At 35.1% G+C, this 57,671-nt stretch carries 59 protein-coding genes, 1 tRNA gene and 1 other RNA gene (1 of these 61 running past the window's edge); 9 read left to right on the top strand and 52 right to left on the bottom strand.

All coding sequences use genetic code 11. From position 1 onward, the window contains the following. Positions 1-176: 176 nt before the first annotated feature. From VMW81_04215 to VMW81_04230, 4 genes are all read left to right on the top strand, one after another. On the top strand, positions 177-452 hold the full coding sequence (locus VMW81_04215) for a helix-turn-helix transcriptional regulator (GenBank protein HUU50141.1): 276 nt from the start codon (positions 177-179) through the stop codon (positions 450-452). Between the two features lie 160 nt (positions 453-612). Continuing rightward, positions 613-1,584, top strand: a complete 972-nt coding sequence (locus VMW81_04220) for a class I SAM-dependent methyltransferase (GenBank protein HUU50142.1) — start codon at positions 613-615, stop codon at positions 1,582-1,584. Positions 1,585-1,919: 335 nt separating this feature from the next. After that, a complete protein-coding gene (pruA, locus tag VMW81_04225) occupies positions 1,920-3,551 on the top strand; it encodes an L-glutamate gamma-semialdehyde dehydrogenase (protein ID HUU50143.1) in 1,632 nt (543 codons plus the stop codon). Positions 3,552-3,758: 207 nt separating this feature from the next. After that, positions 3,759-3,881 carry a hypothetical protein gene (locus tag VMW81_04230; GenBank protein ID HUU50144.1) on the top strand — a complete coding sequence of 41 codons (123 nt, stop codon included), beginning with the start codon at positions 3,759-3,761 and terminating at the stop codon, positions 3,879-3,881. 71 nt (positions 3,882-3,952) lie between these two features. Here VMW81_04230 and VMW81_04235 read toward each other — a convergent pair whose 3' ends face one another. Then, on the bottom strand, positions 3,953-4,948 hold the full coding sequence (locus VMW81_04235; protein ID HUU50145.1) for a 3-dehydroquinate synthase II: 996 nt from the start codon (positions 4,946-4,948) through the stop codon (positions 3,953-3,955). Positions 4,949-4,951: 3 nt separating this feature from the next. Beyond that, complete coding sequence (locus VMW81_04240) at positions 4,952-5,746, bottom strand: 2-amino-3,7-dideoxy-D-threo-hept-6-ulosonate synthase (GenBank protein ID HUU50146.1); 795 nt, start codon at positions 5,744-5,746, stop codon at positions 4,952-4,954. A gap of 240 nt (positions 5,747-5,986) precedes the next feature. Between VMW81_04240 and VMW81_04245 the strand changes: the two genes are divergently transcribed. Next, positions 5,987-6,574 carry a VOC family protein gene (locus VMW81_04245; protein HUU50147.1) on the top strand — a complete coding sequence of 196 codons (588 nt, stop codon included), beginning with the start codon at positions 5,987-5,989 and terminating at the stop codon, positions 6,572-6,574. Between the two features lie 7 nt (positions 6,575-6,581). On the opposite strand, the gene VMW81_04250 is transcribed toward VMW81_04245, so the two are convergent. Both VMW81_04250 and VMW81_04255 read right to left on the bottom strand, forming a co-directional pair. Next, complete coding sequence (locus tag VMW81_04250; GenBank protein ID HUU50148.1) at positions 6,582-7,079, bottom strand: methyltransferase domain-containing protein; 498 nt, start codon at positions 7,077-7,079, stop codon at positions 6,582-6,584. Between the two features lie 269 nt (positions 7,080-7,348). After that, positions 7,349-7,801, bottom strand: a complete 453-nt coding sequence (locus tag VMW81_04255) for a tetratricopeptide repeat protein (protein ID HUU50149.1) — start codon at positions 7,799-7,801, stop codon at positions 7,349-7,351. Positions 7,802-8,219: 418 nt separating this feature from the next. On the opposite strand from VMW81_04255, the gene VMW81_04260 reads away from it, so the two are divergent. Continuing rightward, complete coding sequence (locus tag VMW81_04260; GenBank protein HUU50150.1) at positions 8,220-8,897, top strand: TIGR04211 family SH3 domain-containing protein; 678 nt, start codon at positions 8,220-8,222, stop codon at positions 8,895-8,897. 26 nt (positions 8,898-8,923) lie between these two features. Here the strand turns inward: VMW81_04260 and VMW81_04265 are convergent, their stop codons facing one another. The 4 genes from VMW81_04265 to VMW81_04280 form a co-directional block, all read right to left on the bottom strand. After that, positions 8,924-9,700: an ATP-binding cassette domain-containing protein gene (locus VMW81_04265; GenBank protein ID HUU50151.1), complete on the bottom strand. Its 777-nt coding sequence runs from the start codon at positions 9,698-9,700 to the stop codon at positions 8,924-8,926. Continuing rightward, positions 9,694-10,569, bottom strand: a complete 876-nt coding sequence (locus VMW81_04270) for an ABC transporter permease subunit (protein ID HUU50152.1) — start codon at positions 10,567-10,569, stop codon at positions 9,694-9,696. Before VMW81_04270 ends, VMW81_04265 begins: the two co-directional genes overlap by 7 nt. Next, positions 10,566-11,417 (bottom strand): ABC transporter permease subunit, encoded by an 852-nt coding sequence (locus tag VMW81_04275; protein HUU50153.1) that lies wholly within the window; start codon positions 11,415-11,417, stop codon positions 10,566-10,568. The genes VMW81_04270 and VMW81_04275 overlap by 4 nt, the downstream gene beginning before the upstream one ends. 105 nt (positions 11,418-11,522) lie before the next feature. Next, positions 11,523-12,350: a phosphate ABC transporter substrate-binding protein gene (locus tag VMW81_04280; protein HUU50154.1), complete on the bottom strand. Its 828-nt coding sequence runs from the start codon at positions 12,348-12,350 to the stop codon at positions 11,523-11,525. 584 nt (positions 12,351-12,934) lie between these two features. On the opposite strand from VMW81_04280, the gene VMW81_04285 reads away from it, so the two are divergent. Together VMW81_04285 and VMW81_04290 are read left to right on the top strand one after the other, a co-directional pair. Further along, positions 12,935-13,366 (top strand): hypothetical protein, encoded by a 432-nt coding sequence (locus VMW81_04285; GenBank protein ID HUU50155.1) that lies wholly within the window; start codon positions 12,935-12,937, stop codon positions 13,364-13,366. Between the two features lie 111 nt (positions 13,367-13,477). Beyond that, positions 13,478-15,913 (top strand): AAA family ATPase, encoded by a 2,436-nt coding sequence (locus tag VMW81_04290; protein HUU50156.1) that lies wholly within the window; start codon positions 13,478-13,480, stop codon positions 15,911-15,913. Between the two features lie 55 nt (positions 15,914-15,968). Here VMW81_04290 and mtnA read toward each other — a convergent pair whose 3' ends face one another. From mtnA to VMW81_04320, 6 genes are read right to left on the bottom strand one after another with little or no spacing between them, the layout of a single operon-like run. Further along, positions 15,969-17,018, bottom strand: coding sequence for an S-methyl-5-thioribose-1-phosphate isomerase (gene mtnA, locus VMW81_04295; GenBank protein ID HUU50157.1), 1,050 nt, complete (start codon positions 17,016-17,018; stop codon positions 15,969-15,971). After that, positions 17,019-17,336, bottom strand: a complete 318-nt coding sequence (locus tag VMW81_04300; protein ID HUU50158.1) for a DUF167 domain-containing protein — start codon at positions 17,334-17,336, stop codon at positions 17,019-17,021. Further along, positions 17,320-17,775, bottom strand: coding sequence for a DivIVA domain-containing protein (locus tag VMW81_04305; GenBank protein ID HUU50159.1), 456 nt, complete (start codon positions 17,773-17,775; stop codon positions 17,320-17,322). Before VMW81_04305 ends, VMW81_04300 begins: the two co-directional genes overlap by 17 nt. Before the next feature lie 30 nt (positions 17,776-17,805). Continuing rightward, the gene (locus VMW81_04310) at positions 17,806-18,099 is read right to left on the bottom strand and encodes a YggT family protein (GenBank protein ID HUU50160.1); all 294 of its coding nucleotides are present in this window, start codon (positions 18,097-18,099) and stop codon (positions 17,806-17,808) included. Between the two features lie 26 nt (positions 18,100-18,125). Then, entirely contained in the window at positions 18,126-18,962 is an 837-nt protein-coding gene (gene proC, locus VMW81_04315) for a pyrroline-5-carboxylate reductase (protein HUU50161.1), read from the bottom strand. 9 nt (positions 18,963-18,971) lie between these two features. After that, entirely contained in the window at positions 18,972-19,664 is a 693-nt protein-coding gene (locus tag VMW81_04320) for a YggS family pyridoxal phosphate-dependent enzyme (GenBank protein ID HUU50162.1), read from the bottom strand. Between the two features lie 327 nt (positions 19,665-19,991). Between VMW81_04320 and VMW81_04325 the strand changes: the two genes are divergently transcribed. Beyond that, entirely contained in the window at positions 19,992-20,276 is a 285-nt protein-coding gene (locus VMW81_04325) for a histidine kinase dimerization/phospho-acceptor domain-containing protein (protein ID HUU50163.1), read from the top strand. A gap of 16 nt (positions 20,277-20,292) precedes the next feature. Here VMW81_04325 and pgeF read toward each other — a convergent pair whose 3' ends face one another. The 38 genes from pgeF to rho all read right to left on the bottom strand — a co-directional run. Continuing rightward, positions 20,293-21,036, bottom strand: coding sequence for a peptidoglycan editing factor PgeF (gene pgeF, locus VMW81_04330; GenBank protein ID HUU50164.1), 744 nt, complete (start codon positions 21,034-21,036; stop codon positions 20,293-20,295). Continuing rightward, positions 21,026-22,729 carry a TIGR03960 family B12-binding radical SAM protein gene (locus VMW81_04335; protein ID HUU50165.1) on the bottom strand — a complete coding sequence of 568 codons (1,704 nt, stop codon included), beginning with the start codon at positions 22,727-22,729 and terminating at the stop codon, positions 21,026-21,028. The genes pgeF and VMW81_04335 overlap by 11 nt, the downstream gene beginning before the upstream one ends. Then, complete coding sequence (ftsZ, locus tag VMW81_04340; GenBank protein ID HUU50166.1) at positions 22,726-23,871, bottom strand: cell division protein FtsZ; 1,146 nt, start codon at positions 23,869-23,871, stop codon at positions 22,726-22,728. The genes VMW81_04335 and ftsZ overlap by 4 nt, the downstream gene beginning before the upstream one ends. Positions 23,872-23,896: 25 nt before the next feature. Beyond that, a complete protein-coding gene (gene ftsA, locus VMW81_04345) occupies positions 23,897-25,129 on the bottom strand; it encodes a cell division protein FtsA (GenBank protein ID HUU50167.1) in 1,233 nt (410 codons plus the stop codon). Between the two features lie 18 nt (positions 25,130-25,147). Then, the gene (locus tag VMW81_04350) at positions 25,148-25,933 is read right to left on the bottom strand and encodes an FtsQ-type POTRA domain-containing protein (protein ID HUU50168.1); all 786 of its coding nucleotides are present in this window, start codon (positions 25,931-25,933) and stop codon (positions 25,148-25,150) included. Position 25,934: 1 nt separating this feature from the next. Further along, on the bottom strand, positions 25,935-26,849 hold the full coding sequence (gene murB, locus VMW81_04355; GenBank protein HUU50169.1) for a UDP-N-acetylmuramate dehydrogenase: 915 nt from the start codon (positions 26,847-26,849) through the stop codon (positions 25,935-25,937). Then, positions 26,842-28,242 (bottom strand): UDP-N-acetylmuramate--L-alanine ligase, encoded by a 1,401-nt coding sequence (gene murC, locus VMW81_04360; protein HUU50170.1) that lies wholly within the window; start codon positions 28,240-28,242, stop codon positions 26,842-26,844. Before murC ends, murB begins: the two co-directional genes overlap by 8 nt. Before the next feature lie 9 nt (positions 28,243-28,251). Beyond that, complete coding sequence (gene murG, locus VMW81_04365; protein ID HUU50171.1) at positions 28,252-29,361, bottom strand: undecaprenyldiphospho-muramoylpentapeptide beta-N-acetylglucosaminyltransferase; 1,110 nt, start codon at positions 29,359-29,361, stop codon at positions 28,252-28,254. Continuing rightward, a complete protein-coding gene (ftsW, locus tag VMW81_04370) occupies positions 29,361-30,473 on the bottom strand; it encodes a putative lipid II flippase FtsW (protein HUU50172.1) in 1,113 nt (370 codons plus the stop codon). The genes murG and ftsW overlap by 1 nt, the downstream gene beginning before the upstream one ends. Then, entirely contained in the window at positions 30,448-31,815 is a 1,368-nt protein-coding gene (gene murD / locus VMW81_04375; protein ID HUU50173.1) for a UDP-N-acetylmuramoyl-L-alanine--D-glutamate ligase, read from the bottom strand. Before murD ends, ftsW begins: the two co-directional genes overlap by 26 nt. Positions 31,816-31,835: 20 nt before the next feature. Next, positions 31,836-32,921 carry a phospho-N-acetylmuramoyl-pentapeptide-transferase gene (gene mraY / locus VMW81_04380; GenBank protein HUU50174.1) on the bottom strand — a complete coding sequence of 362 codons (1,086 nt, stop codon included), beginning with the start codon at positions 32,919-32,921 and terminating at the stop codon, positions 31,836-31,838. After that, positions 32,921-34,342, bottom strand: coding sequence for a UDP-N-acetylmuramoyl-tripeptide--D-alanyl-D-alanine ligase (murF, locus tag VMW81_04385; GenBank protein HUU50175.1), 1,422 nt, complete (start codon positions 34,340-34,342; stop codon positions 32,921-32,923). The genes mraY and murF overlap by 1 nt, the downstream gene beginning before the upstream one ends. Continuing rightward, positions 34,335-35,837: a UDP-N-acetylmuramoyl-L-alanyl-D-glutamate--2,6-diaminopimelate ligase gene (locus VMW81_04390; protein HUU50176.1), complete on the bottom strand. Its 1,503-nt coding sequence runs from the start codon at positions 35,835-35,837 to the stop codon at positions 34,335-34,337. Before VMW81_04390 ends, murF begins: the two co-directional genes overlap by 8 nt. Before the next feature lie 7 nt (positions 35,838-35,844). After that, positions 35,845-37,716, bottom strand: a complete 1,872-nt coding sequence (locus VMW81_04395; GenBank protein ID HUU50177.1) for a penicillin-binding transpeptidase domain-containing protein — start codon at positions 37,714-37,716, stop codon at positions 35,845-35,847. Between the two features lies 1 nt (position 37,717). Then, the gene (locus VMW81_04400) at positions 37,718-38,029 is read right to left on the bottom strand and encodes a cell division protein FtsL (protein HUU50178.1); all 312 of its coding nucleotides are present in this window, start codon (positions 38,027-38,029) and stop codon (positions 37,718-37,720) included. A gap of 19 nt (positions 38,030-38,048) precedes the next feature. Next, positions 38,049-38,987 (bottom strand): 16S rRNA (cytosine(1402)-N(4))-methyltransferase RsmH, encoded by a 939-nt coding sequence (rsmH, locus tag VMW81_04405; GenBank protein ID HUU50179.1) that lies wholly within the window; start codon positions 38,985-38,987, stop codon positions 38,049-38,051. 30 nt (positions 38,988-39,017) lie between these two features. Then, entirely contained in the window at positions 39,018-39,332 is a 315-nt protein-coding gene (locus VMW81_04410; protein ID HUU50180.1) for a hypothetical protein, read from the bottom strand. Positions 39,333-39,360: 28 nt separating this feature from the next. Further along, entirely contained in the window at positions 39,361-39,801 is a 441-nt protein-coding gene (gene mraZ, locus VMW81_04415; GenBank protein ID HUU50181.1) for a division/cell wall cluster transcriptional repressor MraZ, read from the bottom strand. A gap of 193 nt (positions 39,802-39,994) precedes the next feature. After that, positions 39,995-40,423, bottom strand: an RNA gene (gene rnpB / locus VMW81_04420) — RNase P RNA component class A. A 71-nt stretch (positions 40,424-40,494) separates the two neighbouring features. Next, the gene (locus VMW81_04425) at positions 40,495-41,199 is read right to left on the bottom strand and encodes a C4-type zinc ribbon domain-containing protein (protein HUU50182.1); all 705 of its coding nucleotides are present in this window, start codon (positions 41,197-41,199) and stop codon (positions 40,495-40,497) included. 141 nt (positions 41,200-41,340) lie between these two features. Next, a tRNA-Ile gene (locus VMW81_04430) sits at positions 41,341-41,416 on the bottom strand. Between the two features lie 52 nt (positions 41,417-41,468). Next, entirely contained in the window at positions 41,469-43,259 is a 1,791-nt protein-coding gene (rpoD, locus tag VMW81_04435; GenBank protein HUU50183.1) for an RNA polymerase sigma factor RpoD, read from the bottom strand. A gap of 20 nt (positions 43,260-43,279) precedes the next feature. Further along, positions 43,280-45,076, bottom strand: coding sequence for a DNA primase (dnaG, locus tag VMW81_04440; protein HUU50184.1), 1,797 nt, complete (start codon positions 45,074-45,076; stop codon positions 43,280-43,282). An 18-nt stretch (positions 45,077-45,094) separates the two neighbouring features. After that, positions 45,095-47,458, bottom strand: a complete 2,364-nt coding sequence (locus tag VMW81_04445; protein HUU50185.1) for an endonuclease MutS2 — start codon at positions 47,456-47,458, stop codon at positions 45,095-45,097. A 210-nt stretch (positions 47,459-47,668) separates the two neighbouring features. Next, complete coding sequence (locus VMW81_04450; protein ID HUU50186.1) at positions 47,669-48,112, bottom strand: GatB/YqeY domain-containing protein; 444 nt, start codon at positions 48,110-48,112, stop codon at positions 47,669-47,671. Between the two features lie 24 nt (positions 48,113-48,136). Next, on the bottom strand, positions 48,137-48,322 hold the full coding sequence (gene rpsU, locus VMW81_04455) for a 30S ribosomal protein S21 (GenBank protein ID HUU50187.1): 186 nt from the start codon (positions 48,320-48,322) through the stop codon (positions 48,137-48,139). Positions 48,323-48,467: 145 nt separating this feature from the next. Continuing rightward, positions 48,468-48,818, bottom strand: a complete 351-nt coding sequence (gene hisI, locus VMW81_04460; protein ID HUU50188.1) for a phosphoribosyl-AMP cyclohydrolase — start codon at positions 48,816-48,818, stop codon at positions 48,468-48,470. Between the two features lie 18 nt (positions 48,819-48,836). Further along, complete coding sequence (gene hisF / locus VMW81_04465; GenBank protein HUU50189.1) at positions 48,837-49,595, bottom strand: imidazole glycerol phosphate synthase subunit HisF; 759 nt, start codon at positions 49,593-49,595, stop codon at positions 48,837-48,839. After that, entirely contained in the window at positions 49,585-50,331 is a 747-nt protein-coding gene (gene hisA, locus VMW81_04470; protein ID HUU50190.1) for a 1-(5-phosphoribosyl)-5-[(5-phosphoribosylamino)methylideneamino]imidazole-4-carboxamide isomerase, read from the bottom strand. Before hisA ends, hisF begins: the two co-directional genes overlap by 11 nt. Before the next feature lies 1 nt (position 50,332). Next, complete coding sequence (gene hisH / locus VMW81_04475; protein HUU50191.1) at positions 50,333-50,950, bottom strand: imidazole glycerol phosphate synthase subunit HisH; 618 nt, start codon at positions 50,948-50,950, stop codon at positions 50,333-50,335. Positions 50,951-50,980: 30 nt separating this feature from the next. Further along, positions 50,981-51,568 carry an imidazoleglycerol-phosphate dehydratase HisB gene (hisB, locus tag VMW81_04480; GenBank protein ID HUU50192.1) on the bottom strand — a complete coding sequence of 196 codons (588 nt, stop codon included), beginning with the start codon at positions 51,566-51,568 and terminating at the stop codon, positions 50,981-50,983. A gap of 20 nt (positions 51,569-51,588) precedes the next feature. After that, entirely contained in the window at positions 51,589-52,653 is a 1,065-nt protein-coding gene (gene hisC, locus VMW81_04485; GenBank protein ID HUU50193.1) for a histidinol-phosphate transaminase, read from the bottom strand. Position 52,654: 1 nt separating this feature from the next. Further along, entirely contained in the window at positions 52,655-53,947 is a 1,293-nt protein-coding gene (gene hisD, locus VMW81_04490; GenBank protein HUU50194.1) for a histidinol dehydrogenase, read from the bottom strand. Positions 53,948-53,961: 14 nt separating this feature from the next. Further along, positions 53,962-55,212 (bottom strand): UDP-N-acetylglucosamine 1-carboxyvinyltransferase, encoded by a 1,251-nt coding sequence (gene murA / locus VMW81_04495; GenBank protein HUU50195.1) that lies wholly within the window; start codon positions 55,210-55,212, stop codon positions 53,962-53,964. Between the two features lie 9 nt (positions 55,213-55,221). Beyond that, positions 55,222-56,112 (bottom strand): peptide chain release factor N(5)-glutamine methyltransferase, encoded by an 891-nt coding sequence (prmC, locus tag VMW81_04500; protein HUU50196.1) that lies wholly within the window; start codon positions 56,110-56,112, stop codon positions 55,222-55,224. A gap of 11 nt (positions 56,113-56,123) precedes the next feature. Then, positions 56,124-57,254, bottom strand: a complete 1,131-nt coding sequence (gene prfA / locus VMW81_04505; protein HUU50197.1) for a peptide chain release factor 1 — start codon at positions 57,252-57,254, stop codon at positions 56,124-56,126. A gap of 21 nt (positions 57,255-57,275) precedes the next feature. After that, complete coding sequence (gene rpmE / locus VMW81_04510; GenBank protein HUU50198.1) at positions 57,276-57,482, bottom strand: 50S ribosomal protein L31; 207 nt, start codon at positions 57,480-57,482, stop codon at positions 57,276-57,278. A 183-nt stretch (positions 57,483-57,665) separates the two neighbouring features. Next, positions 57,666-57,671, bottom strand: partial view of a transcription termination factor Rho gene (rho, locus tag VMW81_04515; GenBank protein HUU50199.1) — the 3' end only. Its footprint extends 1,242 nt past the window's final position; only the last 6 of its 1,248 coding nucleotides appear in the window; its start codon lies off the right edge, out of view; its stop codon occupies positions 57,666-57,668.

Below are 57,671 nucleotides of genomic sequence, written 5' to 3' on the forward strand. Positions count from 1 at the left end.
CTCAACCACTAACGTAATAACTCGGTGTGGCTTCGGCGGCTTGCCGAGCCTTCACCCGGAAACGCAGGCAAAAAGGCAGAATTTTGACTATGGGCATCGATTTTAAAACTGGTATCAAAAAATAAATCGCTTTTCAATTTCTGTTGTAGATTATTTTGAATTTGATATAATATTAGATGCCAAAAAGGTTATTTTATATATGTTACCAAATATTGGAAATAATATCAAGGATTAATATGATCGGTGATAATGTAAAGAAATTTCGAAATAAAAAAGGTCTTACACAAGACCGTCTTGCAAGAAAAGCCGATATTCCCTACACTACTTTTACAAAGTCAGAATCCAACATTGTTAAGAAACCTTCTGTTCAGACAGTGGCGAAAATCGCCAAAGCGTTAGATGTTGGCATGGAGGAATTAATAAGACAAACTCTAGGCAAATGCAAAATTTAGCAAAGATTTACAGCGATCCGAAAGAAAAATCGCCAGGACTACGAAAAATTTGAAGAAACTAGAGGGACATGGGAAATGAATAAAAATAAGTACGGACTATTTAAAATTTTGACAGTAAAACGAAAATATTTGCTTAGGCGACATAAATTAAAACAAAGATATGGATAATAAAAGCCTTTACGACAAAGAAACGGCCATAAAATTTTATGGAGACAGATATTCGCAAGGATATATGGATGAGTGGCCAGTTGAAAAAAAGCAAAGGGTATTTGAAATAATAAAGAATTTGCCTTTACCACCGATAGGGGATGCCTTAGATTTTGGTTGTGGAAATGGAGTTTTTACAGAAACTATAAAGCAAGCTCTTCCCAATTGGAATGTTTACGGTTGCGATATTAGCAAAGTTGCTATTAAAAACGCTACCAAAAGATTTCCTAATTGCAATTTTTTTATATCAAATAGTAATACTGTAAGTAATAGAAAATTTGATTTTTTATTTTCACACCATGTATTAGAACACGTATTTGACATAAGAAAAGCTATTGATGAAATGAACAATTATATAAAACAAAATTCATTTATGTTACATATATTACCTTGTGGCAATAAAAACAGTTTTGAATATAATGTTTGCAAAATGCGAAAAGATAGCATTAAATATGATATGGAAGGAAGATTTTTTTTTGAGGATGAGGGACATGTAAGAAGGCTCACTACAAATCAGTTAACCGAATATCTTGAAAAATATTCTTTTAAAATATTAAAAGATTATTACAGCAATCAATATTATGGTGCTATTAAGTGGATTAGTAGATGTGATAAAAATTTTATCTTTAATTTCGCTAACCCGTCAATGGCATTAAATGCTGGTTATTCGAAAGAATTAAAAAAGATAAAAATAAAATTACTTTTCGTGCATTTTTGCAATAATATAAGCTGTTCGGAATTTAGAAATCATTTGAGAAATACTTACTATGGAGGTAGGCAAATTATAATGGCAATCATCAAAATATGTTTCTACCCATTGGCAAGAGCTATATCATTTTATTATGATAATAAAGCAAATCAGGAATGGAAAGAACAAAAAGAGAAAAAGAATGGTAGTGAAATGTATGTTTTTTACAGGAGGTAAAGAAAAAAATACATCTTTTTAGTATTGTATATATGACAATGCAGGCAGAAGAAAAGTTGCACGGCATATAATATTTTTCCATTAAACAAGAATTTTTGAAAAGCCACTTATTTTTAACCCTCTGCAAATAAATAGATTGCAGAGGGTTTTTTATTATAATATAATACTTCGGTTTTGACCTTAGTCGTCCAAAAAGGGCCGATATAATATATGAGAAAACCCTTTGGCGACTTTGTCATAGGGTTTTCTGTATGTTTATATACTTGAATCCAGCGAGAATCTATGTCTGGAACTTATTAATCGATGCCTAAATGGCAATAAAGGGAGGAGATAAGATGTTCAATGGTATCTTTCATATCCGAAAGCCTCAAAATGAACCTGTGCTTAGCTACGCCCCTAGCAGCAAAGAACGTAGCGAACTAAAAGCCAAGCTCAAGGAGATGCTTGAAAATCCGGTCGAAGTCCCCTGTATCATTGGTGGAAAGGAAGTATTAACAGGCGACCTTGTCGAAATGAGAACACCTCATAACCACAACCAGATTCTTGGTCGCTATCATCGCGCCAGTGCCAAGCAGGCCGAGATGGCAATTGCCGCTGCAAACGAGGCGAAGTATGCATGGAGTGAGATGCAGTGGTCTTCACGGGCAACCGTATTGCTCAAAGCCGCAGAGCTTCTGGCTGACAAGTACCGTCAGACTCTCAATGCGGCAACTATGCTCTGCATGAGCAAAACATGCCACCAAGCGGAGATCGATTCTGCATGCGAGCTGATCGATTTCTGGCGCTTCAATCCCTACTTCATGACAGAGATCTACGATGACCAGCCGATTTCCACAAAGGAGGTCCTAAACTACATGGAACACCGCCCACTTGAGGGTTTTGTATTCGCGGTCTCCCCTTTCAACTTTACATCGATTGCAGGTAACCTCCCTACCTCACCGGCTCTTATGGGAAATGCTGTTGTCTGGAAGCCATCATCAGCGGCAGTACTCCCAGCGTATTATATCATGAAGGTGCTGAAAGAGGCCGGAATGCCCGATGGCATTATTAATTTGATTCCCGGACCAGGCCCGGTTATCGGCCCGCCCGTGCTCAACCATCTAGACCTTGGTGGTGTTCATTTCACTGGTTCGACCTATGTATTTTCGACCATCTGGCTGGCCATTGGCTCTGATATACGTAAATACTACTCCTATCCTCGGATTGTTGGAGAGACAGGCGGCAAGGACTTTATTTTTGCTCACACCTCTGCCAACGTGGACGCCCTTGTCACTGGCATTGTACGCGGAGCCTTTGAGTATCAGGGCCAGAAGTGCTCGGCTGCCAGCCGAATTTATATCCCTGCCAGTATCTGGCCCAAAGTCAAGGAGCGGCTGCTCGATGAGGTTGCAACGATAAAGGTTGGGGACGTCTGCGACTTCAGCAACTTCATGAATGCTGTAATCAACAGGAAGGCCTTTAAGAAAATCTCCGAGTATATAGAATTTGCAAAAAACGATCCTAACTTGGAGATACTCTGCGGTGGGACTTGCGACGACAATTTGGGATACTTTATCCAGCCGACAGTTGTAGAAAGCAAAGACCCTCGCTCAAAACTGATGTGCGAGGAGATTTTTGGTCCGGTCATAACTGTCTACGTTTATCCAGATAAGCAATACGAAAAGATGCTTGAGCTTTGTGACAAGACCAGTCCTTATGCTCTTACAGGCGGCATCTATGCACAGGATAGATTCGCTATTGTGACGGCTGTCAAGGCGCTTAGAAACGCTGCGGGCAACTTCTATATCAATGACAAGCCAACCGGAGCTGTTGTTGGGCAGCAGCCTTTTGGCGGAGCGCGCGCCTCAGGCACCAACGATAAGGCTGGGAGCTGGTTGAATCTCGAACGCTGGATCTCCACTCGTGCCATTAAAGAGACCTTTATACCACCGACTGACTACCGTTATCCGTTTATGGAAGAAAAGTAATACTAGGAACTCGTCTTGATTAGCAATCAAAGAGGTAAGATTTAGAGTTAAAATTATATTTTATATTTATTTGGGTCGCCATAAAAGAGAAAACCCTTTGCCAGTCATGTCAAAGGGTTTTCTTTTATAGAAAAATTAGTAGCTCAAGAGGCATTGTTTGAATGATGAAATCTTTGAGATAATATTAATTATAAATAGGGGGTTAGGATGAAAGAAATAACAAAAGAGGATGGAAAACGTTATTTTACATGTGAAGAATGTGGTCTTTTATATAATAAAAAGGAATGGGCTTTGAAGTGCGAGGCATGGTGCTCGACTCATGATAGCTGAAATTTGGCTATCACGCAGTATGCGGTGAAACCAAACATAAAGTAAAATTAAGGTTAGATTGTCTCTTTTAGTTATTTTTCAGTAATCGATTCTTCTATTTTTTGACCGAAATGTCGTCCGGCTTCTTCTACATAACCCAGAACTTCATCTCCAGGTTTCAAGTTAACAACTGAGACCGCTTTTCCACCAGGTTTTGTTAATCTGATGGTTTCAGCATTCTGCATGATTAATGAAATAGGGCTGTTTTCGTATTCTGCTTTGATTAAAATCATAGGACGTTTTTCGATTTTTGCCCTGCCAAGATTAGTTGTATAGGTCGTGCCATCATGATTAACTATTAACAGTTCATCACCTGTTTCCAAATCGGTCAGATATTTGGTTTTATTATCAGGAAGTTTTAAGTAGGCATGGACAGCACTTGCATTTACCCTAAATGGCCTTGGCTCGCAGTAAGGTGTTTGTAAAGATTCTGAGTGAACTAATAAATATCCTGATGAAGTATCACCTACAAGCATGCCTGCTCCTTTACCCATATTTGTGGTTGTATCAATACAAACTCTGTCAGCGAGGCCCAACTGTTTTATTTCTACAATTTTTGCTTTGATTAAATTGATTTTTTCTGAGGTTTGAAAAACCACTTTTGACACTTTCTTTAATTCATTTATGTTTCTTGTCTTTAAAACAACGCCGGCAACACCCTTTTCTAAAATATTTAATGCTATCTCTGCTTCTTTTGAATTTTTGACATAACAATAAACGTTTTCTGGATTTGATGCTATCAGGTCTTCTAAGGGGATAATTTTCCAATCTGAAATTTTAGCAATCATTGGCACCTTTTTTACTTTGTCCATCGCTTTTTTTTCATCTTCTTTATTATTGATCTCCTGGACTAAAATATCTTTGCCCAATCTGATGTCACCCTTTTGAGAAATGACTTTTATCAACCCCAATTTTTTTATCTTTTTGACATCTGTGTCATTGCAAAGGAGTGCATCTGCACCGGATTCTATTGCAGTTGTGACAATCTTTTTATCATAATCAGTTACATCGACATAAAATTTCTTCATCGCTTATCTCTTTTTAAGTAGCTCTAAGGCTTCTTTGGCACTTATTCCTTTATGAACCATCTCGCAGGCTGCTTTTACAAATTTCACTGGGTCTTCATGCTGAAAAGCATTTCTCCCCATTGATAACCCAGCAGCCCCTGCCTTCATTGCACCCTCAATCATCTTCAGAGTCTCTTCATCTGACAATTTCGAACCCCCTGCTATGACAACGGGTACGGGGCAGCCTTCGACAACCTCCTTAAAGGTTTCAGGACTGCCTGTATAAGGACATTTAATAATGTCTGCACCCAATTCCACACCAACACGTGCAACATGTTTTACAGCATCAACATCATTTTCATTCTGAATCTTCTTGCCTCTGGGATACATCATGGCAAGCAAAGGCATACCCCATTCCATGCATTCAATAGAAACCTTACCAAGATCTCTTAGCATCCGGGCTTCGTCCTCTGCTCCAATATTGATATGTACAGAAACAGCATCAGCGCCCATCTTTATAGCTCGCTGTACATTATTGACAAGAACTTTATAATTAGGGTCTGGCCCCAGAGACGTTGATGCAGACAGGTGAAGTATCAGCCCAATATCTTTACCTGTGCCTCTGTGACCATGTAACGCCATTCCTACATGTAAGACTACTGCATTCACACCGCCTTCAGCTATCAAATTGATAGTTTTTGGCATATCAATAAGACCTTTTATCGGACCAACGGTAACGCCATGGTCCATTGGAACAATTACGATTTTCTTGGTATTCCGGTTTATGATTCTTTCAAGTCTTATTAATTTTCCAATCATTTTATTACCTCCATTTTACTTAAAAATATTTATTAGAACTACTCTCATATTGTTATAATCTTATAGAAATTTTAATCTTAAAATAAGATTATGATAAATTTTAGTGGAACGCAAGTCAAATAAATTTTGCTAATTGAATTTTTTTAAAAGAGATATTAGATTAATATAAAATTTTATAAAAAAGTTTGTTCATATAAAGAAATCATATTAACTTAACCTTAAAAGAAAGGAGGGTTTGTTATGATTAAATTTAATGGAATCAATCATCTGGCTATGGTTACTGGAGATATGGATAAGACGATTCGATTTTGGAGGGACTTGCTGGGTATGCGCCTGGTGGCTGGTCTTGGAAAACGCGGATATAGGCATTACTTTTTTGAAATCTCTGAAAATGATCTCATTGCATTTTTTGAATGGCCAGGCATAGAACCTGTGGAGCCTAAGGATCACGGACGACCAGTTACTGGTCCATTTATTTTCGATCACATCTCCTTTGGAGTAGAAACCGAGGAGGAACTCTGGCAGCTAAAGGATAATCTATCAACTGCTGGTTTTGAGGTATCAAACATGATCGATCACGGATTCATCCACTCCATCTATGCCCACGATCCTAATGGTATCCCCATTGAGTTCAGCTGGAATGTTGAAGGCATCAATATCCGAAAGACGCCTAGGATGGTGGATGACCAACCCTCCAACGTCACTCAAGAAGGTTCAGAGCCTCAATTAAAAAAATGGCCAAAAGTCAAAATACCTACACCTCCAGAAAAGCGAACTGTATATCCTGGAGCTGGAAGTGAACTCTTCCATGGAGTTAAAAAGTCTTAATAAGAAATTACCTTTCAGCTACAATCCATAGAAAATCTCTAAATGGAGGGGAGACAAATAGCAGTGGGGAAATGAGAAATTTCGAAAAAACCTTTTTTGGATTATCTTTCCAACAATTACCCTCCCTGATAAATCCTGAGGATTGTATTTTAAATCCCGTTTGAGAAACAAGCTCTCTTAATTCCTTCATGGTGTACAATCTATTATGTCGGTAAAAGAAACTCATCCCTTTGTAGTAAATGGGCTCTTGATAATATGAATCCAAATCAGGATAGAGGTTATAACCTAACAATAGTTTAAAAAGATTAATCAAGCGAAGAGCATTAGGAGTTGTGATAATTAATCTTCCACCCTTTTTTAAAACTCTTTTTATTTTTCTTAAAGGAATAAGGGGGGAATAGTTGAAGTGCTCTACAATTTCTCCAAGAAAAACCACATCAAAAACCTCTTCTCCAAAAGGCAAATTATCAATTTCAATATTCAATTGGAAGAAAGGCACCCCCATCTCTTTACAGTGAATTTTGGGTATATCTCCATAAAAAAATCTACCCCAAAAACCTTAAAGCCATGAATCTTAAGAAATTTTGTTTGATAACAGAAACCGCAACCTATATCCAGAATTTTAGATGAGGAAGATAAAGGTAATGCAAGCTCTATCATTTTAAGGTATCTTTTTTTATTTTGCTCGAGATGTAGAAAATTAAAATTTTCTCCTTCTAATTCTAAATAAGCTTGTTTTAATTTTTGAGAGAGTAAATTCTTTTTCATAATCCGTTACCATTGAATACCTTCTGATTTTAAATAATCCTGTGCTGAATGAAGGCCCAACTTAGCAGCAATTTTTAAATCTTTGATCGCCCGCTTTTGATTTCCAAGTCTTTGATAAACAAATCCCCGACTAACATAAGCCACCGTATCTCTTGGATTGAGTTTTATGACCTTATCATAATCTTCGATGGCCTGCTGTAGTTTGCCAAGCCTTGCATAAGCTGCTCCTCGATCACTATACGCCACTGCATTCTTCGGATTGAGCTCTATGGCCTTATTGCAGTCGATGATGACGTTTTGATGTTTACCAAGTCTTCCATAGGCAAGCCCTCGACCAATATAAGCATCTTCAAATTTGGGGTTCAGTTCTATGGCCTTGGTAAAGGCATCTATTGCCTCTTCGTATTTGACAGAATCTATAAACTTATGTCCCTTCTTAAACCAAGCCATTGAATCCATGGGGATCAATTCTCTTAAATTATTTAACTTATTATATTTTTTTAACCAAAAAGATTACCTTATTTACTCTCTTTATAACCAAATCTAATAATTTATTTTTAGCTTTTGAATGTTAAAAAAAATAAGAATAACAAGAATCTAAGCTAAAGTTTTCTGGATTATCAATTGAAAATTAAATCACAGTGCGAACCCAATTTAACTACTTTTTACTAAAAATAAAGGATTTCGTCAATAATTCTATGCAATCTATGTAATAAATATAAGTGAATATAAGTGCTTTGACAAATTGTTCTCATTAAACCATTATATTCTTCAAAACTATTCTCCTTGACATATGAAAGTCTTCATTTTATATTGCCTTCAATAAAGCCACTGTGAATGGATTTCCCGGGAAGTTTAAATAGAAGGTAGATAAAACATGAAGAGACTTTTATCCATCTCAGCTATTATTTTGGTCCTATGCTTGATGTGGCAATCAAGTTGGGCCACTAATGCCTATATAACAGATTTTTTAAAAGTAACCCTGCGTACCGGACCTAGTACTGAAAATAAAATCATTGCAGTACTTTATTCTGGCCAAATTGTAGAAGTCCTTAATTCAGAAGGCGACTGGAGTTATGTACGCCTTTTGGAAGGTGGGATGAGCGAGAAAGAAGGCTGGATGCTAAGTCAGTATCTGATAACCCGTCAGCCATGGGAATTGATAGCCAAATCCTTAAAGAAGGAAAATACCCTCCTCAAAGAAAACGAAAAGAAATTAACTCAAGCGCTTAATCAACAAAAAGATCTCAGAATAAAGCTTCAAGACAATACAGAAGCATTTAATAAGTTAAAAAAGGAATATGAATCTCTAAGTAAAGGTTCTACTGGCTATTTGAAGCTGAAAGAAAAATACGATAAGGCTCAATCTATATTGGAAACTGCCCAAAAAGATGTTCAAAGGCTGACAGAGGAAAACAAAAAATTGGAATCCTTGCAAAGTCATAAATGGTTTTTAACAGGAGCTCTTGTGCTTCTCAGCGGGTTGATAATCGGTTTGCTGATAGGACGTAAGCAAAAGAAACGCAAAACACCATTCTATTCAATCCCCGGTTGACAGAAGTTATAAAAAATCCTGAATCTTTAAAAAAAATCCTCAGCAACCTTATAAAACATTTGATCATCGTGAATTTGGATATTGCTTAATTCCTGAGCAATTTTCCCATTGCTTAATACATAAACCTTATCAGATATACGTCTGGTCTGTCTTAGGCTATGGGATACTACAATGAGAGTATATTTCTGTTTGAGCTCTAAAAGAAGCTGTTCGATCCTCTTTGATGCCTTGAAATCTAGTGAGGATGTTGGTTCATCCAAGAGAATAATCTCAGGTTCTAGTGCTAGAGTTCTTGCTAAACACAACCTCTGTTGCTGACCACCTGAAAGGATAAGGGCTGGTTTTTTTAATCTATCCTTGACCTCATCCCATAGATGAACCTGTTGCAATGAATTTATTAACCTCTCCTCTCTTTCAGAGCGGTTCAAACCTGTGATTATTTTGAGAGCAAGTGTAATATTTCGCTTTATGGTTGTAGGAAGAGGGTTGGGATGCTGAAAAACCATTCCTATTTTTCTTCGCAAATAAACGGGTGAGGAATAGTTGCTAAGTATATTATGCCATTTATCTTGAAGCTTTATAAAAAGTTTTCCACTTGTATAGCAATTTTCCTCGATATCATTCAGCCGATTTATCGCTCTAAGCAAAGTTGTTTTGCCTGATCCCGATGGCCCGATAATCGAATTGATTTTATTTTGAGAAAAACTTGCGCTAGTGTTTTTAATAACCTCTTTACTGCCGAATCTTACACATAAGTTTTCTATGTGAATTTTCCAGTCTGATTGAAATTTTTTATCTACCATCTTTTTTCTAACCTTTTTCTTATCATGTAAGAAACAAAGAATAGAGTCCCGGTTATCGTAAGTAATATTAAGGAAGCACCATAGCCTCTTGCTAACTCTTCAGCGGATGTATATTCAGCTGCAATATAGAATATATAAAAAGGAAGAGCCTCATATTTTGAAAAGATAGAGTCTGGAATGCCTCCAATTGCAACCACCCCGGTAAGCATAATCACAGCAGTGTCTTCAGCACATCTTCCAATTGAAAGTATAATACCGCTTAGGATATTCTTGGTTGATTGCGGTAGGCGAATATGCCAAAGATCGTCTAATTTGCTAAAGCCAAGCGAAGGACCTATGAGCTGTGATTCTTTAGGAATAGAGGATAGAGCAATTTGAGTTGTTTTTATAAGGTAAGGTAAAACCAAGAATGCCAGAGAGAGAGCAGAAACAATAAGGCATGTATTCGCTGCTGGCGTAATAAATTTATGGATGAGTAAAACCAGAGAGAACGCAAATAATCCCATAACAATTGATGGTATTCCAGCTAAAAGATCAATGAAGAAGGAAAACATTGCTTTGAGATTAGCTGGACAGTATTCTGACAGATAAATTCCTGCGGAAATCCCTAAAGGTATTGAAATTGCTGTTGATAAAATAATAAGAAAAAATGTTCCTACCATTGCTGGCCAGATACCGTCAAATACAATTTGCTTTCCTATCAGAGCCTTATACCAATGCACATCTCCAAAAATTAACTTTAAACCTAGGTTAGGCATACTTTTGTAAAGTAAAAATCCGATAAGGCATGCAACCACAGTTATAAGGAATATTCCACATGACCAACAGTACAAAAATAAGAAATTTTCTATAGTCTGAGTTCTTTTCATTGATCTAATCTTTTCTTGTGAATTATAAAATAAGAACTCAAGCTTGCTAACAACATAAATATAAAAAGAATGAGGCCGGATGCAAAGATTGATTTAAACGTCAAGCTCTCAGTATCAGACGCCAAAACAAGTGCTATCTGAGCCGTCAGTGTTCTCACAGAATCAAAGAAACTGTAGGGAACCTGTGCTGCATTACCGGCGATCATCAAGGCTATCATGGTATCTCCTACTGCCCTACCGAACCCGAGAATAACCGCATTGATAATTCCAAATTTACTATAGGGTATAATAATATATATCAGTTCCTGAATAGGGGTAAAGCCTAATGCCTTTGATGATTCAATATAGCTTTTGGGAACACTTTTAAAACTATCACTAATTAAAAGCACCATGGTTGGGAGAATAAGTATGCTCAAAACAAATATAGCGCTTAAAAGACAAAACCCACTTCCTTTCCCTGAAATATCCCTGACAAAGGGTATTAAGAGAAATATTGAAACAAAGCCGTAAATAACTGTAGGTATGCTAGTCATAAAGCGTATCAAAATATCTCCAATCTTCGCTATACCCTTATTGGCAAGACTTGATAAAAGGCAAGAAATTCCAAGACCGATCGGTAAAGCTATCGTAACCGCTAAAACTGCAAGGATAATAGATGTGAGAGCCATTGGCAAAATCCCAAATTTTCCATATAAGGGCTGCCACTCAAAGCTTAATATATTTCTTAATATAGCTGGCTGAAAGAGGGGTAAAGAAAAATAGATTAAAAAAAAGAGTATCAAAACTGATAGAGAAACAGCAAACAAACCAGCCAAATAAAGACATCTTTCTAATATCTTGTCTTTCATATCTTTGTTTTAGTTTTTGATAAAAAAATAAAAAGCCAGCTTATTTCATCATGATTCATATTTTTTAACAAGCTAGCCTTTACAGTAAACAAAAAGAAGTCTTATCTATTGAATAGGGATAAAATTATGCTTTTTAATAATCTTTTCACCTTCGGGTCCCATGATATAATCAATAAAGGCCTTTACAAGAGGTTTTGGTTCACCTTTAGCATTTGAGTAAAGCTTTCTTACTACTTTGTATTCTCCACTTAAGGCAGTTTCCTGGGACGGTTTCACACCATCTACAATCGGTGCTTTTACGGTTTCATCAATATGACCAATGGAGATATAACCAATAGCATTCGGATCATTTGCAACAGCTACCTTCATTGCCCCATTTGATGGGACTACGTTTGCTTTAGAACTCACCTTCCCCTTTTTTAACATTTTTTTCCAAAAGACTGCTCTGGTTCCGCTCGCTTCGTCTCTGGTATAAAGATTAATTGTTGCATCATTCCCGTCCACATCTCTCCAATTGCTGAGCTTGCCTGAATAGATATCTTGAACCTGGCTGCTTCTAAAAGAAGAAACCTTGTTTTTTTTATTCAAGACCACAGCAACACCGTCCAGAGCCCAAGGATATAGTTTTAAGCCATATTTTTTAATTTCTGTATCTTCCGGTTTTCTTCCAGAGTTGCCGATATCAACGAGGCCTTCTCCAACCTTCTGGATACCAACACCACTTCCCCCGCCAGCAATGGTAATCTTAATCTTTGGATTAAAAGACATAACTCTTTTTGCCGCATCCTTCAATACAGGAATATGGGCAGTTCCTCCAGCAATATCAATCGTTCCGCTCATTCCCTTAAAACGATCCAGCTCACCTGCTTGCGTTGCTTTGCCTATTGATATTAAAGCTATACCCAGCAATAACACCAAAAAAAACTTCTTCATACAAACTCCTTAGGAATGGTTGATTAAAAGATAAATATTTTTGTTTATTTAGCATAAACAAAATCGATTTGTCAAATAGGAAAAATCAATAATTAGATGATTTTTATCTTGAGAAACTATATTGCTCCCCTTTTCTTGTTTGTACAAGAAAGGTAAGAAAGAATATGCTTTGAAAATCTAATGTTAGTTTAAAATCCAAAAAATTTATTAATCAGAAACTTTTAAATATTTTTTAATTTTCTAATCTAATGAATTATGATATAAGGTTCCTATCAAAAAGACTCTCATAATAATTAATATCTTTTATTTTTCTATATTGAAGGGAAAAGAGGAATGGCTTCTCTTGAACCTTATTTATTATTCAGGATCTTTTTAGTTGTTTTATTTAGTAGTTATCTCATCTATACGGTCTTTGACATTATTTTCTGGTTTAAAGATCTTCCAGTTTTATTTAAGAAATATATTTTAATATCTCTCCTTTCGTTGAGGTTTTCAGCTGTAAAAAAAGAGCTTTATACTATACTGTTTTTATCACCTATTTTAACTATTTTGGTCTGGCTTAATTTAAGAATTGTTTTTTAAAGATGGTAAAACTTCATTTAATAAAATCTATAGTCGATTTTCTATCTAAACCTGCTTTTAAAAAGACAGCCTCAGAGGTTGCCAAGATGGCAGTAAGAGAGGCAGGGATGAAAGCAGGTATGCAAGCAGTTAACAAAACAGCAAGTGCTATCAGCAGTGCGCCAAAAAAGGTCGAGGCCTTTGTTGATAGAAAAAAAGATCAGTATCTAAAAGAAATATTAAGAGAAGCAGAGATTTTCTTTGAAAATCAAATGGATATCTTAGAAAAAAAGGTGGATAAAAAGATTACTGATATAGAAAAGCGATTGGATGATCAGATTCAGAAAGAGCTTCGAATAAAACTGAGAATTCTTATTTATACTCTTATTACAATAATTTTAGTAAGCCTTCTTTCACTGGGATATTTCTATATAAAAAAGGTCTTCAATATTTAGAACGACTACTTTTTCATTATTGAAAAAACCTTTTAATATTATTATACTGAAATATTATAGAACCATAAATTATCGAATGAATATTTTTTAAAAAGGAGGAATCTATTGATTATGAAGATAAATCTTGCTTCCAAAGAGGTGCCTATTGAAAATCTGAGATGGCGTTGCGACCTAAATAAACTTACTTTTAAAGATACCTGTGAAGTCAAGGCCTGTGATGAAATTATAGGTCAAGAAAGGGCTTTAAAAGCTATTAGACTGGGTCTTGAAATAGAAGGCATGGGTTACAATGTCTTTGTAACCGGATTGGCAGGAACTGGAAGAACAACTACCATAAAATGTCTCTTAGAAGAGATAGATAAAAAGAAAAAGCTTCCAGATGATATCTGTTATGTAAATAACTTTCAAGATCCTGATACACCTCGAGCGATACTTCTCAAACCAGGATTAGGGAAAAAATTTAAGAGGGATATGAATCTGTTAATAGAATCGATGAAAAAAAATATCCCAGAAGTATTTGAAAGTGAGGGATACCAAAAAAAACAAAAGAATATTGTTGAGTCACTGAGAGAAAAAGGGAAGGATATCTTTAAAGAACTCGAAAAAAAACTGTCCAAAGAAGGATTTACAACTATCCAAGTTCAGCCCGGGCAATACCTAAGGCTCGATATAGCTCCATTAGTAAAAGAAAAACCTATCAATATAGATGAATTAGAAAAAATAACAGAGGAGGGAAAATTTTCTAAAGAAGAATTTAAAAGGCTAAAAGAAAAATATAAAGAATTCAGTACAGACCTTTTAGAGACAATTAACATAAGCCAGAAGATTGAAAAAGAAATTCGTGAAAATGTTGATGAGCTCAACAAAAAAACTCTCTTGCCTCTCGTAGAAAATGCAATTTTTGAAATCAAAGTAAAATATAAAAACAAAAAGATAGACCGATATCTAGAAGATGTTAAAACCGATATTTTAGAAAATTTTGAAAGATTTGTAAAAGACGTCTCTCAGTCAAAACATTCTCCTTTTAGAGATATGCCTCCTAAGGAAACCTTTAATGAATATAGAGTCAATGTTCTTATAGACAATTCAGAAGTTAAGGGATCTCCGATTATTATCGAAACGAATCCAACATATAAAAATCTATTTGGAACTATTGAGAGAGTTTTGGACCGGAGCGGTGTATGGCAGACAGATTTTACAAGGATTAAGGCAGGTTCCTTTCTTAAGGCTAATAATGGATACCTTGTAATTAATGCACTGGATGCCATGATAGAGTCAGGGGTTTGGCAAACACTGAAAAGAACTCTAAGAAATAGGGTTATGGAGATTCAAAGTTATGACCCCTTTTACATGGCAAGCATCTCTGCATTAAAACCAGAACCAATAGAGGTGAATGTAAAGGTAGTAATGATAGGAGATAACTATCTCTATCACCTCTTATACAATCACGACGATGACTTTAAAAAGATCTTTAAGGTAAAGGCAGAGTTTGACTCTGAAATGGATAAAAAAGAAGAAAGCATTGCCCAGTATACCACTTTTGTTTCAAAGATATGTATCCAGGATAATCTTCTCCCTTTTGATAATAAGGCCATAGGAGCTATTATAGAATATGGTGTAAGACTGGCAGGAAAACAATTCAAGATATCTATACGCTTTAATAAGATAGAAGAAATCGTGAAAGAAGCCAATTTTTGGGCAAAAAAAAATGGCCGCAGAATCGTTACTGAAGAGTATGTGGATGAGGCTATTAAGGAAAAATATAATAGGGTCCGACTGACAGAGGATAAACTCCAAGAGATGATTGATAGAGGAACATTAATGATAGACACTGACGGCATGGTAGTGGGACAGGTAAATGGCCTCTCTGTCTATGATACAGGAGACTATTCCTTTGGAATCCCAACCAGAATTACTGCCAAGACATCTATGGGCAGAGACGGCATCATTAATATCGAGAGAGAGGCAGATTTAAGCGGAAAAACCCACAACAAGGGTGTCTTAATCTTAGAAGGCTATCTAAGAAGTAAGTACGCCCAGGACAAACCCTTAACCCTCAGTTCAAGCCTCTGCTTTGAGCAATCATACGGTGGAGTAGATGGTGATAGTGCCTCCTCTACAGAAGTATATGCCATTTTATCAAGTCTCAGCGAACTCCCCTTAAGACAGGATATTGCAGTTACAGGTTCTGTTAACCAGAAGGGAGAGATACAACCCATCGGTGGGGTAAACCAGAAAATCGAGGGGTTTTATGATGCGTGTAAGGCCAAAGGACTTACTGGAAAACAAGGGGTAATGATCCCCCATTTGAATATCGAAAATCTCGCCTTGAGAAAGGATATTGTTAAGGCAGTCGAGGAGAAAAAATTCCATGTCTATTCTGTAAAAAATATAGATGGAGGTATTGAAATCCTAACCGGAGTAAAGGCTGGTAAGATTCAGAAAGATGGAACTTATCAAAAGGGATCCGTTAATTATCTGGTCAATCAAAAACTGATGGATCTCGCAATGAAGATGAAAAAATTCGGTGAAAAGAAAAAAAAATAAAACCAGTTAAAAAAGGGAAAAAGCCGATAGCTAAAAAATAGTTTTAAGATTCTTTTTAAGACGGATTTTTTCTCGAAACAATCTCTTTTAAATTTTTATCATAGGGCGATCTTATAATCCCTTTTTCTGTAATGATTGCATCAACAAGTCTGTTAGGGGTCATATCAAAGGCGGGATTGATAACTCTAATCCCATCAGGTGCTATCCTCTTTCCGCTAAAATGAGTTATCTCATTTGAATCTCTCTCCTCGATTGGAATATCGTCTCCTGAACTCACTGACATATCCATAGAAGATACAGGAGCAGCCACATAAAAAGGTATATTGTGTTCCATTGCTAAAATAGCTATAGAATAAGTTCCAATCTTGTTAACAACATCACCATTTGAAGCAATTCTATCCGCCCCAACAAGAACCTTATTAATATCCCCTTTTTTCATGAAATAACCCGCCATATTATCAGTTATTAAAATAACAGGAATCTTGTCCTTATTCAGTTCCCATGCTGTAAGTCGTGCTCCTTGCAAAAATGGTCTTGTCTCATCTACAAAAACATTAATTCTTTTACCATTTTTTTTGGCTGTTCTTAAAATACCTAATGCTGTCCCATAGCCAGCCGTTGCTAACGCCCCAGCGTTACAATGGGTTAAGATAGTATCTCCATCCTCAATGAGTTTTTCCCCTATATCACCCATTTTTTTACAAATGGCGATATCTTCTTCCATAATCTTAATGGCCTCTTTTTCTATTATCTTCTTTAGAACATTAATCTTTAGATCTCTATTATCCTTTATTAGCTTCTTAATCCTATCAATAGCCCAGAACAAATTGACTGCTGTTGGTCTTGTATCTGCTAAAACCTTGCATATCTTTTCGATTTTTTCATGGAAATCTTTAAAACTAGTCGTATTAATCTTTTTTGCTCCTATGGCTATACCAAAGGCAGCCGCTACACCAATAGCTGGGGCTCCCCTGACAACCATATTCTTAATTGCAGTAGCAACTTCTCTATAATCGTTACATTCTACATAAACCTCTTCCTCGGGAAGTCTGGTCTGGTCTATTAATATAAGCCTAGTCTTTTTATACTCTAGTGTCTTAACCAGCTACTTATCCCCCTTTGAAATGAGTTTTAAAATGCCTTTTTTATTTATCCCCATAACCATTATTCGCTTTTCTCTGCTTTTTTCACCCCTTATAATAGTAAGAGAGGATGTTTTTACTCCGAAACTCTTTGCCAAAAACTTTATGCACTCTCTATTCGCTGCTCCTTCAACTGCAGGTGCTGCAATCTTTACCTTCAATACTCCATTGTAAATACCACTTATTTCATTCCTAGAAGACTTAGGCACAACCTTGATATCAAAGATAACCCCGTTAGTAGCATCATCAACCTTCAACATAGCATCATTTGCCTCCCTCATCTTCCTTTTCTAATAGCTTTAAATAGGACTCAATAATAGACCTTATCTTTATCTGAAGTTGTTTTTTATGTTTTTTTAATTCCTGAATCTCTATCTTTATCTTCTCTACCTCTTTGTGAGAACTGCCCAGTATTTCTCTGGCCCTTAACTCCGCATCTTTTATAATTAACTGGGCTTCTTTCCCTGCTGTTCCTGCAATTTCATCCTTCAACTTCTGGTTGGATTTCAACATCCTTTTCAGCTTTTCTTCATTTTCCATATAGAGCTTTATCTGCTCCTTCTTCTTTTCCAACTCACCTTTTAATTTTTTATTTTCTTCAATAATCTCTTCATATTCATTAGCAACTATTTCCAAAAAAGTGTCTACCTCTTCAGCATCAAAACCACGAAATCTGACATTAAACTGCTGCTGACGAATATCTAAAGGGGTGATTTTCATAAATTATCTCCTTTAGGAAAGATAAAAAATCTATCGTAGTTGATAACCTAGTTGAACCAATGATTGGATGACAGCTGACCTTAAGAATATTATAGCAAATATAGCTATGATGGGAGAAATATCTATACCTGTAATAGGAATATATCTTCTAATTGGTGCCAATACAGGCTCAGTAGATCTTATTAAAAACTGAACAATAGGATTGTGGGGATCGGGATTAACCCAAGACATTAACGCTCTTATAATAATAACCCACATATAGAGATTAAGGGCAATATCCAGAATGTGGGCTAAGGCCGTTATAAAATTTCCAACTATAAACATCTATTTCCTCCTGATCAATCTATAAATTATTTCTCTTTCTTTTTTGACAAGAACTTTCCTAATTCTTTAGATCTCTTGGTAGCTGCCTCTATTGCATTCATAATTATCTCGCTTAAACCCTCTTTCTCTAGGACATGAAGTCCGGCTACGGTCGTGCCTCCTGGAGAGGTAACCATATCCCTTAATCTTGCAGGATGTTCGCCTGTCTCAACGATCATCTTCGCAGAACCCAGTAAAGTTTGAACAGATAATTCTTGAGACACCTCTCTACTGAGACCCATCTTAACTCCTGCGGCTATCAGTGCCTCTACAATTGTAAAGATATATGCAGGCCCGCTACCGCTTAAACCTGTCACAGCATCCATCAATTTTTCATCGATAATTACAGTCTTCCCTATTGTATTAAAAATTTTTCTTGCTGTTTCTAGATCATCCTCTGTAGCATAATTCCCTTTAGATAACGCAGCAGCTCCTTCTTGAATAAGGGCGGGGGTATTTGGCATAACTCTTATTAGCCTAATCTTAGAACTGGAAAAAGACTCGATAAATTTTAATGAAACCCCTGCAGCAATGGATATCAATAGTTTTGATCTGTTAATCTCACCAGCAATCTCTTTGAGTACTGTGGTTATATCTTGAGGTTTCACAGCAAGGATAATGATATCTCCCTTTTTAACTGCATCTCTATTCCTTTGAACAGCCTCGACAGAATAGGTCTTTTTGATATAACGAAGCCTTTCCTTGCTTATATCCATACCAATAATGTTCTTTGAGGAGATAAAATTTTTCCCCAATAAACCTTTTATCAATGCCTCACCCATATTCCCACAGCCTATAAATGCTAATTTATAATTCTTCTTCAAAAGTGCCTCCTAATATTGTCTCTCTCCAAATATAGTTGTTCCTACCCTTACCATAGTAGCCCCCTCTTCTATTGCAATCTCAAAATCATTAGACATCCCCATTGAGAGCTCTTCTATAGAAACTCCTTCTATCTCTTGCTTTTCGATCTCATCTTTTAACTCTCGAAGCTTTATAAAATAGGGCCTGGCATCTTCTGGGTCATTAAAGAAGGGAGGCATGGTCATTAAACCCTTAATAGAAATATGCTCATAGTTAGAAATCTCTTTTATGATCTTCATCATCTCTGCTGCTTCCATGCCATATTTTGTCTCTTCCCCTGATATGTTAACCTGGATAAGAATATCCATTACCTTTCCTTTTTTTTTACCAATTCTATCAATCTCATGTGCTAATGGAATGCTGTCAACAGAGTGAACCATATCGAAAAGGTCAAAAATATACTTAACCTTATTCCTCTGAAGATGTCCTATCATATGCCACTTTACATCCCTGCCTATATCTTCTATCTTATCCCTAGCCTCTTGGACCCTGTTTTCTCCAAAAAGTTGATGCCCTGCCTTAATCGCCTCTTTAATGCGATGAACATCCACAGTTTTGGAAACAGCAATGAGTTTTACCTCATTAGAATTTCTGCCACTTCTCTCCGCAGCCTTTTTCATTCTTTCTTTAACTTCTAATAGATTATCTTTAATAAAAGACATATCAAAGACTCCAAAAAACCATTGAATATTTTTAAAATATAACATTTAAAAAAAAAGACTTCAACAAAAATAAGGAAATCTCTCTGCTCTTTCAAATATTTAACTTTGTAAATTATAGGAAATAAGGTATCTTGAGCTAAAGAGTCAAAAATGTGGCAATTTTTTATGAAATTTGACAACTATTTGACTGCTCTGCGAAACTTTCAAATAAAAAGTCCCTTCATAAAAAACTCATTAAATCAGAATGTTATACATAAGAAACATTAGTAAAAAATACTAGGTATATTATTTGCATATTCGGTATATAAATTTTATAGGATTTCTTGAATGTTAGAAAAAACAAATATTGATAATATAAAGAGATTAATCCTTTGTATAAGTCACGAAATAAACAATCCTTTAAACACAATATCTCTTAATGCCCAATTATTAAAGAGAACAACGAATGAGGATATCTTAAAACGGGCAGCTATCATTGACAGTAGTGTGGATAGACTAAAAAATATAATTTCCCAGATGCTCCAATCAGTAAATAACCATCCTAGACATATTAAGAATGCAAAGATAATAGATCTTAAAAAATTTAAAGAGAGAAAGATGTTTCATCTCTGAAGCTATGCTCTTTGATTTATTCTTCATCGGCTAACATTGCTATATTAATCATTCTCCCCTTTTCTTTATTATTTCTTCGATATGAATAAAATTCTCTATAATGACAACATGTGCATAAATCTATAATCAATATATTTTCTCTTTTAACACCTTCTTCTAATAACTGATCATAATTTATACCACCAAGATCTAAAAAAAATTTATTATTATCGTTTCCTTTGATATATCTTTTAAAATGAATAAATTCTTTTTTAAAAAACTCTATTACATTTTCACCCACTTCATAACAACATGCTTTGATAGACGGTCCCATACCAACAAGAACATCACTCGGATTAGCACCAAAGAATTCTTTTAATTTTTTAATGACTTTCTTTGTAATCTTTAAAAGGGTTCCTTTTCTCCCAGCATGAACTATGGCTATTATCTTTTTTTTGGGATCAAATATAATTATTGGGATACAATCAGCGGTCCTAACAGCAATAGGAAGGTTAATCTGATTTGTAATAATTGCATCACCTCTAAAATCATTTAAAGAATCCAAATCAATCTTTTTTTCAATGATAAGTATATGACTGCTGTGGATTTGTTTTATGGATAAAACCCTCTCTTTAAAAATATTCAAAGCATTGTAAAATTGCTTTTCCTTGTCATTCAACCGAAAACTAAATCCATGAATAAAAAATGGAAATTGTTCTAGTCTCTTGAATGTAACATAGCTAATCCTTCTGTAACTTTTTATGAGATAACTATTCCCCATATCTTATGTTCTTTTCTCTTTTATTAAAAAGGTAGTCTTTTTCTATGCCGATATCGATATGATCCCACGGAAATATCTCTTTATAATCTCTTTTTCTATATACATAAAACTCTGGATTAATATTTACCTCTTTAATTGCTTTACGCCAATCTTCCCTTAGATTGTAAGAAGCAAGTAAAAGTTCTCCAACCCTTCTATCGCCCCTTGATAATATTGCTTGGATAAATGACCATTTGGGAAGTTCATGAATAACAAAGACATTTGCAACCTTTTTCAAGCCATTTTTAATAATCTTCAACTTTCTTTCTAAAGACTTTACATCCTCCATTCTATCCCATTGAAAAGGGGTAAAAGGCTTGGGAACAAAAGGATTTATACTCAAAGTTATATTCCCCAATCTTCCTTTTTTTCTCGAGTCTTTTAAGATGTAATGTTTTATCCTTTTTATCAAATCTATTAATCCTTGAATATCTCCCTCTGTTTCAGTTGGAATACCAATTAAAAAATACAATTTTATATGCGGTATGTCTTCGGCAGTAATTAATCTTATACCTTTTATAATTTCCTCATCTGTCATCTCTTTATTTATAAACCTTCTCAGGCGTTCTGTTCCGGCTTCAGGGGCAAACGCCAATGTCTTATGCCCGCTTGCAGCTAAACACTTAATAAAGTCTTCTGAAAGGGCATCAATTCTTAAAGAAGATACTGATATCTTCCCTCCCATCTTTAAGATAGCGTGACAGATAGACTCTATCTGTGGATGATCCATTAAGGAAGAACCCACAAGACCAATCTTATTACTATACTGCAATCCTTTTTTAACATCTTCAATGATGATCTCTTTGCTTGAATATCGGGGTGGACCATATACATGACTTGTAACACAAAATTTACAGTTTTTCCCGCATCCCCGTTCTATCTCTATAAGATATATATCAGAAAATTCTGTATTCACTGTAAAAATCTTTGTAGAAGTAGGAAAGTTATCGATATTTTTTGTATATCTTTTCTTTATCTTCTCTGGATAACCCTTCTTTGCCTTAAGAGATCTTATTCTTCCATCAGAATAATAACTAATCTTATATCCTGAAGGGATATATATCCCCTCAATTTTAGAAAATCTCTTTACGATTTCCTCCTTTTTTCCTCTAATACCTAAAGTGCTTCTGAATTCATCTAAAAAATCTTTTATTGCCTCCTCTCCCTCTCCTATTATAAACATATCGATAAAATCTGCTAAAGGCTCTGGATTATAAAAGGTGCAAACACCTCCAGCGATAACGATTGGAAAATAATTTTTACGTTGATTTGATAACAAAGGAATCCCAGCTAAATCCAAAATCCTCAAAATGTTTATATAATCTGCTTCGAAGGATATCGAAAAGGCAAGGATATTGAAATCTACTATAGGAATTTGACTCTCAAAAGAGAATAGAGGGATTTTTCTTCTGATAAAAACCTCAATATCTTCTTTATCTGGTAAAAATACTCGTTCACAAACAACATCTTCTTCTTTATTTAATAAATAATAAATATTTTGAAATCCTAAGTTTGACATTCCCACTTGGTAAAGATTGGGATATGCCAAAGCGACAGATATTCTATCCCTAAAGGTTTTTTTTACAGTACCTTTTTCATCATTTATCAATCTCCTGATTTTATCAATATACTTCAATGCATCACCAAAAATCAATCAGGTTGTTTCCTTAGAAAAGTTGGTACGTCTAATTCCCTATCATCAAGGTATGATGTCTCTAAGGCTATTTTAACATTTGGTTCTTTTTTACGATTCTGTCTGATATGGGTCGGTATTTCAATATCATCTCCACCTGCCACTGCCTTCAATCTTCTAACAGAGGATTCTTCTTTTTTCTCATCTTGTATATTAAAACCAGTAGCAATCACTGTAACCCTAACTTCTTCTCCCATACTTTCATCAAGCACCGATCCAAATATGATATGGGCATCCTCATGGGCACTTTCATAAATGATAGTTGCGGCTTCATTCACTTCATACAGGCTCAGATCGTTTCCTCCTGTAATATTAATCAGAACGCCTCTTGCACCTTCAATGGAAGACTCTTCTAATAGTGGACTAGAGACCGCTCTTTGCGCTGCCTCTACAGCCCTGCTTTCTCCTCTGGCAACACCCGCACCCATTAAAGCCATTCCCATTTCAGACATAATCGTTCTTACATCTGCAAAATCTAGATTGATGAGGCCTGGAACAGTTATAAGATCAGATATGCCCCTTACTGCTTGCTTCAAAATATCATCAGCGATCCTAAACGCATCTCTAAGAGAAGTCTGTTTTCCAACAACATTTAACAGCCTCTGATTAGGAATCGTTATCAATGTATCAACCGATTCTTTTAGTTCCTTAATTCCATCCTCAGCCTGAAGAGCTCTTTTTTTCCCTTCAAACAAAAATGGTTTCGTAACAACGGCTACAGCTAATGCACCTTTATCTCTTGCTATTTTCGCTATTATAGGCGCTCCTCCAGTGCCTGTTCCTCCACCCATCCCTGCAGTAATAAAAACCATATCTGCTTCACCAATGATATCTGCAATCTTATCAGTATCTTCTAAAGCAGCTTTTCTTCCAATCTCAGGATTAGCCCCAGCTCCTAAGCCTTTGGTTATTTCTTTTCCTAACTGGAGTTTGTGAGTCGCTAAAGATGCCTCCAGAGCTTGCATATCAGTGTTTGCGATAACAAAATCAACCCCTTCTAATCGCGATGCGATCATAGTGTTGACAGCATTACCACCTCCTCCGCCAACACCAATAACCTTGATTTTAGCCGATAAATCTATATCTTCAACAAATTCGAACATCCCTCTTCCTCCTTTCAAGTTTTTATTAAAAAACTCTTAAAACTGTCTCTTTCATTCGTTCGAACATCTTCCCTAACATTCTATTGTTACCAGATCCATTGAATTTCCCATTGTTTTGATTGTTATATCCATATAGAACCAACCCAACGCCTGTAGCATACATAGGACTGTTTACCACATCAACTAATCCCCCAATACCGATAGGCATACCGACCCTTACAGGTAATTCAAATGTCTGCTCACCTATCTCAGACATTCCCTCCATTATTGCAGCCCCCCCCGTAATCACGACACCAGAAGCAATCAGTTCATTGAATCCCGACATAAGCAACTCTTTCTTAACAAGGGTAAACAATTCTTTAATCCTCGGTTCTATTATCTCACTTAAAATCTTTCGGGAAAGAGTCCTGGGCATCCTTCCGCCTACACTTGGCACCTCTATTGTTTCATCTTCTTTGACGAGAGATGTCATGGCACAACCATATCGCTTTTTAATTTTTTCTGCTTCTACTGATGGTGTCTTCAAACCTATTGCAATATCATTTGTCACATGGTTCCCGCCAATGGGTAACACCGATGTATGTCTAACACTTCCATCATAGAACAGAGCAATGTCAGTTGTTCCTCCTCCAATATCCACAATTACAACACCTAACTCTTGTTCATCCGGGGTTAGAACTGCTTCGCTAGAAGCCAGTTGATCTAAAACAATATCTTTAACTTCTATATTTCCTTTGTTCACACATTTTACAATATTTTGTAACGATGTCGCTGCACCCGTAACAATATGAACTTTTCCTTCTAATCTTACCCCTGAGATACCCAAAGGATCTTTAATGCCATCCTGCTCATCAATAATAAACTCTTGGGATAAGACATGAATAATTTCTCTATCAAAAGGCATGGCCATAGCCTTCGCAGCGTCTATAACTCTCTCTATATCTGATTGTACCACCTCCTTATTTTTTATGGCGATGATGCCATGGCTGTTTAGACCCTTAATATGAGAACCTGTAATACTGACATAAGCAGAATCAATCTCTATTCCTGCCATAAGTTCCGCCTCTTCAATAGCTTTCTTAATCGAGTCTACTGTACTATCAATATTGACTACTACACCCTTTTTCAATCCCTTTGACGGATGGATTCCTATTCCTATGATATCTATCTCATTTTCTTCACCCAGCGCACCTACAATTGCACAGATCTTTGAAGTCCCTATATCTAAACCTACAATTGTATCTCCTTTCTTAATCATATCCTTATCACCTCCTCCTTAAAATAATTTAACAACAACCTTTTTTCTAAAGCAAAGATCAACATATTCAATCCTCCTCTTATCTTTTTTTAAAAGTTTTGATATTGTTTTTAAACGTGAAACTTCTTTTTCAATATTGCTTTCATCCAAATTGAGACGGGTCCCATTAGTCATTTTAATAGAAACTCTTCTCATGTCAGACATATCAACAATGAAAATATCTCTTAAGTTGTATAAACCGGAATTACTTAGGTTTTTTAAAATCGCAAGTCCTCTAAGAGGTCTTTCTAAAGATACCCTATTTCCAATATTGTAATTTATTTTTTTGACTCCTTTAATTAAAGGGTATCTCTCTGTTTCTTCTTTAAAATCCAACTTCTTAATAATAAAGCCAGCATCATCTAAAAGATATTTTTCAGTTGATAGCAATACTGCATAAGGTTTCCTTTCTTGAATATTGATATTAATGGTTTTTGGTAATTTTCTTTCTATTTTGACCTTTTTAATCCATGGCTCTTTTCCCAATACCTTACTTATTTTTTCTATATCTATTTTAAATATATTCATACCTGGTTCTACGGAGATCAATTCAGCGATATATTTCTCTGATAAAAAATTTGTTCCTAATATATTTATCTCTTTTACATTAAAAAAATAAGATTGCTTAATATAGGTTATTAACTGAAAAACAAAAAAAGCTATCAAAATGGGAATGCAGAAAATACGTAATCTGTAATAAATTTTTTTGATCTTCAAAAACCTTTTTTCCGCTGAACTCGATTTTTTTGATTTCTTATATTTCATGCTATTTCCCTACTATACAAACCTCTCTCTCTAAAGTAATACCCGTTTCTTGAAAAACTTTTTCCTCTATATACTCGATTAAACAAATAACATCCTTTGCAGAAGCTCTTCCTTTATTTATAATATAGTTTGCATGAAGCCTTGAAATCTCAGCATCACCAATACAATATCCTTTGAGCCCTAGATCATCTATAAGTTTACCCGCAGCAATATTTTGAAGATTTTTGAATATTGAACCAGCACTAGGAAAAGAGATGGGCTGAGTCTTTTTACGTGTTTTCAAGTTTTTTAGAAATATATCTCGTATAGTATCCTTATTACCTTTTTTTAAGGAAATATCCACATCTAACACAATTCCCTCATAGGGGAGTTTTGAGGAACGATAACTGAATTGGATATCTTTTTTTGCTATATTAAATATCTTTCCTTGATAATCCATCAGGGTTATCGATTTAACGATATCTCCGATTTCCCAAGACTTTGTTCCCGCATTCATGACCAGTGCGCCACCTATAGAACCTGGAATACCTGTTCCACCTTCTAGCCCTGAAAATCCTTTTTCGATACAAAAATGAATCAAATCAGACATCTTTAAACCAGCTCCTGATTTTAGAATTAACTTTTCCTTATAGCTAGTAATCTGAATATCACTAAATCCCTTCTTTAAGTTTATAACAACTCCTCTAATACCATTATCGCTAACAATAATATTTGTTCCCTCTCCTAGAATAAAAACCGGTAAGTCATTTTCATTAATTATTTTAAGGATTTTCTGAAGTTCCTTCACATCTTTTGGGCTTATAAACACATCAGCCCTTCCCCCCAGAAGAATAGAGGTATGTTTCTTCATCTCCTCATCAAATTTCTTTTCCTGAAAATCCCTAAAAAGAGAAAAATACACTTCTTTTTTATCCATTATTGTTTGTTCTATTTTTTTTAGCCCCCAATTTTGAAAGGAGTTCATCTCCTACTGACGAAATATTACCTGCACCTAAGGTCAGAATCAGATCTCCTTTCTGAATGATACTCATTAGAAAATCCACAATCTCAGATTGATCTCTTATATGAAAAACAGACTTATGACCATACTTTTTCACCCCTTCATATATAAGTCTTGAATCTATGTTTTCTATAGGCTCTTCGCCAGCTGAATATATATCAGTAATAATTAATTCGTCGGAATCATTAAAGGCTGTAAAAAAGTCGTTTAAAAGATACTGAGTTCTCGTATATCTATGAGGTTGAAAGACCACTATCATTCTTTTTTCTTTCCATACCTCTTTTGATGCCTTAAGAACCGCACGAATCTCTGTAGGATGATGTCCGTAGTCATCTACTACTATAATCCCATTGGTTTCACCTTTGATTTCAAATCTTCTTTGGATGCCTCCAAATTCCTTCAAAGCCTTTTTGATTATTTCAAATTTTATATCTAGTTCAAGACCAACAGCTACAGTGGCCAGAGAATTATATACATTGTGGAGGCCAGGCATATTGATAACCATCTCACCTAACTCTTTTCCCTTATTAAAAATATTAAATGATGTTTTCAATCCTGAATAGGTTATATCCTTTGCTATATAATCAGCTTGGCTTGTCACTCCGTATGTGACACATCTTTTTTCAACTTTTGGAATGAGCTCCTGAATATATTTCTGATCAAGACATAATATGGAAAGACCATAAAAAGGGACTTTATTGATGAATTTCAAGAATCCCTCTTTGATTTTACTTATACTCTTATAATGGTCCATGTGTTCCTTATCGATAGTAGTCACAATTGCTATCGTAGGTGTTAATCTTGTAAATGAACCATCACTCTCATCAGCTTCTGCAACTAAAAAATCTCCCTGACCGAGCTTTGCATTGCTGCCAAGGCTATTTAGCTTTCCACCAATGACCACTGTAGGGTCTAATCCACCCTTTGCTAGTACCGTGGCTATTAAAGATGTTGTTGTTGTCTTTCCATGGGAACCTGCCACAGCGATGCCATATCTTATTCTCATTAATTCTGCAAGAATCTCTGCTCTACGTATAACCGGGATCAAATTTTCCTTAGCTGATTTAATTTCTATATTATCTTGGTTTACTGCTGAGGAATAGACAACAACATCTGCATTTTTTATATTAGACTTATTATGGCCAATAAATATGCTTGCACCTAATCTTCTTAGTCTCTCTATAATATCTGAATCTTTTATATCAGAACCACTAACAGCATAGTTTAAGTTAAGAAGAAGCTCCGCAATACCACTCATTCCAATTCCACCTATGCCAACAAAATGGATATGCTGCGTCTTTCTAAACATATATTCTCCTTAACAATTGCCATGAACTGCTTCTTCTTTTTTTATGAGGCTATAACAGATATCGATTATCTTCTCAGCAGCATCTGTAACCGCCATTTTTTTGCTCTTGAAACACATATCCTTAAGTTTTCCCCTGTCTTTCATCAATTCAAGTATCTTTTTTGCAAGAAACTCTCCAGTCAAATCCTTTTCTAAGATCATTTCAGCTGCGCCTGACATTTGTAGTTTTCTTGCATTAATTTCCTGGTGATTGTTGGCAGAAAATGGAAAAGGAATTAATATTGAAGCCTTACCTGCTACTGTTAGTTCAGAAAGAGTTGTGGCACCTGCTCTGCATATTATCAGATCCGCCTCCTTATATTTATCAACGATATTATAGATAAAGGGTTGAACACTTGCTAAAAAACATCTCTTTTCATACTCTTTTTTCATCAATTCCTCATTTCCTTTTCCTACTTGATGGATAATCCTTATAGAATCCTTAAACTCTTTTAGATACTCTAGTCCTTCAATAACAGCCCTGTTAATACTCTGCGCTCCTTGGCTCCCTCCAAAGATCAGTAATGTAAATTTAGAGTGATTACTATTTGATATACCATTTTTCAATTGTTCTAAAAATTCTCTTCTTATAGGATTACCGGTGAATATAACTTTATTTTTAGAAAAATAATCTTCAGTTTCTTTAAAAGAAATGGCTATTTTATCCGCAAATATCCCTAGAATCCTATTTGTAACTCCTGGTAAAAAATTCTGCTCTTGGATAATAATAGGAATTCTTAAAATATAGGCGCAAGATACCACGGGTCCAGTTACATATCCCCCTACACCTATAACGATATCTGGCTTATAGCATAATAAAATCCATAAAGATTGAAGAAATCCTATGGGTAATTTTAATAATGAAACAATGGTTCTTACTGAAATCTTACCCTTAAGACCTCCAACTGAAATTCTTTTTAGTTTAAATCCTTCTTTGGCTAATATTGAGTTTTCTAAACCTTTTTTTGTCCCTATAAAAAGCACATCAGTTTCTGGATTTCTCTTTAATAATTCCTTTGCTAAACTGATACCAGGGTATACGTGCCCCCCTGTTCCGCCACCTGCAATAAGAACTTTCATTAAAACCTCAAACTTTTATTAACTTCTTTAGAAATATTTAATAATATCCCAATCCCAATAGAGTTAATGAGAAGTGATGAACCTCCCAGACTAATAAAAGGAAGGGGTAGTCCTTTTGTAGGCAAGAGCCCAATAACAACTCCTATATTGATAATGACCTGCAGACCTATCATCATAATAATTCCAAAAGCCAGATATCTCCCAAAAAAATCAGGACATCTTTTCGCCACAAGGATGCCTCTCCAAAATAAAATAAGGAACAAAACAATAATCGCCAGTGCCCCTATAAAACCTAGTTCTTCACCTATTACAGCAAAGATAAAATCTGTATGGGGTTCCGGGAGATAAAACAATTTCTGTCTGCTTTGGCCCAGACCCAATCCAAAAAAACCTCCCCTACCTAATGCTAAAAAAGATTGTACAATTTGAAATCCAGAATCTAGTGGATCCCCCCAGGGATCTAAAAAGGCCAGTATTCTTCTTTTTCTATAACTCACAGTAGAAACGGTTACATACAAAAATGGTAATATCATTAAAAAGGAATAAAAGAGATAAGAATAACGAATCCCTGCGATAATAAAGAGAAAGAATACTACAGCCGCTATCAGAACAGCTGTTCCTAAGTCAGGCTGAAACATAATTAAGACGAAGAAAATCCCTAAAATGAGAAGGTTGGGGAGGTATCCCATGCTAAAGCTATCGAGGTAATCTTTCTTTTTCACTAATGAGTAAGACATGTAGATTATAAGAACGAGTTTTGCCAATTCTGAAGGCTGGAATGAAAAATAGCCTAGATTCAACCATCGCTTAGCACCCCCTACCTCTCTACCAAAATGGGGAATTAAAACCAAAACTAATAAAACGATTGATACAATGAGAAGAGGATAAATAAATTTTCTTAAAAGATGATAATCAAAATTCATAAAAAAGAGCATAGAAAAGATGCCAAGTATTGCCCACAATATCTCTTTTTTGAGAAAAAAATAGGGATCATTAAAGTTTTCACTCGCAATAATTGTGCTCGAACTGTAAACCATTACTATGCCGACCTGTAATAGGATAATCGGTATAAAAAAGATGATTGGATCAAAAGATCCTACTCTTTCTCCCACGAATCCTCCTTACAATCTCTTTGAATTGGTTACCCCTCTCCTCAAAATCTCTAAACATATCAAAGCTTGCACAGGCAGGTGAGAGAAGTACAACATCTCCCGAGACAGCCATTTTAAAACTCTTTTTTACAGCATCCTGTAAATTCTCTACCAAATTGACCTCGCATTCTCCATTTAAGACCTCTTTTATCTTATCCTTTGCTTCTCCAAATATGATTACGCTTTTAACCTTTCCTTTGATATATCTTTTCAGTGGTCTATAATCACTTCCTTTATCCTTCCCTCCGGCAATTAATATGATTGGCTCAGAAAAGCTGTTTAATGATTTTATAACAGCTCCAACATTTGTCCCTTTTGAATCATTGATAAATTTCACCCCATCGATATCTCTAACAAACTCTAACCGATGAGGCAATCCAGAAAAAACTCTGATAGAACGCAACATTTCTTCTCTATTAAGATTAAGAATGAGTCCTGTAGCAAGAGAGGCCAAGACATTCTCTATATTTCTCCTGCCTAATTCTCCCAGATCTCCTAATTGTCCAATTTTCCTCTTCTTGTTATTATCATTCCAGAAGATCTCTTCTCTATCTATATATATCCCTCGCTCTGCCATTATCTTTTTGCTAAAAAAAACCACTTTTGACGGAACCTCTGATTTCAACCCCATTAATAAGGGATCATCATAATTTAATATTAGATAATCCGATTCTTCTTGATTCATATATAACCTTTTTTTTAATGCTATATATTCCCTATAATCTCTATGCCTATCCAGATGATCTGGGGATATATTTAAGATAATCCCAATGAAAGGTTTAAACTCGCTTATTCCCTCTAACTGAAATGTGCTGATCTCTGCCACGATAAAATCCTTGTCTTTGCTCTCCAGTATTTCTTCTGCCAGGGGATATCCAATATTTCCACCTAAAATAAATTTCTTTTTACATCTTTTTAGCATTCCCCCAATCAGGCTTGTTGTTGTACTTTTTCCATTGGTTCCTGTGATTGCAATAAAAGGCACAGGAGATAATAAAAAAACCAATTCGATCTCACTAATTATTCTTAATCCTTTTTCTCTTGCTTTCACTAAAGGGGGTATATCCATTCTTACACCAGGACTAACCACGATAAGATCCGCTTCCAAGAAAAATTTTTCAGTATGATGATTAAGATCAAGTGCTACATCACCTTTTAATTTAGATATATTCTCCTTTAATTGAAAAGGATCCTTAACATCTGAAACTGTCACCTTGCACCCTAGTTCTGTTAAAAGATTAGCTACGGCTACACCTGTTCTTGCCAGTCCTACCACTGTAATCCTCTTTCCTTTTATATTCAAAACCTCTTTGCCTTTTTAAATTATCTGAGTTTTAATGTGCTCAAACTCAACAAAGCCAACATGATTGCAATAATCCAAAATCTCACAATAACCTTTGGCTCAGCCCATCCTATTTCTTCAAAATGATGGTGAAGGGGGGCCATCCTGAATACCCGTTTTCCTGTCACCTTGAAATAGAGAACCTGCACAATAACAGAAAGGGTTTCAATAACAAATATTCCTCCCACTATGATTAAAACCAACTCATGCTTTGTTATTACCGCTACTGTCCCCAGAGCACCCCCTAAGGCTAATGAACCGACATTACCCATAAACATCTGTGCAGGATATGAGTTAAACCAAAGGAAACCTAAACTCGCTCCTATTATGGAGCCGCAAAATATGGATAGCTCCCCTGCTCCTTTTATATAAGTAATATTTAAGTACCCGGCAAATTTAACATGACCTGAAAGATATGATATAAGGACATAAGTAAGAGTAGCTATGATTATAGGTCCAATGGCAAGGCCATCTAAGCCATCGGTTAAATTGACTGCATTAGATGTTCCAACAATTACAAAAACAGCAAATAGAATATACCACCAACCCAGATCAGGATTAATCTTTTTAAAGAAAGGTATGAACAATTTTGAAGAAAACGAAGAGGTAGCTGGATCAAGATAGAGAAAAAGGGCAATCCCCAATCCCAGGAGAAATTGAACTAAGAATTTTTCCTTAACTCTTAGACCATTTTCTCTCCTTTTTATTACTTTTAAATAGTCATCCCAAAAACCTATAAGGCCAAAACCGATGATGGAAATCAAGACAAGCCATGCATATTTATTAAGCAAGTCAACCCAAAGAAGAGTTGAAATCACAAGGGAAACAATGATAAGCATTCCTCCCATCGTCGGCGTACCCTCTTTTGATAGATGGGATGGGGGACCATCACTCCTGATACTTTCCCCAATCTGATATTTCATGAGTTTTTTGATTACAAAAGGGCCTAATAAAAGACTAATCAAAAGGGCCGTTAAAATAGCATAAGAGGTTCTAAAGGTTATATATTTAAAGACATTTAAAAACGAGATTTTTGCATGTAGAGGATAAAGTAAATGGTATAGCATTAATAAGCCTCTCTTGTTTTCTTAAGTTTCTCAATGATCCTTTCCATTTTCATTCTTCGCGATCCCTTTACGAGAAGGATATCCCCGTTTCTTAAGTTCTTGTCTAATATATTGAAGGCCTCATCTGCATCTTTACAAAAAAATACATTTTGTTTTTCCATTCCGTTAAGCAAGGCCTCTTTTCCAATAAAGGATGCCATTTCGCCAACAACAATCAAAAAATCGATAGATCTTCCAGCAATCATTCTCCCTATCTCTTTGTGAGCATCCATTGAAGCATCGCCTAACTCTAGCATATCCCCAATAGCCAGAAACGAATGACCGCTTTTGCTAATATTTGAAAGAGTCTCTATGGCTCTTTTCACAGAAGAGGGATTCGCATTGTAGCTATCATTAATGATTCTAATATCATGATCCAGATGACATAACTCCATTCGCATGGGAAGCCCTTTAAAAGATTCCAAACCTTTTTTTATGTTTTCTATCTCTATACCACAGACCGATCCTACTGCAGCAGCAGATAGTGCATTATAGACATTATAATTTCCAATAAGGGGGAGATGAACCTTAATTTCTTTATCATTAATCATTAATAGAAAGGTGAGACCATCTGTACCTAAATCTCTAATGTTTTTTGCTCTTATATCTGAATAGGATTCTATGCCATAGGTCAACAATCTTCCTTTAACCCTTTTTTTCAAATCCATAATGAACGGATCATCAGAATTGAGAATGACTGTTCCTTCTTGATCAATAAAATCAACTAACTCTCCCTTTGCCTCTTTTACCCTTTCAAGAGAACCCAAAAACTGAAGATGGACACCGCTGATATTTGTCAAAACCCCTATACTCGGTTGAGCAATTTCACAGAGCCTCCTGATTTCTCCTAATCCACTCATTCCCATTTCCAAAACCGCAATATCATGAGAAGGCTCTAACCTTAAAAGGGTTAAAGGAACACCTATATGATTATTATAATTACCCTCATTCTTCAGCACAGAAAATTTAGTCTCTAAAATTGAGGCTATCATTTCTTTTGATGTGGTCTTTCCATTACTTCCTGTAACACCTATTAAAGAGACACGGTTTCTTTCCCTATGATATTGAGAAATCCTTTGCAATGCAGCCAAGGTATCCTTAACAAGAATAATACAAGGCTTATGATAAATTTTTTTATCAGAAAGATTCTCTCCATTACATAACTCTCTTTTTGATAGCATGGCTCCAAATGCCCCTTTACTCAAGGCCTCACAAACAAAATCATGCCCATCAAAATTGTTTCCCTTAAGGGCAACAAACAAATCTCCAGGGCTGAGACTTCTTGAATCAATAGAAATATTCTTAAAGCTATGATGCATATTACCTTGAATAACACTACCCCCTGTTATTTCTTTTATCTCTTCTAATGTGAAACTAACCATATTTCTGCTGTCTTTTTTTAAGCCTTAAAATCTTCCGTACAACCTCTCTATCATCAAATCTTTTCCTTTTATTGCCAATAATCTGATAAGACTCATGACCTTTACCAGCTATTAATACAAAATCCCCTGGACATGCCAACTTTAATGCTCTCGTAATAGCCTCTTCTCTATCCTTAATTTTTATATACTCTCCTTTTTTACCCTTCACACCATCAAATCCCTTTTCAATCTCCTCGATAATTTTCATAGGATCCTCAGTTCTGGGATTATCTGAAGTTATAATGATAAAATCAGAAAACCTTGCCGCCACCCTTCCCATAAGAGGCCGTTTTAATCTATCTCTATCACCCCCGCAGCCAAATACTAAAATCAATCTCTTTTTTGTTATATTCCTTGCTGATTGAAGGAGATTTTTCAGGGCATCTTCAGTGTGAGCAAAATCTACTGCAACCATAAAATCTTGACCTTCCTCAATCTTTTCAAATCTTCCAGGAATGACTCTAACCTTCTCAATCCCTTTTTTAATCATCTTTAAATCCATTTCATGACAAATACCTGTTCCTATCGCAGCTAAGATATTATATACATTGTGCTGTCCAAGTAGAGGGGATTTAATTTTTATGCGACCTTGAGCTGTTTTTGCTGTAAATGATATTCCTTTCCGGAAACAATATATATCTTCTGCAATCACATCAGAACGTTTATTTACACTATAAGTCATTACTCTCCCGGGAAAGTTTTCTAAAAGTCTTTTTGAATAGGGATCGTCTATATTGATGATTCCGATTTTAATGGGATATTCTCTAAAAAGTTTTGCTTTTGCCTCAAAATAGATGTCTTGGTTCTTATGAAAATCAAGGTGGTCTTGCCCCAAATTAGTAAAAATTGCTGTGTGGAACTCACACCCCACTAATCTCTGTAATTCTAAGGAGTGTGAGGAGGCTTCTAAGATGCAGTAGTCGACATCATTATCAACCATATCTCTTAATAAATACTGAAGATCAAGAGATTCTGGTGTAGTTTGAGGCGCTGGTAAGATGCAGTTATTATAACGATAAGATATTGTTCCTATAACCCCAACCTTGAAGCCATCATTTCTTAAAATAGAATCAATAAGATATGAAACTGTGGTTTTCCCGTTTGTACCTGTAACCCCAATTAATCTCAATCTTTTCGAAGGATAATCATAAAATTTAGAAGCCGCTAATGCCAGAGCCTTTCTAGAATCAGACACAAGAATATCTGTAATGTTTTTCTTTTTTTTGCTTATCTCTTCATCAGGTATATCCTTGTCCCTTATTATAGCAATTGCACCATTTGAAATCGCTTCTTTTATATAATCATGACCATCTCTTTTAAATCCGCTGATAGCTATAAAGACTGAATCGGGTTTCACTTGATTAGAATGATAATATATACCCTTTATCATTCTATTTGTTTTTCCATGAATATTTATAACATTAAGAGATTTTAATAATTCCATAATATTAATCATAAAATAATTAAGTAGATTCTTTATCTTTTTCTAACTGGTAAACAACTTTTTCTTTTCCAAGATTTAAATAGGTTGTAAGGATTGTCATAATCTTATTTGAAATATTAGAAAAAAATCCATTTTCTAAAGAACTTTCTATCTCATTCTTATCCTTTTTAATCCTATTATCATATTTTACATAGAGCATATTTTCATTTTGAGGAATCATTAAATATCTTAATACTTGTTGAGCTACCCTACTGAAGACGGGAGCTGCTACCTTACCTCCCCAAAAGATATCTTTTGGTTCATCAATAATTACCAGAACTACAATTTTAGGCTCCTCAGCTGGAACAAACCCCACAAAAGACGCCAAGTATTTATCTTTAGAATAGGCTTTTTGTATAGGATCAAACTTTTGCGCTGTTCCTGTTTTTCCAGCAACGCTAAATCCTTTTACTGCGGCTAAATTACCCGTTCCGTTATTAACAGCACCTTTTAAGATTTTACTCATTATTTTACTTGTTCGATAAGATATCACCCTTCTTATCTCTTTTCGCTGAGTCTCTTTTATAATCTTATTTTTATAAGACACCGCTTTTAAAATTCTTGGTTTAACTAAAACGCCCCCATTAGCAATTAGAGATACAGCATTGATTAATTGTATAGGGGTTATAAGGATTTCCTGGCCGATGGAAATTGCTCCAATAGATACATTAGACCAATCTTTTGGAGCTCTAATAAGCCCTGGAATTTCTCCTGGAAGACCAATGCCTGTTTTATCTCCAAAACCAAATTTTCTGATGTAATCATAAAAACTTACTTTTCCCAGTCTCTGGCTTGTTTTTATTGCCCCTATATTGCTAGATTTCTGAATGATCTCCTCAAAGCGCAACCATCCATATTCCTGATGATCACGAATTGTTAATCCTCCTAGCTCTATCTTTCCATTTTCACAAAAAATCAGTTCTTCTGAATTAACTTTATTTTCCTCTAATGCTGCAGCTGCAGCTATGATTTTAAAAGTAGAACCTGGCTCATAACCAGTTGTTATTGCTCTATTTCGCCATATAAACTGGTCGTATTTCACAAAGATATTTGGATTAAAACCCGGGGTCTCCGACAATGCCAAAATTTCTCCTGAATAAGGATCCATGATAATAATGATACCCCTTTTGGCATCGGTCTCTATCACCTGCCTCTTCAGCTCTTTTTCTGCTATATATTGAATAACCTCATCAATGGTTAATATCAAATCATAACCTATCAAAGGATATCTTGAATCAATATCCTTAAGATATAGATTTCTTCCTAAAGCATCCCTTTCAATAAGAACCTGCCTCGATTCTCCTCTTAAGCTATCATCATGTAAATATTCTAATCCTTCTAATCCTTTATTATCAGTCCCTACAAAACCTATTACATGACCTGCTAGACCACGTTTAGGATAAAATCTTTTATACTCTTTTATAAAGCCAGCACCTTTTATATTAAATTCCTTAATTTTCTTAGCTTTCTCAGGTTCTATTTTTCTCTTGACCCAAACAAAATTTTTCTTTTCTTTCAAGCTCTTCAGAATCTCACTTTTTTTAATATTAATCACCTTTGATAACTTCTGAATTGTCTCTTTAGGATTATCTATTTCTTTAGGATTTAAATAAATAGAATCTAACTCGATACTTACTGCTAATTCTTTCATATTACGATCATATATAGTCCCCCTTTTAGGCTCCAATAAAAGAAATCTTTGATACTGATCTTTAGCCTTTGAGAAAAATTCATCATGCTTAAGAACCTGAATATAATATAATTTAACAGCTAATGTTAAAAAACATACAGTTATCAATAGAGAAAAAAATATAATTCGCTTATTCAATTTATCCTCAATATGTTTCAACATTTCAATCTTTATCCTTTAAAAACAAAATCTGTTCTTTCTTTGGGAAGATAAAACCCAGATCCTCAACTGCTAATCTTTCGATTCTATCAAGGGATTTTATACTCGCGATTTCTAATCTTAATATTCTATTTTCTTGGAATAGCTTTTCATGTTTGGCTATTAACTCTTGATACTCATAACTAATTTCTATCATCTGATGATGGGGCCACATATAAAAAAGTGCTCCTACGATAAAAATCAAGATATAAAAAGAAAATAAAGCAGCCTTTCTAAAGTTAATGAGATTTTTTTCTTTACTTAAATTTGGTTTCACGATTTTTCCCCTGTTAGCCCTATGCAATTTTTTCAGCCACCCTTAATTTTGCACCTCTTGATCTTGGATTAATCTCTATTTCCTTGAGGGAAGGAACAAGGGGTTTCTTTGTCAAAATCTCAATCACCTTCTTCTTTCCGCAGATACACTTCGGTATTCTCGGAGAACATGTACATCCTTTTTTATATGAATTAAAAATATTTTTTACGATTCTATCCTCTAATGAATGGAAAGATACTACACATAATCTTCCTTTAATTTTAAGAAGTTCTATTGCATCTTTTAGCGCAACTTTTAGAACATCTAATTCTTTATTAACATCTATTCTTAAAGCCTGAAAGGTTTTTGTGGCAGGATGAATGCGTTGTGATTGGTAGGAAAGGGGAATGGCTGATTTAACGATCTCAGCCAATTCTTTTGTTGTTCTGATTTCTCTTTTTTCTCTGATATCAACTATCCTCCTTGCAATCCTTTGTGACCATCTTTCTTCTCCATAAAGCCTCAGTATTTCAATGAGTTCTTTTAAAGAAATATTATTAATTAATGAAAAGGCCGTAATTTCTTGATCAGTGTCCATTCTCATGTCTAATGGACCATTGTATTTGAAGCTAAAACCTCTTTCGGGTATTCCTAATTGCCGTGATGAGATGCCTAAATCAAAAAGAATTCCATCTGCCTTCTTGATATTCAGCAAAGAGATGATATTCTTAATGTTTTTAAAATCATCTCTTATTATGTGAAATCTTCCCTGAAAAACTCTTAATCGCTTTATAGCTATTTTTATTAAGTCTTTATCTTTATCAATGCCTATGAGTATACCTGAAGGGGTGCTCTTTTTTAAAATTTCAAAAGCATGACCTCCTTCTCCCAAAGTACAATCTATAAAAATCTTTCTTGGACCGCATAAAAGATAATCTAATATCTCATTTAATAAAACTGGGATATGATAATATTTCATTTAACTTTATAATAAAAAAGTTTTTCATAATTAAATAACTTCCTTTACATTCTCATACCTATCAATTGAGTTATTGAGATCAATTATTTTGATTTCTTTTAAATAGTTTATTAATTTAGGATTTGAAATGTTTTTTAATTTTTGTAATACCTTTCGTATCCTTACAGATTCCTTCTGGATGAGATCAAGTCTTTGAACAGTCTTTTTATCTAGCTTTTCCTCATTGAATATATGGGTTAAATTCAACAGTATGACTGAAATAGGCTTCTCCAATCTTTGATTTATCATGTTTGTCATCTCATTTAAAATGATTGGGAATTCATTTTTAAACTTTTCTCTTATCATTGTAAAAAATACTTTAACTTTTTTAAAATTAAAAACCTAACTCGGACAAACCCTCAGCTATATCTTCAAATTTCTCCTTAGATTCTTCAAAAAAAGAATCCCACATATTTTTGCTCCAGATCTCCATCTTATTAAGTATGCCTATAATCACAGCTTCGGCATCTAAAGAGATCGATTCTCTTAGATAAGAAGGAATTAAAATTCTTCCTTGTTTGTCTGTGCTGCATTCTGCAGCACCTGAATAGAGAAGTCTCATAAATGTTCTCACATCTTTTTTCATTGTAGGTAGAGACTTTGTCTTTTCTTCAAGGATCAGCCATTCTTCTGTTGGGTATGCTACAATACAATTATCAAAATTTATTAATATTAAACGATTACTATATTTTGAGTTCAATATCTCTCTAAATTTTGCAGGAATATTAAGCCTTCCTTTTTTGTCTAAATTTACATAATATGTACCGATAAACATAGTTTTTTACCCACTTTAACCCACTTTTACCCACATATAATGAAAATATATAGAATAGACGACTCTTTGTCAAGTAAATAAATCTTTATTTTTCTTTTTTTAAGGCTTAAAACTAAGAAATTGAAAGCTTTTAATGAGGATTAGAAAGGAATGAATAAGATAAGAATTAATTGGAAAAGAAATTAGAAAAATATACCAAAGTAGATCATAAGCCGGGTTCTGTACCTAAAAAATTAGGTGATGATCATTTATCTGGGACACAGGTTACCCTTTGCCTCTAGCGACCTAACCCGAAAGCATCGGACGAGCAATCCTTATTTAGAAATAAGCAACTTCGTGAATAACCACAAAGTAAAATAGCTTATATCTAAAGTGCTTCCCTATTTGGTCTTGCTCCGGATGGGGTTTGTCAGCTCTCGATGTCACCATCGAGACTGGTAAGCTCTTACCTTACCTTTTCACCTTTGCCCTTTTAAAGATTTTTTAAAAGGGTAGTCTCTTTTCTGTGACACTTTCCTTAGGGTTACCCCTACTGGACGTTATCCAGCATCCTGCTCTGCGGAGCCCGGACTTTCCTCTAGTTTCAAAAAATTTTGAAACCAGCGATCATCTGATCTACTTTGGTATTTAAATTATAGTTATCTTATTAATTATATTTTTTGTTCTCCTCCATGGTTTGCTTTTAAATAAAATTTAATCCTCCCAATATAATATCCTGCTACAGTGGGAACAATGAATTATCTTGCTGTTATTTTTAATATCGTTAAATTTCTGCGGTGGCATGCTCACATGACAGCCTTGACATACATAATCCTTAACATTTATTACTGCTAATCCATGACGAATCTCTTTTATTTTAATGTACTCTCTAAGTACTTTTTTATCAATAAGTTCTTCAATTTCTTCTCTTTTCTTATTCTCTATACCTAATAACTGTTGAAGCCTCTCAACTTCTTCTTCTTTTTCCTTTTTCTCGATTTGAAATCTCTTCTCTTCTAATTCCAACCTTTCTAAATTCTTTTTGTTCTCTTCAGTTTTCTCTTCAACTAATTCCATAACCATTAGAATCTCATCCTCTATGCTGCTAATCTTCTTCTCAATCTCCTGTATTTCCGATAGTATTGCTGAATACTCCTTGTTTGTTTTAACCTCCATGAGTTTTATCTTGGTTTTATTAAGATTATCTCTCTTAATCTCTTCTTCTCTTTCTCCATTTCTTCTTTTTTTTTGTAAATCTTCTATCTCTTGATTAATCTCGCTGACCCTCTTCTCAAACTTCTGATATTCAGAGCGCAAACCCTCTATCTCTTCAGGTATTTTGGATTTAACTTCCTTAAAATCAGAAACCTTTAAATCGACTTTTTGTAAATTTATTAATAATTCTAAATCTCTATTCAATTTAGGTATCCAATGTATTGATTGTTTGTGAAATATTATTCCAAAAAATAAAAAAGTGCATCTTTTATCGATGCACCTTGTCTCCCTTACAAAAAACTATCTCTATTAAAATTCTAAACATCAAACAATTTTTAATCCTTTTGGTGGGCCCACCTGGGCTCGAACCAGGGACCTACCGGTTATGAGCCGGTGGCTCTTCCAACTGAGCTATGGGCCCTCGATAGATTCAAAACTACACCATGCCTCTAAAGATTGTCAAGTTCAAATTTTTATTCTAACCCTTCTACGAAGCTTTTAAGTCTTTTACTCCTGCTTGGATGACGAAGCTTTCTTAGGGCCTTGGCCTCAATCTGCCTAATTCTTTCCCTTGTAACATCAAAATCTTGACCAACCTCTTCTAATGTATGATCCGTATCATTTCCTATCCCAAAACGCTTTCTTAAAACCATTTCTTCTCTCGGTGTCAATGTCTGTAAAACTCTTACCATCTGCTCTTTTAAATTCAACTTAACCACAGCATCGGAAGGAGCAACAAGTTTTTTATCTTCAATAAAATCTCCCAAATGACTGTCTTCTTCCTCGCCTATTGGCGTTTCTAAAGATATCGGCTCTTTAGCAATCTTTAGAATCTTTCTAACCTTTTCAATAGGCAATTCCATTCTTTCAGCAATCTCTTCAGGTATAGGCTCTCTTCCTATTTCCTGAACTAGATGTCTCGAAGTTTTTATCAATTTATTTATTGTCTCAATCATATGAACAGGTATACGTATCGTCCTCGCTTGATCAGCAATAGCCCGAGTAATAGCCTGTCGAATCCACCAAGTTGCATAGGTACTGAATTTATATCCTCTCTGGTATTCAAATTTGTCCACCGCTTTCATCAAACCTATATTTCCTTCTTGAATAAGATCAAGAAATTGAAGACCTCTATTCGTATATTTTTTTGCTATACTTACCACTAATCTCAGATTAGCTCGTGCCAGTTCTTTTTTTGCCTCTTTACCTTTTGACCTTCCTCTTTGAATTTTGTTTAGAGTTTCCTGAAGATTCTCATAAGACATATCTGTCTCTAACTCTATCCTTTTAATCTTCCTTTTAACGTTCCTTATACCCTTCTCAAACTCCAATAATTTATCAAGAGAAAACTTTGACTGTTTTTTTAATGCCTCATTTTTTCTAGAGTTATTTCTCAACAATCTTATGTTGCTTCTAAGCTCATCAATATTCATTCCCATCTTTTCCAAAGGAATATCTATCTCTCTTTGGAAAATACCTATCTTATTGACTAAGACTTTGATTTTTTGAGCTAGTCTATCGATCTGATCTGAATTGAGATTAATTTCTTTTATTAACTCTACTATTTTAGATCTAGTTTTCTCCATCTCTTGGTTAAATCTATTAATATTTCTAGCTTTCTTTTTCTTCAGTTTTTCCTTAATCTTATATAATTTTTTATCATATCCCTTTATCCTGTTAATTAATTTTAAGACCCGCTTATATTCATTTTCATCATCCTCATTAATTTCTTCTTCAAAAACACCACTATCAGTGACTTGAGTTATTCCTATTTTCCGCTGTTTTAATCTCTCCTCTAGAAAAATAACTTCACTAACCGCTATAGGTGTATTAATAACTGCATTTATTTCCTCATTTCTTCCCTCTTCAATCTTCTTTGCTATTTCAATCTCCCCTTCTCTGGTCAAAAGAGGTACTGTACCAATTTCTCTTAAATACATTCTTACGGGATCATCAGTCTTACCCGCAATACTATCTGTTAAATCGATTGCTTTTTCTTTTTCTAACTTTTCTCTCACATAGGTCTTTATCACTGATACTTTCTGGCTCTTTTGATCTGAATCAACTATTTCTATATCCATTTCTCCAAAAAGAATCATCATATCATCAATCTGATCAGGGGAAACAATGTTAGAAGAGAGACCATCATTAACTTCATCATAAGTAAGGAAACCTTTTTCTTTTCCTAAAGAAATGAGTTTTTTTATCGCTTTCTTTTCTAATTTTTTTGCCATAATTTGTTTTTCCTCCCCATGTCTTGGCAAATTTTTTTAAATAACAAAATTTATTTAGAACTATTTTTATATATTATCATTAATCTACGCTGCAATTCGTTTATCTCTTTAATCTCTCCTTTTTGTTCTGCTTCTTTCATTTTAGTATTGATTTTTTTTATCTGTGCCTTTTTATTCTTTTTCATAAATTTTTTTATACAGTCATCTAGTGCCTGATCCCATATTTTCTCTTTACCATTACCATAAAGCAGCTCTCCTTCTAAAGCCATCTTTCTAGCTAAACCAGATAATTCTACAGGTAATTGATCAATGATATTATTTACAGTCAGCTTTTTGTTTTCATCATAAATCTTGTATACTGAAAAAATAATCTTTGATAGTTTTTCATCTCCGATTTCAGAAGGAGAAATGATTTCTCGTATCTTGTCTAATTTTTTATATAAATATGTAGTATTAGCTAGAAAAAGCCTTACAATTTCAGCCTCAAGTGTAGGCATCCTCTCTTTTTCTTTAGAATTTAGGGATATTCTCTTATGAATAGAATTTCCTTTTTGAAACTCATTCATCAACTCCTTGCTGGAAAGATTCATCCTATCAGCTAATAAAGAAATATAGTGATTTTGTTCAATACTACTTTTCAATCTTGAGATAGTAGGCATTAGTTTATCAATACAATCTATCTTTTCTTCGATTTTATTAAGATCCTTATCCTTTAAGGTTATGTTAATGATATATTCTACTAAGGGAAGAGCGCTTTTAATCCTTTTTGAAAATAGACTCTTGCTCTCTTTTCTAATATAACTATCGAGGTCATATCCAGCAGGCAAAGAAACGACATATATTCTTAATCTGTCTCCAGTAAATAACTCTTCAACTCTCTTTACCGCTGATTCCCCTGCCTTATCAGAATCGAAAACCAGATATAAATTTTTAGTATACCTCTTTAATTTATATACATGATCCTTTGTAATAGAAGTACCTAAGGTAGCAACCACATTTTTTATACCATTCTGATGGGCAGTTATAACATCAAAATAACCCTCTGTAATTAAGACAGCATCCTCACTTTTAATGCTATCTTTTGACAAATTCAAGCCGAATAGGTTCTTACCTTTTTGAAATACAATACTTTCTGGAGAGTTAATATATTTCGCAGAATCTGAGTTGTCAAGTGATCTACCACCAAATCCTATAATATTGCCTCTCATATTAAAAATAGGAAAAATAATTCTACCCCTGAATCGATCATAATATCCTTCTTTATGAGACCTTTTGATTATCAGGCCAGTTTTTTCCAATAAAGTTTCAGAAATGCCATTGGTTTTAGAATATTTCAGGAGATGGTCCCAAGAGGGAATAGAATAACCCAATTGGAATTCGTTTATAGATATCTCATTAATACCTCTCTTTTTTAAATATAATCTGGCTTTTTCTGCAATATGGAACTCCTTAAGAAGTTTGTGAAAGTATCTCGAAGCTAAATTATTTATCTGAAAAAGCTTATCTTTATCCTCTGAAACTTCGAAAGATGTTTTTCTAATTATCTTTTTATCTGGTATATCTACCCCAATCTTAGAGGCCAAAAATTTTACTGATTCTGGAAAAGAAAAATCCTCGTACAGCATTAAAAATTGAAACACATTTCCTCCCCTTCCGCACCCAAAACAGTGAAATATTTGTTTCTCAGGGCTCACAATAAAAGAGGGGGTCTTTTCAGAATGAAAAGGACACAAACCCTTATAGTTTCTTCCCGTCTTTTTTAATGAGACAAATCCGGATATTGTCTCAACAATATCACTTCTTTCTCTTATCTCTTCAATAATCTCTTCGCTTACATACGCATCCAAAATATAATCCTTTAATAATTAATTACTTATCTCAACAATCGTGGCTCCCCATCCCCCCTCATTCATTCCAGAGGAATAAAAGTTTTTTACATGGGGATGTTCCTGAAGCATCGCAGTGATAGCCCTCTTTAATCTACCTGTTCCCTTTCCATGAATGATCCTCACTTTGTTCAAACCGCTTATCTTGGCATTATCCAGATACTTATCCACCTTAGGAAGAGCTTCATCAATCCTGTTTCCTATAACATTCAGTTCCACAGAAAAATCTTTGAGAAAGTCTTTTTTCATAAAAATACCAGAACTCATGGCAACCCTTGATTGATCATCACCTGCCTTTGAAGAATGTCCTAAATCCTCTAGAGGAACCTGAATCTTTTTGAAATCGACCTCTACTTCTACTATAGATGGGGATTTATAACTCTTGATTACCCCCTCACACCCCAAGCTGTTGATCCTCACTATCTCCCCTATTTTGGGTTCTAAGGGGCTTCTTTTCTCCTCATAAGGCGTTTTTTGAAGATCATCAATTCTGGATTTCCATAGAGCAAAATCTTTTTGGGGGAATTTTATAATACCCTTTTTAGAATTCTTTCTTAAATCATTAACAATGTTTTCTAACTCTCTTTTTGCCTCTTTCAAGAATTTATTGGCCTCTTTGCTAAAAAGAGATTTCTCTCTTTTTAACTCCTCAATTAATAATAGCTGTTCACTCTTCTTTTCTTGGATTTCGTATTTTTCAGTAAAAATCTCCTTTTTGAGCTCTTCAATATCCCTTATCTGAGTCTCCAGTCGATCAATAAGCCGATCAACCTCATCCTTTTCCTGTTTAATTTCTCCAATAGCCCTCGAAATCAATCCCTGAGGAAGGCCTAAATTCTTTGCAATATCAAAAGCACTGCTTTTTCCAGAATATCCATAGATTAGTCTGTATTTCGGTTGGAGGGTTTTTGAATCAAATTCTACGGATGCGTTTTCAACATCTTTGTAAGAATGAGCAAAAACCTTTAGAGAATTATGATGGGTTGTGGCCAAGGTCTTAATCCCTCTTTCCCTCAAATTATCTAGAATAGCAATCCCTAACGCAGCCCCCTCAGAAGGGTCTGTTCCTGCTCCCAACTCATCCAAAAGAACAAGAGATGAGGAATCAGATTCTTTAATAATCTTTATAATCTGTTTTGTATGAGAAGAAAACGTGCTGAGATTCTGTTGGATACTCTGTTCATCACCAATATCAGCAAATATCTTTTTGAATATGGATATCTCGCTTCCATCCTTCACGGGAATATGCATTCCTGATTGTACCATCATACACAAGAGCCCAAGTGTCTTTAATGAAACGGTTTTCCCGCCAGTATTTGGACCGGTTATCACAAGAATATTAAAATCTTTACCTAAGTTTATATCTATGGGAACCGTATTTTTTTTTGAGTTCCTTCTCTCCCATTCTAAAAAAGGATTTCTCGCCTGAATAAGTTTAATTTTCCCGTGAGCATTGATTACTGGTTCCACACTGTTAAATTCTATACTATATTTAGCCTTTGCCGTGATAAGATCAATTTCAGCTAAGATATCAATATTTTTCTCAATCTCGTTAAATCTTTCTCTGATTTCTTCTGTTAACCCTTTTAAAATCCTAAATTTTTCTTTCTGTTCTTCTGCTCCTAAATTGATAATTTCATTATTGAGATCAACGATTTCAAGAGGCTCAACAAAAACGGTTGCTTTACTTGTTGATATCCCGTGAACAATCCCCTTGACAGATCGATTAAAATTGGACTTTAGAGGAAGAACATACCGATCGTCCCTCACCGTAATGATCGGCTCTTGAACAACAGAAGCTCTCTTGTCCATCAGAACATTGAGTTTATCTCTTATCTCTTCCCTTTTCCTCTTTATATGTCTTCTTATCTTCTTCAATTCAGGACTCGCATCATCTACAATCTCGCCCTGTTTATCAATCGTCTTATCAATCCTTCTGCTCAAAGAAGGAGAAGTGAATATCTCTTTGATTTTAATTTCGATATAAGGATAAGAATTCTCTAACTGTGTAAAAAATTCTTTAATTTTTCTTGAGACGGAAAGGATATCTGCTATATCCAAGACTTGTGGGGCATCTAAAACAGCATTCTTTTTCCTGAGAATTTTAAAGATATTTCCAGGTTCTTTGAGGTTCTTAATGGGTATTTCTCCAACAGTTAAGAGAATATCCTTTATCTCTGATGTCTCTTTCAATCCTTTTTTTGTTGAGTCCCCAGAAACCTCAGGATGAAGATTTTCTATCTTAGACAGGCCTATCTCTGATTCCAAATAGGTTTTGAAAATATCCTTTATTCTCTGAAATTCCAAAACTTTCAGGGTATGATGATCCAGTGTAACTTTCATTTACAAAAAAACCTTCCTGAATAAGAGAAATCAATCTAGGGAAAGCTTATAGGGATTATGGAGTCTAAAATGTAATTTTGGTTATTGAACAATTTAAAAAGTTTATCTTTAGGGAAAAAAATAACTCTTGAATACGTAAGATTCAAAAGTTTTTTACTATAAATATAGACAAAATATAAGCTCCCTCGCGGGATATATGAGATTAAGGATCTAACTCAAGGCCTCCTTCACGATGCGATTCACTGTTGAACCCTCCGCCTTCCCTTTCAACTCGGCCATCAAAAGCTTCATCACCTTTCCCATATCTTTCATAGAGGAGGCTTCAGTTTGTTTGATAACTTCGTCTGCCTTTTTTCTTATATCCTCTTCCGACATCTGTTCTGGCAGATAGGAGAGGACGATATCCAATTCTGCTTTTTCCTTCTCATAGAGATCCTCTCTTCCCCCACTCTCATAAGCCTTTATAGACTCTCTCCTCTGTTTAGACAAAGAAACAAGAATATCTATTATGTCAAGATCAGTAAGTTCATCACTTTTTTCCTTTTCAGCATTGATAATGGCTGTTCTTATCATACGAATCGTAGATAGTTTAATCTTCTCACCATTCTTCATGGCATCTTTCATATCAGCAAACAGTTTCTCTTTTAAATCCATCTTAATCTTCCTTAACTCTCCTTCTTATCTCATACCTCTAGAAGATTTTTTTCTTGCAGCTATTAATTTCTTTTTTCGTCTAACACTGGGCTTTTCGTAATGTTCTCTCTTTCTCACCTCTGATAAAATCCCAGACTTTTCACACTGTTTTTTAAACCTCTTCAGGGCATTCTCAAAAGGCTCGTCTTCTCTGATCTTTATACCAGGCATTCACATATCCCCTCCTTCCACTTGATTTATAAAGGGTGTTCGTCTCAATTTTTATTTAAATTCAAACAAATAATCTTCTAAGTTATAAATATAATTAAATTATCAATATAATATCTACTTCAGATTTTGTCAACACCCTAAAATTTTAAATATTTTTATCTTTTTCTTTCTTATTATCGTCGATTTTTCTAAAAAAACATGTCCGATGTCCTGTATGACATGCTTCTCCTTCTTGAATGACCTTTATTAATAATGAATCTTTATCACAATCATAATAAATTTCTCGTACTTTTTGAACATTGCCTGAAGTCTCTCCCTTTTTCCAAAGGGTTTTTCTTGAACGACTCCAAAAATGAGTAAATCCTGTCTCTAATGTTTTTCTTAAAGACTCTCTATTCATATAGGCCATCATCAATACCTGATTATTCTCAATATCTTGTATAATAGTTGGCATAAGACCCTTTTCATTAAAAGCTAATTCATTGATTATTTTCATTTGATTTTCCTTCAAATATTATAATCTTATAACTATTCCTCTCTCTTGAAGATATCTTTTTGCCTCTCTTATTGAATACTCTTGATAATGAAAGATTGAAGCAGCTAATACAGCATCAGCCCCTCCTTTTGCCAAACCTTCATAAAGATGTTCTAAGGTTCCTACGCCTCCTGAAGCAATAACAGGTATGCCCAACAAGTCTGATACTTTTTTGGTCAACTCTAAATCATAACCATCTTTCGTGCCATCTCTGTCCATACTCGTTAAAAGAATTTCTCCCGCTCCTAACTCTTCTGACTGTTGTGCCCATTCTATTGCATCTAAACCGGTTGGCGTCCTACCCCCATGAATATAAACTTCCCAAGTATTTCCATTTTTCCTCTTAGCATCTATTGCAACAACAATGCATTGACTTCCAAACCTTTCGGATGATTCTTTTATAAAAAGAGGCTCCTTTACTGCTGTGGTATTTATAGAAACCTTATCAGCTCCGGCTTTTAACAATTTCCTTATATCTTCTATGTTTCTTACACCACCTCCAACAGTTAAAGGCATAAAAACCCTTTCAGCAGTCTCCTTTACCACCTCTAATATAATATCCCTGTTTTCATAGGAAGCGGTTATATCTAAGAATACGATCTCATCTGCACCCTCTTTGTCATATATCTCGGCATTCTCAACAGGATTTCCAGCATCCTTTAAATTGATAAAATTAATCCCTTTAACTACCCTACCGTTTTTAACATCCAGACATGGTATGATCCTTTTAGCAAGCATTGATATTCCTCTTTCTTTTTACCAGTCTTAGTGCCTCTTTAAAATCTATGGACTTTTCATAGAGGGCCTTTCCTATAATCATTCCTTCAATATTACCCTCTTTTAAATTCGAAATATCTTCAATATCCTTTAAGCTAGAAATTCCTCCTGATACAATCAGAGGTATCTTTATAGAAGGGGCCAACTCCTTTACTCCTTGAATATTCGGACCAGTCATCATTCCATCCCTCTTGATATCTGTATAAATAATAGCCCTTAGCCCCAAACCTTCAAATTCCTTCGCTAAATCTCTGGCCCTTTTTCTAACAACCTGAGTCCATCCCTTAACAGCGACATATCCATCCTTAGCATCTAACCCTAGAATGATTCTATCCGGAGAAATTCTACATGCCTCCTTTACCATACCATGATCTTCAAGAGCTGCGGTGCCTAGAATAACTCTATTTACACCAACAGAAAAATATTCCTCTATAGATTTAAGGGTCCTTATCCCCCCTCCTAATTCCACCGGGATCTTTATTGAAGAAACAATCTGCTTTATAATATCAAAATTTACTGGTTTCCCTTCAAAGGCGCCATCGAGGTCCACTAAGTGAAGCAACTCAGCTCCCATATCAACCCATTTTTGAGCCATCAAACAGGGGTCATCAGAATATATGGTTTCTCTATCTCTCTCTCCCTGAATGAGGCGCACACATTTTCCAGCTTTTATGTCTATCGCAGGTATGATAAGCATATTATATCAATTCACCAAAATTCCTCAGGATATTTAAACCAGTGGTCTGACTCTTTTCTGGATGGAATTGAGTGGCAAAGATATTATCCTTGTAAACACTTGATGTGAATTCAATTCCATATTTTGTTGTCGTAGCAATAATGTCTTTATCTTCAGGTATCGGATGATAGGAATGAACAAAATATACAAAGGAGTTATCTGGCAGCCCCTTAAAAAAAGGGGAATTCTTTTTAAATTTAATATTATTCCATCCCATATGAGGAATCTTTAGCCTTGCTCCATTTACTGTTTGAGGAAAGCGAACAACCTTTCCCTTTAAAATATCTAATCCAAGGCTTTTCCCGAACTCTTCACACTCAGAAAAAAGAAGCTGCATCCCAACACAGATTCCCAGAAAGGGCTTTCCCTTTTTTATTGAACTTAAAACCACATCCACAAGTCGATAGCTCTGAAGATTATTCATACAGGCTCCAAAAGCACCTACACCAGGTAATACAAGGGCAGATGCCTTTTTTATGATATCAGGATTACTGGTAATAACCGCATCTTGCCCAACCCTCTCAAGGCCTTTTTGAACACTTCTTAAATTTCCCATTCCATAATCTACAACAGCAATCATATCAACTTCACTTTTTTGAAAAATCTTGTTTTATAATTTCCCCTTTGTGGAAAGTACCCCTTTAATCCTTTGATCAATAGCTGTAGCCTGATCCAAAGCCTGCCCAAAGGCCTTGAATACAGCCTCTAAAATATGATGGGTGTTATCACCATAAATCTTATTTATATGGAGATCGATGCCACAATTCCCAGCAAATGACCTAAAGAATTCCTCTGCCAGTTCAGTGTCAAACTCCCCCACCTTTTCTTTCTTCATCTTGACATTATAAACAAAGTTAGATCTTCCGCTTAAATCTAATGTTACAGAAGCAAGAGACTCAATCATTGGTACAGTAGCATCTCCATATCTTTTTATGCCCTTTTTCTTATCTAATGCCTTCTCAAGGGCCTGCCCCAGACATATACCGATATCCTCTACCGTGTGGTGGTAATCAACATCAGTATCTCCTCTGGCCTTGAGTTCAATATCAAAGAATCCATGTTTTGCCACTAACGATATCATATGGTCCATAAAAGGAATACCAGAAGAGATCTCATGCTTCCCATTCCCATCTATTTTTAATTTAACTTCAATGTCAGTTTCTAAAGTGGATCTTTTTATTTTAGCCTCTCTATTCATTTTTTCCCCTCATGTTTAAGTTATGTTTTTAAACTCCTCTTTAGAACTTTAAGAAACTCACTGTTTTCTCTTTCTTGACCAATAGTTACTCTCAAGCAGTTTTCTAATAGTTCTATGTTATTTAAATTTTTTATCAGTATTCCATGCTCTAAGAGACTCCGCCAGATGTAATTAGCATTTCTTTTTTCTTTAAATAAAATAAAATTAGAATCTGTTGGATAAGGAATAATCCCTTCCAAATTCTCCATGCTAACAAATAATTTTTCTCTTTCCTTAAGAATAAGTTGAATCTGAGAATTGATGATCTCTTTGTGTCTCAATACAAACCCAGAGATTGCTTGAGAGATTATATTTACATTATATGGAAGTTTCACTTTTATCAACTGTTCTACCAGTTCTCTACTAGCAATCATAATACCCACCCTTAAACCTGCCAGCCCAATCTTCGATAGACTCCTAAGAATGATAAGATTTTTGAAATCTTTTAAATAGCGAATAAAGGTCTTTTGCGAAAAATCATAATATGCTTCATCCAAAACTACAATCCCATCAGATAAGTCTATAACCTCTAACACTTTATCAATAGAAAAGCAGTTACCTGTAGGATTATTTGGGAAACTTAAAAAAGTTGTTCTCGGATGTTCTTCTTTAAGATATTTTTTAATCGTATCCAAATCTAAATCCCACTTATCGTTTAATGGAACCTTAACCGGAATTTTACCTAAAGCCAGAGATAAAATCTCATACATGGCAAAGGTAGGAACCGGAAACAACACCTTTGCTTTAGATTCTCCAAAAGCTATCATAATAGATTGTATCAATTCGTCAGATCCATTGCCTATAATCAGTTGATCCATTTCTATTTCAAGATCTTTACTGATAATCTCTTTCAACTTTACAGCATGGGGATCAGGATATCTATTAAAGGCGATGCCTTTTATCTCGCATAACAATCTTTCCTGAAATTCCTCTGGTAAGGAATATGTACTTTCATTGGCATCCAATTTAATCCTAACAGGAAAATCTTTTACTTCATAAGGTTTTAAATTTCTAATCTCTTCTCTTACAACCTCTTCTATCTTCATTTCAGCTATTCAATCCTCTTATCTTTATTGAATGGGCATGGGCATCTAAACCCTCTAGGTTTGCAAAATGAAAAACCTTTTCACCAATTTCTTTAAAACCCTTGTCGGTAAAGAAGACAACGTTTGATCTCTTAATAAAATCATAAACCCCCAATGGAGAGAAAAATCTGCTCGTTCCACCTGTTGGAAGAACATGGTTTGGTCCAGCCATATAATCTCCTAAAACTTCTGGGGTATCAGAACCTAAAAAAATGGCTCCAGCATTCTTCACCTTTTTCAATAGATCAAATGGCTTCAAAACAAAAAGCTCCAAATGTTCAGGGGCTATCTCATTTACCAATGAGATCCCTTCTTTGAGGTCCTTCACAACCAATATCCATCCATTTTTATCTAAAGATTTTTTAATGATCTTCTTTCGAGAAAGTTTTTCCTTTTGTATATTTAATTCTCTGAGGACATCATTTGCCAATCCTTTTTCTGGGGTTATCAGCACAGTTAAAGCCATTTCATCATGTTCTGCTTGAGAAAGAAGGTCAGCCGCTATATAATCTGGCTTACCGGATTTATCAGCTAGTATTACAATTTCGCTTGGACCAGCAATCATATCAATGTCCACATGCCCATAAACAAGCTTTTTGGCTGTAGCAACATAGATATTCCCTGGTCCTACTATCTTATCGACTCTCTTAATATTCTCTGTTCCGTAAGCCATAGCTCCTATTGCCTGTGCACCCCCAATAAAATATATCTCTTCAATATCAATGATATCAGCTGCAACTATAACATAAGGATTGATATCTCCTTCCTTTGTAGGAGTACACATAACGATCTCCTCGACACCAGCTACTTTAGCCGGTATGGCATTCATTAAAACAGAGGAGGGATAAGAAGCTTTTCCACCAGGGACATAAATACCGACCCTCCTTATAGGATTAATCGTCTGACCCAATGTAACACCTCTTTTATCAGTAGAAAGCCATGATTTCTCTCTCTGTCTCTTATGAAATCTCTCTATTCTTTTTGCTGCTTCTTTTAAAATGTAAACCAAACGTGGATCGGTTTTTTGATAAGCTTTTTTTATGTCCTTTTTTCTCAGTTTTAATGATGAAGGACTTAATTTTATACCATCATAAGTTTCAGTATACTTTATTAAAGCCTTATTACCATGCCTTCTTAAGTCTTTTAGAATCTTTAAAACCGTCTCGTCTACACAGCCGATTGACTGATCTGATCTATTAATAATTCTTTTTAAAGATTCTCTAACTCCCTTATCATTTGTATTTATGATTTTCATTGAGAAGAATCCTTTTAAATTCTCTCTATATTCGCCCCTAAACTTTTCAATTTATTCTCTATCCTCTCATAGCCTCTGTCAATATGATAAATTCTGGAGATCGTCGTAGTCCCTTCAGCAACAAGGCCAGCTAGGATTAAGCAAGCACTGGCTCTTAGATCAGTAGCCATTAAAGGGGCACCAGTGAGTTTTTTAACCCCTTTAATAATAGCACTATTTCCTTCAATTGAAATATCAGCGCCCATCCTTTTAAGCTCAGCAATATGCATAAACCTATTTTCAAAAACTGTCTCAGATATAACGCTTATTCCATTAGCAATGGAAAGCAAAGACATAATCTGAGCCTGCATATCTGTGGGAAATCCTGGATAAGGAGCGGTTTTTACATCTACTGCTTTTATCTCTTTATTTCTCCTTACCTTAATCCAAGAATCACCTTCTACCACATCTGCACCCGTATCTTTCAGCTTAAGAATCAGAGAAAGAACATGTTTTGGAATACAATTTTTTATTAATACTTCACCGCCAGTAATAGCTGCAGCAATCATAAAAGTCCCTGTCTCAATCCGATCAGGAATAATTGAATGTTTAAATGAATGAAGGCTCTTCACCCCTTGAATCTTAATGGTATCAGTTCCGGCACCCGTGATTTTAGCTCCCATACTATTCAAGAGGTTCGCTAGGCCCTCAACCTCTGGCTCGCAGGCTGCATTCTCAATAACTGTTTGGCCTTCTGCCATAGATGCTGCCATAAGAATATTTTCTGTACCAGTCACAGTAGGTAAATCGAGATAGATATGCGCTCCTTTTAATTTTGGGGCTGAGATATTAACATAACCATGCTCAATCTTTATCTTGGAACCCAGAGCCTCTAGACCTTTAAGATGTAAATCAATCGGCCTTGCTCCAATCGCACAACCTCCTGGCAAAGAAACCCTTGCTCTTCCTAATCTCGCAACCAAAGGCCCTAAAACCAAAACAGAGGCCCTCATGGTTTTCACTAAATCATAAGGTGCTTCAATGTTATTAATCTCTGATGGATCTATAGTGAATTTCCCTTTGTTGTTATCTGCAATCTTGGCACCTAATACCTCAAGGAGTTTAAATATAGTTTTAACATCAATGAGTTTTGGGACATTTTCTAGAAAACATTTTTCCTTAGTAAGAATGGAAGCGGCTATAATAGGAAGGGCGGAATTCTTTGCTCCACTGATTTCAATAGAACCCTGTAATGATATACCACCTTTTACTATTATCTGATCCACATTATAAACCTATTGTTTTACTTTTTGAGCCATGATTACCCTTTCAATCCCTGCTAGGTCTCTTTTAACTCTGATATTAGCATAAAGGCCTCTGTTTTCAATCATTCGCTGCACAGAGTCTCTCTGGTCTTTTCCAATCTCAAGAAGTAAAAAACCTTTATCTTTTAGAAAATAAGGAGATTTTATAATTATCTCATTTATGTAATCTAACCCACCTCTTCCTCCGTTTAAAGAATCAATCGGTTCAAAATCCTTGACCTCTTTTGAGAGTCTTTTGAGCTCATGAACAGATACATATGGAGGATTAGAGACGATTATATCAAAACAACCCTTTTTGAAACCCAAATCCTTGCAAAAATCTCCCTTAATGAGTAGAGTCCTATCCTGAACAGAATGTAATATCAGATTTTCTTTAGCGACTTTCAGAGCTTTTTCTGATTGATCAAGGGCATAGACAAAACAGTTTTTAAGCTCTTTAGTTAATGCTACGGGAATATTCCCGCATCCTGTTCCAAGGTCTAAAATCTTTATTTCTCTTTTTATATTTAAACTTTCTAGACCGTATTCTTCTACAATTTCCAATGCTCCTTCAATCAAAAACTCTGTTTCAGGTCTAGGTATCAATACATCTTTATTTATCTTAAAAATTAAAGACCAAAACTCCTTTTCGCCAATAATATAATGGACGGGCTCCTTCGATGCCCTCCTTTTAATTAAAGACTTAAACCTTCTCAGGTCTTTATTGCCTAAAACGCTTTGGTGTTCTAATAAAAGCCTCAATCTGTCTAAGCCAAGTGTATTGGCTAATAAGACCTCGGAGTCTAAACGCGGGCTCTTTATACCTTTTTTTTGGAGCACAGTAATACCCCATTGCAGAGAATCACGTAGGGTCAATGACATAAAAAACACCCTTATCTTTTTGGTTCTAACAATGAATTGCTGGTCTTTTTGTTCTTATCTAGATTGGTATTTTTATCCTCGATGTTCTTGAGCCTCTCTAAATCATAAGCTTCTGTCAGCCCCTCTATTATTTCATCTAACTCCCCTTCCATTATCGATTCTAACTTGTAAAGGGTAAGGTTAATTCTATGGTCTGTTACTCTCCCTTGGGGGAAATTATATGTTCTTATCCGCTCACTTCTATCACCACTTCCAACTTGAATCTTTCTCTTTTGAGATATCTCAGCCTGTTGATTTCGTTTTAGCTCATCAAGGATACGTGCCCTTAGAATCTTCATGGCTTTCGCTTTATTCTTATGTTGAGATTTTTCGTCCTGACATGTAACCACAATCCCTGTTGGAACATGAGTGATTCTTACAGCAGAATCAGTTGTGTTAACGCTTTGTCCTCCAGGTCCTGAGGAACGAAAGACATCCACTCTTATATCATTATCATTTATATCAACGTCTACCTCCTCTGCCTCTGGAAGTATAGCGACAGTTACTGCTGAGGTATGAACCCTACCTGAAGCTTCTGTAATAGGTATCCTTTGAACCCTGTGGGTTCCACTTTCAAACTTCAATCTACTAAAGACATCTTTACCTAAAATCGAAAGGATAACCTCCTTAAAACCTCCGACCCCTCTAATGTGTCCACTTAAAACCTCCATCTTGAAGCCCTGTTTTTCACAATATTTCGAATACATTCTAAAGAGATCTAATGCAAAGAGAGCGGCTTCTTCTCCACCGGTTCCAGCCCTTATTTCTAAAATAACATTTTTTTTATCTTCAGAATCTATAGGGGTCAATAGCATCTTAAGTTCATGTTCTAATTGGTTTTGTTTCTCTTTAAGCTCTTTTAATTCTAACTCTGCTAGTTCTTTTAAATCACTGTCTTCCTCATCTCTTAAGAGCTTCTCATCATCATCTATTTGACTAAGAACATGCTTAAGTTTCCTATATTTGTTAACAATCTTTGAGATCTCTGAGTGCTCTTTTGCATAGCGGTGAAAATCTTCTTGATTGTATTTCACCGAAGATCCGCTCATCAAATTGTTTAACTCTTCAAATCTTTTCTCTATATTGTCTAACTTTTGATACATTATCTCTTCCTGAACCAACAATCATTTTTTTATTTTTTTATACTTACTTTTAAATCTCTCAACCCTTCCAGCAGTATCAATTAACTTCTGCTTTCCTGTAAAAAAGGGATGGCATTTTGAACATATCTCAACCTTTAACTCTTTTTTGGTTGATCTCGTTTGAATAACCTCCCCGCAGGCACAGGTTATTGTTGCATCAACATATTCTGGATGAATCTTAGCTTTCAATTTACTAACCTCCTCTAATTTTAATGAATTAACTAATTAAACTAATTATTTTAGTTTACTAAATTTAAAATGCAATAAAAAAATAATGTAAATTTGATTATCAAAGCTTTTTAATAAATACTTGATGGAGTGAAAGATATGAATGGGTATGATCCAGAAGCCTCGTTTTATCGGTCAATAAATCTAGCT

It is taken from the genome of Nitrospinota bacterium (assembly GCA_035528715.1).
Classification (GTDB): Bacteria; JADFOP01; JADFOP01; order DATKYB01; family DATKYB01; genus DATKYB01.

What these genes read in the sequence shown, in the direction of transcription:
- VMW81_04280 (HUU50154.1), bottom strand. Translation starts at nt 12,350, where the DNA reads ATGAAGAAGTTTTTTTTGGTGTTATTGCTGGGTATAGCTTTAATATCA.
- VMW81_04275 (HUU50153.1), bottom strand. Translation starts at nt 11,417, where the DNA reads ATGAAAGACAAGATATTAGAAAGATGTCTTTATTTGGCTGGTTTGTTT.
- murC (HUU50170.1), bottom strand. Translation starts at nt 28,242, where the DNA reads ATGTTTAGAAAGACGCAGCATATCCATTTTGTTGGCATAGGTGGAATT.
- VMW81_04215 (HUU50141.1), top strand. Translation starts at nt 177, where the DNA reads ATGCCAAAAAGGTTATTTTATATATGTTACCAAATATTGGAAATAATA.
- VMW81_04285 (HUU50155.1), top strand. Translation starts at nt 12,935, where the DNA reads ATGGTAAAACTTCATTTAATAAAATCTATAGTCGATTTTCTATCTAAA.
- rsmH (HUU50179.1), bottom strand. Translation starts at nt 38,987, where the DNA reads ATGAAATATTATCATATCCCAGTTTTATTAAATGAGATATTAGATTAT.
- VMW81_04270 (HUU50152.1), bottom strand. Translation starts at nt 10,569, where the DNA reads ATGAAAAGAACTCAGACTATAGAAAATTTCTTATTTTTGTACTGTTGG.
- rpsU (HUU50187.1), bottom strand. Translation starts at nt 48,322, where the DNA reads ATGCCTGGTATAAAGATCAGAGAAGACGAGCCTTTTGAGAATGCCCTG.
- murG (HUU50171.1), bottom strand. Translation starts at nt 29,361, where the DNA reads ATGAAAGTTCTTATTGCAGGTGGCGGAACAGGGGGGCACGTATACCCT.
- hisA (HUU50190.1), bottom strand. Translation starts at nt 50,331, where the DNA reads ATGCTTATCATACCTGCGATAGACATAAAAGCTGGAAAATGTGTGCGC.
- prmC (HUU50196.1), bottom strand. Translation starts at nt 56,112, where the DNA reads ATGTCATTGACCCTACGTGATTCTCTGCAATGGGGTATTACTGTGCTC.
- VMW81_04230 (HUU50144.1), top strand. Translation starts at nt 3,759, where the DNA reads ATGAAAGAAATAACAAAAGAGGATGGAAAACGTTATTTTACATGTGAA.
- VMW81_04265 (HUU50151.1), bottom strand. Translation starts at nt 9,700, where the DNA reads ATGGTAGATAAAAAATTTCAATCAGACTGGAAAATTCACATAGAAAAC.
- hisB (HUU50192.1), bottom strand. Translation starts at nt 51,568, where the DNA reads ATGAATAGAGAGGCTAAAATAAAAAGATCCACTTTAGAAACTGACATT.
- VMW81_04300 (HUU50158.1), bottom strand. Translation starts at nt 17,336, where the DNA reads ATGAGGGAGGCAAATGATGCTATGTTGAAGGTTGATGATGCTACTAAC.
- pruA (HUU50143.1), top strand. Translation starts at nt 1,920, where the DNA reads ATGTTCAATGGTATCTTTCATATCCGAAAGCCTCAAAATGAACCTGTG.
- VMW81_04305 (HUU50159.1), bottom strand. Translation starts at nt 17,775, where the DNA reads ATGAAAATCACCCCTTTAGATATTCGTCAGCAGCAGTTTAATGTCAGA.
- pgeF (HUU50164.1), bottom strand. Translation starts at nt 21,036, where the DNA reads ATGGGGAATAGTTATCTCATAAAAAGTTACAGAAGGATTAGCTATGTT.
- murB (HUU50169.1), bottom strand. Translation starts at nt 26,849, where the DNA reads ATGGATAAAAAAGAAGTGTATTTTTCTCTTTTTAGGGATTTTCAGGAA.
- mraZ (HUU50181.1), bottom strand. Translation starts at nt 39,801, where the DNA reads ATGTTTATCGGTACATATTATGTAAATTTAGACAAAAAAGGAAGGCTT.
- VMW81_04220 (HUU50142.1), top strand. Translation starts at nt 613, where the DNA reads ATGGATAATAAAAGCCTTTACGACAAAGAAACGGCCATAAAATTTTAT.
- VMW81_04245 (HUU50147.1), top strand. Translation starts at nt 5,987, where the DNA reads ATGATTAAATTTAATGGAATCAATCATCTGGCTATGGTTACTGGAGAT.
- VMW81_04450 (HUU50186.1), bottom strand. Translation starts at nt 48,112, where the DNA reads ATGGATTTAAAAGAGAAACTGTTTGCTGATATGAAAGATGCCATGAAG.
- murF (HUU50175.1), bottom strand. Translation starts at nt 34,342, where the DNA reads ATGGTTAGTTTCACATTAGAAGAGATAAAAGAAATAACAGGGGGTAGT.
- VMW81_04310 (HUU50160.1), bottom strand. Translation starts at nt 18,099, where the DNA reads ATGTTTATAGTTGGAAATTTTATAACGGCCTTAGCCCACATTCTGGAT.
- VMW81_04240 (HUU50146.1), bottom strand. Translation starts at nt 5,746, where the DNA reads ATGATTGGAAAATTAATAAGACTTGAAAGAATCATAAACCGGAATACC.
- VMW81_04250 (HUU50148.1), bottom strand. Translation starts at nt 7,079, where the DNA reads ATGGGGGTGCCTTTCTTCCAATTGAATATTGAAATTGATAATTTGCCT.
- hisD (HUU50194.1), bottom strand. Translation starts at nt 53,947, where the DNA reads ATGAAAATCATAAATACAAATGATAAGGGAGTTAGAGAATCTTTAAAA.
- VMW81_04235 (HUU50145.1), bottom strand. Translation starts at nt 4,948, where the DNA reads ATGAAGAAATTTTATGTCGATGTAACTGATTATGATAAAAAGATTGTC.
- mraY (HUU50174.1), bottom strand. Translation starts at nt 32,921, where the DNA reads ATGCTATACCATTTACTTTATCCTCTACATGCAAAAATCTCGTTTTTA.
- VMW81_04325 (HUU50163.1), top strand. Translation starts at nt 19,992, where the DNA reads ATGTTAGAAAAAACAAATATTGATAATATAAAGAGATTAATCCTTTGT.
- VMW81_04390 (HUU50176.1), bottom strand. Translation starts at nt 35,837, where the DNA reads ATGATTAATATTATGGAATTATTAAAATCTCTTAATGTTATAAATATT.
- prfA (HUU50197.1), bottom strand. Translation starts at nt 57,254, where the DNA reads ATGTATCAAAAGTTAGACAATATAGAGAAAAGATTTGAAGAGTTAAAC.
- hisC (HUU50193.1), bottom strand. Translation starts at nt 52,653, where the DNA reads ATGAAGATAGAAGAGGTTGTAAGAGAAGAGATTAGAAATTTAAAACCT.
- hisH (HUU50191.1), bottom strand. Translation starts at nt 50,950, where the DNA reads ATGATTGCTGTTGTAGATTATGGAATGGGAAATTTAAGAAGTGTTCAA.
- VMW81_04255 (HUU50149.1), bottom strand. Translation starts at nt 7,801, where the DNA reads ATGGATTCAATGGCTTGGTTTAAGAAGGGACATAAGTTTATAGATTCT.
- VMW81_04320 (HUU50162.1), bottom strand. Translation starts at nt 19,664, where the DNA reads ATGTCTTTTATTAAAGATAATCTATTAGAAGTTAAAGAAAGAATGAAA.
- VMW81_04260 (HUU50150.1), top strand. Translation starts at nt 8,220, where the DNA reads ATGAAGAGACTTTTATCCATCTCAGCTATTATTTTGGTCCTATGCTTG.
- ftsA (HUU50167.1), bottom strand. Translation starts at nt 25,129, where the DNA reads ATGATTAAGAAAGGAGATACAATTGTAGGTTTAGATATAGGGACTTCA.
- VMW81_04445 (HUU50185.1), bottom strand. Translation starts at nt 47,458, where the DNA reads ATGAAAGTTACACTGGATCATCATACCCTGAAAGTTTTGGAATTTCAG.
- VMW81_04350 (HUU50168.1), bottom strand. Translation starts at nt 25,933, where the DNA reads ATGAAATATAAGAAATCAAAAAAATCGAGTTCAGCGGAAAAAAGGTTT.
- hisF (HUU50189.1), bottom strand. Translation starts at nt 49,595, where the DNA reads ATGCTTGCTAAAAGGATCATACCATGTCTGGATGTTAAAAACGGTAGG.
- VMW81_04395 (HUU50177.1), bottom strand. Translation starts at nt 37,716, where the DNA reads ATGTTGAAACATATTGAGGATAAATTGAATAAGCGAATTATATTTTTT.
- VMW81_04290 (HUU50156.1), top strand. Translation starts at nt 13,478, where the DNA reads ATGAAGATAAATCTTGCTTCCAAAGAGGTGCCTATTGAAAATCTGAGA.
- ftsZ (HUU50166.1), bottom strand. Translation starts at nt 23,871, where the DNA reads ATGTTCGAATTTGTTGAAGATATAGATTTATCGGCTAAAATCAAGGTT.
- hisI (HUU50188.1), bottom strand. Translation starts at nt 48,818, where the DNA reads ATGAAAATAATCAATGAATTAGCTTTTAATGAAAAGGGTCTTATGCCA.
- VMW81_04410 (HUU50180.1), bottom strand. Translation starts at nt 39,332, where the DNA reads ATGATAAGAGAAAAGTTTAAAAATGAATTCCCAATCATTTTAAATGAG.